The sequence below is a fragment of the Enterococcus sp. AZ103 genome (genome assembly GCF_051714685.1).
Classification (GTDB): domain Bacteria; phylum Bacillota; class Bacilli; order Lactobacillales; family Enterococcaceae; genus Enterococcus_A; species Enterococcus_A alishanensis.
The window spans coordinates 57672-115342 of the sequence record NZ_JBIOSI010000001.1; the positions used below are offsets into that span (position 1 = coordinate 57672).

At 36.7% G+C, this 57671-nt stretch carries 49 protein-coding genes, 1 tRNA gene and 1 pseudogene (2 of these 51 cut by a window edge); 13 read left to right on the forward strand and 38 right to left on the reverse strand.

What is annotated here, in order from left to right; genetic code table 11:
• The 4 genes from ID741_RS00310 to ID741_RS00325 all read right to left on the reverse strand — a co-directional run.
• Positions 1-955, reverse strand: the 5' portion of a protein-coding gene (locus ID741_RS00310; RefSeq protein WP_438718697.1) for a pyridoxal phosphate-dependent aminotransferase. It extends 215 nt beyond the left edge of the window; the window shows 955 of its 1170 coding nt (coding positions 1-955); the start codon lies at positions 953-955; its stop codon lies beyond the left edge, outside the window.
• A gap of 237 nt (positions 956-1192) precedes the next feature.
• Positions 1193-4777: an MBG domain-containing protein gene (locus tag ID741_RS00315; RefSeq protein WP_438718698.1), complete on the reverse strand. Its 3585-nt coding sequence runs from the start codon at positions 4775-4777 to the stop codon at positions 1193-1195.
• Positions 4778-5137: 360 nt separating this feature from the next.
• Positions 5138-6943 carry an ABC transporter ATP-binding protein gene (locus ID741_RS00320; protein ID WP_438718699.1) on the reverse strand — a complete coding sequence of 602 codons (1806 nt, stop codon included), beginning with the start codon at positions 6941-6943 and terminating at the stop codon, positions 5138-5140.
• The gene (locus ID741_RS00325) at positions 6924-8666 is read right to left on the reverse strand and encodes an ABC transporter ATP-binding protein (protein WP_438718700.1); all 1743 of its coding nucleotides are present in this window, start codon (positions 8664-8666) and stop codon (positions 6924-6926) included. Before ID741_RS00325 ends, ID741_RS00320 begins: the two co-directional genes overlap by 20 nt.
• A gap of 75 nt (positions 8667-8741) precedes the next feature.
• On the opposite strand from ID741_RS00325, the gene ID741_RS00330 reads away from it, so the two are divergent.
• Positions 8742-9575, forward strand: a complete 834-nt coding sequence (locus ID741_RS00330; RefSeq protein WP_218324461.1) for a MerR family transcriptional regulator — start codon at positions 8742-8744, stop codon at positions 9573-9575.
• A gap of 52 nt (positions 9576-9627) precedes the next feature.
• Here ID741_RS00330 and ID741_RS00335 read toward each other — a convergent pair whose 3' ends face one another.
• Both ID741_RS00335 and ID741_RS00340 read right to left on the reverse strand, forming a co-directional pair.
• Positions 9628-10785 (reverse strand): NAD(P)-dependent malic enzyme, encoded by a 1158-nt coding sequence (locus tag ID741_RS00335; protein ID WP_218324460.1) that lies wholly within the window; start codon positions 10783-10785, stop codon positions 9628-9630.
• A 36-nt stretch (positions 10786-10821) separates the two neighbouring features.
• The gene (locus ID741_RS00340; protein ID WP_438718701.1) at positions 10822-12162 is read right to left on the reverse strand and encodes a 2-hydroxycarboxylate transporter family protein; all 1341 of its coding nucleotides are present in this window, start codon (positions 12160-12162) and stop codon (positions 10822-10824) included.
• Between the two features lie 163 nt (positions 12163-12325).
• Between ID741_RS00340 and ID741_RS00345 the strand changes: the two genes are divergently transcribed.
• Both ID741_RS00345 and ID741_RS00350 read left to right on the forward strand, forming a co-directional pair.
• A complete protein-coding gene (locus ID741_RS00345) occupies positions 12326-13879 on the forward strand; it encodes a Spo0B domain-containing protein (protein ID WP_438718702.1) in 1554 nt (517 codons plus the stop codon).
• Complete coding sequence (locus ID741_RS00350; RefSeq protein WP_438718703.1) at positions 13851-14552, forward strand: response regulator; 702 nt, start codon at positions 13851-13853, stop codon at positions 14550-14552. The genes ID741_RS00345 and ID741_RS00350 overlap by 29 nt, the downstream gene beginning before the upstream one ends.
• Before the next feature lie 95 nt (positions 14553-14647).
• On the opposite strand, the gene groL is transcribed toward ID741_RS00350, so the two are convergent.
• Positions 14648-16276 (reverse strand): chaperonin GroEL, encoded by a 1629-nt coding sequence (groL, locus tag ID741_RS00355; protein ID WP_438718704.1) that lies wholly within the window; start codon positions 16274-16276, stop codon positions 14648-14650.
• A 24-nt stretch (positions 16277-16300) separates the two neighbouring features.
• Positions 16301-16585, reverse strand: coding sequence for a co-chaperone GroES (gene groES / locus ID741_RS00360; RefSeq protein WP_218324455.1), 285 nt, complete (start codon positions 16583-16585; stop codon positions 16301-16303).
• Positions 16586-16767: 182 nt separating this feature from the next.
• Between groES and ID741_RS00365 the strand changes: the two genes are divergently transcribed.
• Positions 16768-17421: a CPBP family intramembrane glutamic endopeptidase gene (locus ID741_RS00365; RefSeq protein ID WP_218324454.1), complete on the forward strand. Its 654-nt coding sequence runs from the start codon at positions 16768-16770 to the stop codon at positions 17419-17421.
• A 70-nt stretch (positions 17422-17491) separates the two neighbouring features.
• Positions 17492-18121: an NAD(P)-dependent oxidoreductase gene (locus tag ID741_RS00370; RefSeq protein ID WP_438718705.1), complete on the forward strand. Its 630-nt coding sequence runs from the start codon at positions 17492-17494 to the stop codon at positions 18119-18121.
• A 36-nt stretch (positions 18122-18157) separates the two neighbouring features.
• Here ID741_RS00370 and ID741_RS00375 read toward each other — a convergent pair whose 3' ends face one another.
• The 6 genes from ID741_RS00375 to ID741_RS00400 form a co-directional block, all read right to left on the reverse strand.
• Positions 18158-18967 (reverse strand): MBL fold metallo-hydrolase, encoded by an 810-nt coding sequence (locus ID741_RS00375; protein ID WP_438718706.1) that lies wholly within the window; start codon positions 18965-18967, stop codon positions 18158-18160.
• A gap of 48 nt (positions 18968-19015) precedes the next feature.
• Complete coding sequence (locus tag ID741_RS00380) at positions 19016-19864, reverse strand: two-component system regulatory protein YycI (RefSeq protein WP_438718707.1); 849 nt, start codon at positions 19862-19864, stop codon at positions 19016-19018.
• Positions 19854-21173, reverse strand: a complete 1320-nt coding sequence (locus tag ID741_RS00385) for a YycH family regulatory protein (protein ID WP_218324812.1) — start codon at positions 21171-21173, stop codon at positions 19854-19856. The genes ID741_RS00380 and ID741_RS00385 overlap by 11 nt, the downstream gene beginning before the upstream one ends.
• Positions 21170-23002 carry a cell wall metabolism sensor histidine kinase WalK gene (walK, locus tag ID741_RS00390; RefSeq protein WP_218324450.1) on the reverse strand — a complete coding sequence of 611 codons (1833 nt, stop codon included), beginning with the start codon at positions 23000-23002 and terminating at the stop codon, positions 21170-21172. The genes ID741_RS00385 and walK overlap by 4 nt, the downstream gene beginning before the upstream one ends.
• Positions 23003-23005: 3 nt before the next feature.
• Positions 23006-23707, reverse strand: coding sequence for a response regulator YycF (yycF, locus tag ID741_RS00395; protein ID WP_218324449.1), 702 nt, complete (start codon positions 23705-23707; stop codon positions 23006-23008).
• 125 nt (positions 23708-23832) lie between these two features.
• The gene (locus ID741_RS00400) at positions 23833-24390 is read right to left on the reverse strand and encodes a DUF1836 domain-containing protein (RefSeq protein ID WP_218324448.1); all 558 of its coding nucleotides are present in this window, start codon (positions 24388-24390) and stop codon (positions 23833-23835) included.
• 142 nt (positions 24391-24532) lie between these two features.
• Between ID741_RS00400 and ID741_RS00405 the strand changes: the two genes are divergently transcribed.
• Positions 24533-24605: transfer RNA gene (locus tag ID741_RS00405), tRNA-Lys, on the forward strand.
• Positions 24606-24968: 363 nt separating this feature from the next.
• On the opposite strand, the gene ID741_RS00410 is transcribed toward ID741_RS00405, so the two are convergent.
• The 6 genes from ID741_RS00410 to ID741_RS00435 all read right to left on the reverse strand — a co-directional run bounded on the left by ID741_RS00410 (position 24969) and on the right by ID741_RS00435 (position 31733).
• Positions 24969-26348 carry an MATE family efflux transporter gene (locus tag ID741_RS00410; RefSeq protein WP_438718708.1) on the reverse strand — a complete coding sequence of 460 codons (1380 nt, stop codon included), beginning with the start codon at positions 26346-26348 and terminating at the stop codon, positions 24969-24971.
• Positions 26349-26372: 24 nt separating this feature from the next.
• Positions 26373-28220, reverse strand: coding sequence for a BglG family transcription antiterminator (locus tag ID741_RS00415; protein ID WP_438718709.1), 1848 nt, complete (start codon positions 28218-28220; stop codon positions 26373-26375).
• Positions 28221-28349: 129 nt separating this feature from the next.
• Positions 28350-29696 (reverse strand): PTS sugar transporter subunit IIC, encoded by a 1347-nt coding sequence (locus ID741_RS00420; protein WP_438718710.1) that lies wholly within the window; start codon positions 29694-29696, stop codon positions 28350-28352.
• A 4-nt stretch (positions 29697-29700) separates the two neighbouring features.
• Positions 29701-29991 (reverse strand): PTS sugar transporter subunit IIB, encoded by a 291-nt coding sequence (locus ID741_RS00425; protein WP_218324444.1) that lies wholly within the window; start codon positions 29989-29991, stop codon positions 29701-29703.
• A gap of 16 nt (positions 29992-30007) precedes the next feature.
• The gene (locus tag ID741_RS00430; protein WP_218324443.1) at positions 30008-31402 is read right to left on the reverse strand and encodes a glycoside hydrolase family 1 protein; all 1395 of its coding nucleotides are present in this window, start codon (positions 31400-31402) and stop codon (positions 30008-30010) included.
• Complete coding sequence (locus ID741_RS00435; protein WP_218324442.1) at positions 31395-31733, reverse strand: PTS lactose/cellobiose transporter subunit IIA; 339 nt, start codon at positions 31731-31733, stop codon at positions 31395-31397. The genes ID741_RS00430 and ID741_RS00435 overlap by 8 nt, the downstream gene beginning before the upstream one ends.
• A gap of 694 nt (positions 31734-32427) precedes the next feature.
• On the opposite strand from ID741_RS00435, the gene ID741_RS00440 reads away from it, so the two are divergent.
• From ID741_RS00440 to leuD, 4 genes are read left to right on the forward strand one after another with little or no spacing between them, the layout of a single operon-like run.
• Positions 32428-33945, forward strand: coding sequence for a 2-isopropylmalate synthase (locus ID741_RS00440; RefSeq protein WP_218324441.1), 1518 nt, complete (start codon positions 32428-32430; stop codon positions 33943-33945).
• 11 nt (positions 33946-33956) lie between these two features.
• On the forward strand, positions 33957-34994 hold the full coding sequence (leuB, locus tag ID741_RS00445; RefSeq protein ID WP_438718711.1) for a 3-isopropylmalate dehydrogenase: 1038 nt from the start codon (positions 33957-33959) through the stop codon (positions 34992-34994).
• 2 nt (positions 34995-34996) lie between these two features.
• Positions 34997-36370, forward strand: coding sequence for a 3-isopropylmalate dehydratase large subunit (gene leuC / locus ID741_RS00450; protein ID WP_438718712.1), 1374 nt, complete (start codon positions 34997-34999; stop codon positions 36368-36370).
• A complete protein-coding gene (leuD, locus tag ID741_RS00455; protein ID WP_438718713.1) occupies positions 36371-36952 on the forward strand; it encodes a 3-isopropylmalate dehydratase small subunit in 582 nt (193 codons plus the stop codon). It abuts the gene before it with no gap.
• An 82-nt stretch (positions 36953-37034) separates the two neighbouring features.
• On the opposite strand, the gene ID741_RS00460 is transcribed toward leuD, so the two are convergent.
• From ID741_RS00460 to ID741_RS00470, 3 genes are read right to left on the reverse strand one after another with little or no spacing between them, the layout of a single operon-like run.
• Positions 37035-37166, reverse strand: a complete 132-nt coding sequence (locus ID741_RS00460; protein WP_218324437.1) for a FeoB-associated Cys-rich membrane protein — start codon at positions 37164-37166, stop codon at positions 37035-37037.
• A complete protein-coding gene (feoB, locus tag ID741_RS00465; protein ID WP_438718714.1) occupies positions 37154-39316 on the reverse strand; it encodes a ferrous iron transport protein B in 2163 nt (720 codons plus the stop codon). Before feoB ends, ID741_RS00460 begins: the two co-directional genes overlap by 13 nt.
• Positions 39316-39786 carry a FeoA family protein gene (locus tag ID741_RS00470; protein ID WP_218324435.1) on the reverse strand — a complete coding sequence of 157 codons (471 nt, stop codon included), beginning with the start codon at positions 39784-39786 and terminating at the stop codon, positions 39316-39318. The genes feoB and ID741_RS00470 overlap by 1 nt, the downstream gene beginning before the upstream one ends.
• A 367-nt stretch (positions 39787-40153) precedes the next feature.
• Between ID741_RS00470 and nrdH the strand changes: the two genes are divergently transcribed.
• The 3 genes from nrdH to nrdF all read left to right on the forward strand — a co-directional run bounded on the left by nrdH (position 40154) and on the right by nrdF (position 43604).
• Positions 40154-40372, forward strand: coding sequence for a glutaredoxin-like protein NrdH (gene nrdH / locus ID741_RS00475; RefSeq protein WP_218324434.1), 219 nt, complete (start codon positions 40154-40156; stop codon positions 40370-40372).
• 93 nt (positions 40373-40465) lie between these two features.
• Positions 40466-42625, forward strand: coding sequence for a class 1b ribonucleoside-diphosphate reductase subunit alpha (gene nrdE / locus ID741_RS00480; protein ID WP_438718715.1), 2160 nt, complete (start codon positions 40466-40468; stop codon positions 42623-42625).
• A 13-nt stretch (positions 42626-42638) separates the two neighbouring features.
• Complete coding sequence (gene nrdF / locus ID741_RS00485; RefSeq protein WP_218324432.1) at positions 42639-43604, forward strand: class 1b ribonucleoside-diphosphate reductase subunit beta; 966 nt, start codon at positions 42639-42641, stop codon at positions 43602-43604.
• Between the two features lie 44 nt (positions 43605-43648).
• Here the strand turns inward: nrdF and ID741_RS00490 are convergent, their stop codons facing one another.
• From ID741_RS00490 to ID741_RS00560, 15 genes and pseudogenes are all read right to left on the reverse strand, one after another.
• Entirely contained in the window at positions 43649-44422 is a 774-nt protein-coding gene (locus tag ID741_RS00490; protein ID WP_438718716.1) for an ABC transporter ATP-binding protein, read from the reverse strand.
• Complete coding sequence (locus tag ID741_RS00495) at positions 44370-45365, reverse strand: ABC transporter ATP-binding protein (protein ID WP_438718717.1); 996 nt, start codon at positions 45363-45365, stop codon at positions 44370-44372. Before ID741_RS00495 ends, ID741_RS00490 begins: the two co-directional genes overlap by 53 nt.
• A 12-nt stretch (positions 45366-45377) precedes the next feature.
• Positions 45378-46214, reverse strand: coding sequence for an ABC transporter permease (locus tag ID741_RS00500; RefSeq protein ID WP_438718718.1), 837 nt, complete (start codon positions 46212-46214; stop codon positions 45378-45380).
• On the reverse strand, positions 46211-47167 hold the full coding sequence (locus ID741_RS00505) for an ABC transporter permease (protein WP_438718719.1): 957 nt from the start codon (positions 47165-47167) through the stop codon (positions 46211-46213). Before ID741_RS00505 ends, ID741_RS00500 begins: the two co-directional genes overlap by 4 nt.
• A 70-nt stretch (positions 47168-47237) precedes the next feature.
• Positions 47238-48449: pseudogene (locus ID741_RS00510) on the reverse strand (ABC transporter substrate-binding protein); the annotation flags it as partial.
• 12 nt (positions 48450-48461) lie between these two features.
• The gene (locus tag ID741_RS00515; RefSeq protein ID WP_438718720.1) at positions 48462-48791 is read right to left on the reverse strand and encodes a hypothetical protein; all 330 of its coding nucleotides are present in this window, start codon (positions 48789-48791) and stop codon (positions 48462-48464) included.
• Between the two features lie 331 nt (positions 48792-49122).
• A complete protein-coding gene (locus ID741_RS00520; protein ID WP_218324418.1) occupies positions 49123-49827 on the reverse strand; it encodes an MgtC/SapB family protein in 705 nt (234 codons plus the stop codon).
• Between the two features lie 5 nt (positions 49828-49832).
• On the reverse strand, positions 49833-50540 hold the full coding sequence (locus ID741_RS00525) for a pseudouridine synthase (protein WP_438718721.1): 708 nt from the start codon (positions 50538-50540) through the stop codon (positions 49833-49835).
• Between the two features lie 155 nt (positions 50541-50695).
• Positions 50696-51076 carry a hypothetical protein gene (locus ID741_RS00530; RefSeq protein WP_218324416.1) on the reverse strand — a complete coding sequence of 127 codons (381 nt, stop codon included), beginning with the start codon at positions 51074-51076 and terminating at the stop codon, positions 50696-50698.
• Position 51077: 1 nt separating this feature from the next.
• On the reverse strand, positions 51078-51284 hold the full coding sequence (locus ID741_RS00535; RefSeq protein ID WP_218324415.1) for a helix-turn-helix transcriptional regulator: 207 nt from the start codon (positions 51282-51284) through the stop codon (positions 51078-51080).
• A gap of 124 nt (positions 51285-51408) precedes the next feature.
• Positions 51409-52110: a glucosamine-6-phosphate deaminase gene (gene nagB, locus ID741_RS00540; protein WP_438718722.1), complete on the reverse strand. Its 702-nt coding sequence runs from the start codon at positions 52108-52110 to the stop codon at positions 51409-51411.
• Between the two features lie 135 nt (positions 52111-52245).
• Positions 52246-53385: a mannitol-1-phosphate 5-dehydrogenase gene (locus ID741_RS00545; RefSeq protein ID WP_438718723.1), complete on the reverse strand. Its 1140-nt coding sequence runs from the start codon at positions 53383-53385 to the stop codon at positions 52246-52248.
• A gap of 2 nt (positions 53386-53387) precedes the next feature.
• Positions 53388-53825, reverse strand: a complete 438-nt coding sequence (locus tag ID741_RS00550; protein ID WP_438718724.1) for a PTS sugar transporter subunit IIA — start codon at positions 53823-53825, stop codon at positions 53388-53390.
• 24 nt (positions 53826-53849) lie between these two features.
• Positions 53850-55907 (reverse strand): BglG family transcription antiterminator, encoded by a 2058-nt coding sequence (locus tag ID741_RS00555; protein ID WP_438718725.1) that lies wholly within the window; start codon positions 55905-55907, stop codon positions 53850-53852.
• Between the two features lie 161 nt (positions 55908-56068).
• Positions 56069-57671: the 3' portion of a PTS mannitol transporter subunit IICBA gene (locus ID741_RS00560; protein ID WP_438718726.1), read on the reverse strand. Its footprint extends 170 nt past the window's final position; the window shows 1603 of its 1773 coding nt (coding positions 171-1773); its start codon lies beyond the right edge, outside the window; it ends in the stop codon at positions 56069-56071.

Below are 57671 nucleotides of genomic sequence, written 5' to 3' on the forward strand. Positions count from 1 at the left end.
TAGACGGATATGCCTGCCAACCAATTTTTTCAGCAGCTTGAATAAATGTCTGACGCCGTTTGCGATAAGTTTCAACTAACGCCGCGATGTCTTTTCCATCGCCCTGTAAAGCTGTCGCGCCTGCCACTTGCAACGCTGGGAAAATACCTACAAACAAATGATCTTGTAATAAATTAATCGCAGCAATTAATTCTTTGTTTCCTACTGCAAAGGCTACCCGCCAACCAGCCATGTTAAAGGTTTTTGATAAGGTATAAAATTCTATTCCCACATCTTTCGCACCCTCAGTCGTCATAAAACTAATGGGTGGTGTGATACCATCACCTAACGCACCGTAAGCAAAATCATGAACCACTTGAAAATCATTTTCTATTGCGACTTTGACCGTCTCTGCAAAAAATTCAGGTGTGGCTTGAGCACCAGTAGGATTATTCGGATAGTTTAAATACAGCAATTTAGCAGCAGCTAGAATTTTTTCATCTACTTGGCTGTAATCTGGTAAATAGCCATTCTCAGGTTTTAAAGGCAGTAATTCCTTTTTTGCTCTTGCTAATTCAGTACCCGATAAATAATCAGGATACCCCGGATCCGGTAATAATAAGGTATCTCCCGGCTCCATCACAGCTAGAGGTAATTCGACTAAACCAATTTTGCTACCACCTAAAACAGCAATCTCTGTTTCAGGATCTAAAGTCACGCCATAATTTTTTTGGTAAAAATCAGCACAGGCTTGCTTATAAATATGATTACCGCGAAATTGAGAATACTTATGGTTATCAGGCTCCGCCACAGCTTGTTGTAGCGCTTCAATAATATAGCGAGGCGTAGGTAAATCTGGATTTCCTTGACCTAGATTAATCACATCATGACCTGCCGCGATTTTTTGATTTACTTTAGCCACTAATTGAGCAAAAAACTGATCAGGCAAACTCTTTAAAATAGAAGAAAATGGCATCTACATTCATCCTTTGATTTAAAATTTTTAATACCTTATGCTACCACATTTCCCTGCAGGTGAAACAATAAATTTTAATGTATTTTTCATCTATTACTAATTTACTCCTTCTTGGCTTCTTCGACCATTTGGAAAAAGTTATCACCAACCAAAGTTTTTTTCTATATAAAAAAATGGAGACACTGCAACCACAGTATCTCCATCTCCTAAAGTCAATTATTAATTCTACCTTGTTCCTTACTTCCCATAAAACCCAATTCCCTCAGATTTCCAACCTTCCCGAAGCAACCAAGTATTTTCTGCAGTGCTCAACGTATAATGATGAGAACCTGCATCTTGGGAATTCGGATTGAAGACGCGATAAATTGGAATTTTTGTATCTTCTGCTGTATAAAAAGCAATTCCTTCTTGCGTCCAACCAGCGCTGCCGACACCATTGTATTCACTTTGATCCAGAGTATAAAAATGTTCACCCGAATTTGGATTGTAGAGACGATAGACCGCTTTGCCGGTAGTCTTTCCAGCGTGCCAGCTGATGCCTTCATCATTTAATCCAATGTCATCAATCAACCAACGGGCTTCTTCTGCACTTAAAGTATAAAGATGCTCTCCGTTATTAGGATTGTACACTCGATAGACTGGAAGACGATCTTGTTCTTCGTCAGAATTCCCTTTGACTGTCAATGTTCCTGCCACATAACGGATCGCGTAATTCTTCGCCTGCTGATTCTCAGTTCCTGGTGTGACTTCGATGGCAGAAGTGCCAACTGTGCCACTATCCCCAGTAAATCTTCCTGTCGGCAAGCTGCTGAAAATTGTCGCCGCTTCTTCACCTTCTGCGAACTCGCTATAATTAATTGTCACTGCTGGTAAGATTGCACCTTGTGCCACTTCCACATCTGCAGCAGTGATAGTTAGCGGTTTTGCGGTGATGGTAAATTCACCGACTAATGTATCGGCACCTGTATAGTCATCTGAACCAGCATTTCGTACGTAGACTTGATAAGTCCCGACATTTGGTGTCTGTCCTTCTGCTTCACCTTGCTTGATCACTGTTGAAAGCGTCCCTAAGTTCTCATGGTCAGTCGTGACTTTTATTTCTGGAAACTGACCGTTGTAGACATGTTCAGCTGAGATTTCCACCTCATACAAGCTAGCATCTGGTTTTTTCTCTGTAACAGTTAAGGTTCCAGATTTATATGCAAGATTATAATTTTCACCTCGTGTATTGGTTTTACCTGCGGTTACTTCGATCTCAGAAGTCCCTACTTCCGTCGTGTCCCCTAAATAATTGGCAGTCGGCAGCTGAAAAAAGATAGAGTTCTCATTTTCACCAGTCACAAACCCAGCATATTTGACCGTTGCTTCAGGTAAGTCAGCCCCTTGTTGGACTTCAACATCTACGGCAGTGATGGATAACCGTTTCTTCGTGATGGTCAGATCTCCTAATTTGACATCTACCGATGCATATTTATCGGTTCCTCCGTTGCGTGCGTATACCTCATAGTTACCGACATTGGGTGTGGTGGTTTCCGCCGTCTCACCTTTTTGTTTAAAGACTGTGTTGATTTCCCCTTTATTCTCACTAGCATTTCCACCTATTTCATCAATTTCGATAGTCGGGAAACTTCCGCTGTAAGTGTGATTACTTGGTACATCGGCTTGATAATAACTACTATCTGGTTTCACTTGATTTTCAACAGTTATTTCAGCATCAGCTATAACAATACCATCTGGCGTGGCATGATTAGGACTGTCATCCTCTATGTTAATTAATTTAATACGATATTTGCCTGTTTCTGTCATTTCTGTTAATTCTCTATTATTTGAATCATCCGTTTTAATATATCTAACTGAGAAACTAGTGATTTCTGCTTTATTTTTTACAATATCTGTTGCACCCAGAGTTAATCCTGTGCCATCTTCCTTTAGATATAAAGTTGTTTTTTGATCGTAATCAAAATCAGCTTGCGTACGGGAGGCTTTATTGATGGTTATTTCACCAATTTTTGCGGATCCATTTAATAAATTAACCGCGGGAGCTACTGCTGGAGTCACACTTGCCAAAACATCATAGGTACCAGCATTTTTTAATACATCCCTCTCACTGGCGCTTGTCGATTGGTTTAAGAATGTTGGTGTCTTGCTTACTTCTTGAGAAATAACATCTGCTAGAGCAGCATTGCCATAAGTAGCTTCTGCTTCAACTGAAATAGCTGGATTTTGCACTTCCCCAGTATAGGTCAGATTTGATGGCGTCACCTTTTGAAACATATCCGAGTTCAAAGCAAACTGTGCGTCTGTTTCAGGAATAAAACCTTCATGGAGAGCATTTTGACTGTCCGTATACTTATAGGCAACACCTACTGCATTATTCCCATCAGCATCTTCTTGAATAGTCCATTTGTTGGTCCCTTCACTTTGAATATCCTCACCATATTTATAAGTTAAGTCTTTATCACTTTCCCATGTATAAGGACTGGATGTTTTAGCATTTGCGATGATCACAGCATCATCGGTGATGTCTTCCCAGTCGCCGCCAGTCCTATAATTATAAACTAAACCATTGGTCGCATCTGCTTCTCCGTAGATTAAGCCTCCAGATATCGTGAGGGTGAAAGTACCAATATTATCATTACATATAGCCGAACCACCATTGTTTGATGTATTATTAACTATTCTTCCGCCAGTCATATCAAATTCACTTTTTTCACCAGTAATAAAAATACCGCCACCTATATAAGAACATTTGTTGTTGCTAATAGTCCCACCACTTATATTTACTTTGCTTTGCATCGCATACACACCACCTCCGTTACCTGCCCGCTCGTTTTCACTGATAGTTCCACCTTCCATATTTAATGTTGCATATAGAAGAAATAAAGCACCACCCATTGCACCGCCACTGTTTCCAATAATGGCTGCTTCATCTTTTATGTTTACTGTTCCTCCATTACTAACATATATACCGCCCGCTCCTTCATTTGATTGATTTTCCTTTATAGTTCCGCCTTCAATGTTTATTATCCCTGTATCGTCAGAATAATTAGTTCTTGAAATAGAGCTAATGGCGCCACCTCTACTGTTCGAATAATTGTTGCTGATAATTCCCCCTTTAATACTTATCTCACTACTAGTACCCCTAGCTAGAATTGCCCCAGGGCCTTCTCTTCCATTTCCATTCTCAATCGTCCCATCCTCTAAAGTAAAAGTTGATTGTGTCACAGAAATAAGTGACTCTCCTTGGCTATTATTAGCGTTCCCATCAACATTCACACCATTAATCGTTAGACTTCCTTTATTACCAGCACCATCTTCTGTCACAATGAACACATTGCCGGTATAACCAGTCATTCTTTTTATAGTGGCACCATCAGTGGAAGTCAGTGTGATATTCTTACCTTCAATCGCAATTGCGGAACCGTCAATTTCTAATTCACCATCCCAAGTAAATTCAGCGCTTCCTCCAGCAGCTACTGCACCGATCGCTGTTTTTAATTCATCCACAGCGGGAACTTTCGTAGCATCTTGCACACTTGGACCATTTCTTGTCGTACCTTTACTCGCCTTGGTCTGACTTACACTGGGATTATTCCCAACTGTTTTTTGATTTTCCCCTGTGATGATGGCATTAGACATGCCTAGCGTCAGTTGATTGGTGTCATTTTGATTTTTCAGGCTACTTGCTGGGACATAATCTGGCGTCTCTGCCATGACATTCACCGAACCAACCGCCAGTTGACTGACAAATAAAACTCCGGTAGCCACTGAAATCAATTGCTTGTTCCATTTGATTAATTTAAATTTTTGTCTTTCCTTCATTATTTTCTCCTCCATCTTTACAATTACATCCACCTAATTATATCAAATAAACACTTCTTATTGTTGAGTTTCATCATTTTTAAGTTTAATTATAATATAATATAAGTAAAAAATATTATAATAGAATAATTTTTTATTACATTTTTTACGCAATTAAAATTAACAACAAGATAAAGATATTTCCGCAAACTGGAAATCTTTTTTCGATTTTTCAGTTGTAAGTTAACGATTTATTTTTCTGCTTAAAAAAACTTTTTTCTTCTTTGATGAGTCTTTTCCCATAAAAAAGTCGATCTTTGACAAATTTTCTGCAAGATTTTGGCATAAGAAAAAGCCCGACACAATTGTCGAGCTTTCCTTTTACACTGGCGCAAATTGGCTATTATAAAGATTGGCATAAAAATCGCCTTTTTCCATTAGGCTGCGATGACTGCCTTGTTCAATAATTGAGCCATTCTTCATCACCAAAATCAGATCAGCATTTTTTATCGTTGATAGTCGATGAGCAATGACGAAGCTTGTTCGCTCGCTAGTTAATTGATTCATCGCTTGTTGAATCATTTCTTCGGTTCTTGTATCGACACTTGAAGTCGCTTCATCAAGAATGAGGATTTGTGGATCAGCCAAGATAGCACGGGCAATCGTCAGCAGTTGTTGCTGACCCTGAGAAATCTGACCATCCTCAGAAGAAATGATCGTGTCGTAACCATTCGGCAATGTCCGAATAAAGTGATGGCACTGGGCAGCTTTGGCAGCTTGGATCACTTCTTGACGTGTAGCATCTGGATTGCCGTAAGCAATGTTGTCTGCCACTGTGCCTTCAAACATCCAAGTATCCTGCAGCACCATCCCGAACTTGCGACGAATCGCTGCTCGGGAAAAATGCTTAACGTTTTTACCATCGATTTCGATCTTTCCACTATTTAAATCATAAAAACGCATTAACAAATTGATCATAGTCGTTTTCCCCGCACCAGTTGGTCCAACGATGGCTACCATTTGTTTGGGTTTGACTTTGAAATTGACATCTTCCATTAATAAATGCTCTGGTTGATAACCAAAGGCTACGTGCTTAAAGGTAACTTCCCCCAGTACTTTTTCTGGAACAGGCAAGGACAAGGGTTCCTCACTTTCCTCAGTTTGATCCAAAATTTCAAAAATTCGTTCTAGCGCCGCAAAAGCACTTTGCAGACTATTGATGACATAAGAAACTTGAGTAATAGGCTCGGAGACTTGATTGACATATTGTAAATAAGCCTGCACTAAACCAATCGACATCTGACCATTAATCACCATGATCCCGCCGACAACTGCACTAGTTACGAAGCCTAATTGATTCACTAATCGAATCAACGGATTAATAGCGAAGCTGACAAACTGTGCTTTTTTAAAAGCTTGAAATTGCGCTTCATTTAATTCATCTAACTCTTCCATCGTTTCTTTTTGACGATTATACGCCTTGATGACTAAATTTCCTGAATAATCCTCTTCCGCCTTCGTTCCCACAGCACCTAAAGCTACTTGGTTTTGAGAAAAATATTCTTGGTTCTTATTAGCCAAATAATTCGTTAAAAATAAACTAATCAGTAGAATCACTACAATCCCAATCGTCAGTAAAGGACTTAAGTAAATCATCAAGCCTAAGCCAATCACGATAGAAAGAATCGCTGAAATCATCTGCATTAAACCCACTTGCAAGACTTCAGAAACTTTATCCAAATCTAAAGTAGCTCTAGTTAGAATATCGCCAGTCTTGTATTGGTCAAAAAAGTTCATCGGTAGGCGATTCAACTTTTCAGTTAAAGTTTTTCTTAATCGCAGGGTCAGCGTTTCCGCAACACTAGCCATAGTATATTCCTGCAGCAACGAGAATAAGGATACCCCGATCCAAGTCAGAAATAAGAAAAGCACTGGACGTGTTAAAACAGACACTAGACGATTTAAAGAAAACTGATTGTTCTGAAATAAGGCAATGATCGCATCTAATCCCCAACCTAAGATTAAAGGAGTAATCGCCATCAAAGCCGCAAAACAAATCGCGGAAGTAATAATAATTAAAAAGCGGCTTTTTTGAATCGCCAACAGTTTAAATAGACGCAAGCCGGTTTTTTTCATATCTTTCGGCATTTCTGTATCTACTCTTTCATCAACTTGCTTCATGCTCATGCTTTTTCTCCTCCATTCCTTGAGATTTGGCAAATTCTTGGTACACACGACAAGTCGTTAATAATTCTTGATGGGTCCCTTTGCCTACAATTTTTCCTTCTTCTAAAACAATTATTTGATCGGCATCTTTAATAGTAGAAAGACGCTGCGCAACAATCACGACTGCCGCATCCTTTAAATAAGTCTTCAAAGCCTGCCGTAACTTCGCATCTGTCTGATAATCCAAGGCTGAAAAGCTGTCATCAAAAAAATACAAATCCGCTGGCTTGATCAAGGCTCGGGCAATACTCAGACGTTGCTTTTGACCACCGGAGAAATTATTCCCTTTCTGGGCAACCGTTGCCTGATATTGATCATCCAATCCATTAATAAACGCATCCGCCTGCGCAATCTTAGCCACCTGCTGCATCTCTTCCTTAGTCGCCGCAGGATTCCCAAATAAGAAATTGTCTTCAATTGTGCCGCTAAATAAAAAAGCCTTCTGAGGTACATAACTGATCCGATCTCTTAAAGTATTCTGGGAGACATCCTTGATTGATTCTCCTAAGAAACGAATCTCGCCCTTTGATGTATCTCTAAAACGCAGCAAGGCTTTAGCAATGGTACTTTTACCTGAGCCAGTTCCTCCGACAATCGCGGTAGTCCCGACAGGTATGTCAAAAGTAATATCAGATAAAACAGCTTCTTCTGCTCCACTGTAAGCAAAATCTACTTGATCAAATACCGCAATTGGACCATCTTTTCTTGCTGAAAAACTATTTTTAGCTCCATCAACGATTTCTTCTTCTTTTGCCAAGACTTCGTCGATCCGTTCTAATGAAGCTAAGGCTTTAGGTATCATTACGATCACCATCGCCGCCATCGTCAAGAACCATAAGCTTAAAATAGTATACTCGCTGATAGCTGTTAAACTACCGATTGGGACATTTCCTTGTAAGACTAAGACGCCACCAAAAGCCAAGACAGCGGTCATTCCCAATCCCATCACCAAATTCACCGTCGGGTTCAAGACAGCAAACATCTTATTCACTCGAATCATCACATCAGCATAACTACTAAATGTTTTATCAGCACGCTCTTTTTCGAATTTAGTTTTGTCAAAAGCACGAATCACCCGAACGCCTGTGTAGAATTCTCTAAGCACTTGCATCATCTTATCCATTCTTTGTTGCATAATATCTGCTAATGGAATCGCCTTTTTGATTATCACTAACGAGACAATTGAAAATAGTACAATCGATACTGTAGGAATCCAAATAAAGCGCCAAGAGATCGCTCCCGTCAATACAATCGAAGCAATGCAGATTAAAGGAGCTGGGATGATCATTTGAAATACCATCATCAAAATTTGTTGAATATTGGTAATATCACTAGTCGTCCTCGCTAAAAGTGTCGGCGTACCGAACTCTTCCATCTCTGCTAATGACAAGCTTTGGGTCTTCTCAACCAAGCCTTTACGTAAAAAATAGCCGAAGCGCCCGGCTAAGATCGCAGAATAATAACTGGCAATGATGGAAACAATCCCGGTAACTACAGCTACCCCCAACATTAATCCCCCATTACGCCAGATAGCTCCTTGATCCTGCGTTAGTATTCCTTCATCAATAATTTCAGCAACATAGTACGGAATCATTAGTGTTCCCACAGCTTGCAAGATCATTAAGATGAAGGTTGCCAAGAACATCTTACGATAATTCTTGAAAAAGATTTTAAATAATTTCATCTTTTACTCCTCCTTCTAAAGTGATAGAATAAACTGTAACGTAACGTCACAGTCAAGCAGAAAAAGGAATTTCTTATGAAAAAATATCTCTCAATCAGCGAAATGGGTAAATATGCTGGCATCAGCAGGCGAACACTCATCTATTATGATCAAATCGATCTATTCAAACCCATCAAGATCGGCGAAAATGGTTATCGCTATTATGGAATCGATCAATATTTTGAATTAGATGTCATCTTACTTCTTAAAAATATCGGTATGCCTTTAGAAGAGATTCACACTTTTCTAAAAAACCGAAATGTAGATTACGCTGTACAAGAGTTCTACCGCCAACGATCTAAGGTTGACCAACAAATAACCGCCTTAAAAGATATTCGCACATCTTTAGACAGTTATATCAATCGCTATGAAACTCTAAAGAATTTTGATTTGGAATCAATCACTTATAGTTACCGTGAAGCTGAATCTTTTGTCATTTCAGATACTATCGACAGTGTCGGCGGTATGGACTCGGTGGAAATATATGGTCGTTTCTACTCTTCCGTCGACAGTAAAGACTTATTTAGTGGCTATCCGATTGGTTTTTTAGTAGACGGCGCTGCCTTTTATGAAGAAAACTTTCACGCAGCTCCCTACCGCGCTCTTGTAAGAATCTCTGACGAACGATTGCCACTTTATCAAGCTCAAAAAATTGTCAAACGTCCCGCCGGTTATTATGTATCAGGCTTTATGAAAGATGAGATTCACAACATCAATATTTTCAATAACCGCTTTAGAAATTACCTAAAGGAACACAACTTAGTCCTCGATGGTGACATCTGGGAACTGCTTTGGCAAGATGAAGCCACATCCGAACACTCAGAAGACCAGATATTCGAAGTCCTCATCCCCGTTAAAGAAAAAGACTAAATATTTAACACAAAAAAAGAAGTCAGCCTCTTTGGCTAACTTCTTTAACAAACTATTTTACTGCTTGACTGACACTTTCAGCGACAACCTTTGCGACATTTTCATTGAAGGCATCGGCGATAATGTTGGTAGTAGAAAGTTCTTCTGTTGGAACCAAGCTAGCAATCCCTTTTGCGGCTGCTACTTTCATCTCCATCGTAATTTTCTTTGCTCGAGCATCTAAGGCGCCACGGAATATTCCTGGGAAAGCCAAGACATTATTGATTTGGTTCGGGAAATCACTCCGACCAGTTCCGACAATGTAAGCACCAGCGGCTAAAGCTTCTTCTGGGAAAATTTCTGGTGTTGGATTCGCCATGGCAAAAATAATTGGTTTTTGATTCATGGTTTGAATCCATTCGGCTTTTAAAGCACCTGGAGCTGATACGCCGACAAATACATCTGCATTTTTTAATGCTACTGATAAGTCACCAGACAAGAAATCACGATTGGTTACTTTAGCAATTTCTTTATGGTAAGGATTATATTCTGCATCTTCTTTTTCATTGATAATACCGAAACGATCGACAATCGTCACATTTTTTACACCGGCTGCTAAGAATGTCCGGCTGATAGACAATCCTGCTGAGCCGCCACCATTGACGACGACTTTGATTTCTTCGATATTCTTTTCAGCTAATTTCAAGGCATTATATAAGGCGGCTAACACAACAATGCCGGTGCCGTGTTGATCATCATGAAAAACGGGAATATCTAATTCTTCTATTAAACGACGTTCGATTTCAAAACAACGAGGGGCGCTGATATCTTCTAAGTTAATCCCACCAAATGTTGGTGCAATCATTTTCACCGTTTGAATAATTTCTTCTACATCTTGGGTATCCAATACGATGGGGACAGAATCAACTTCAGCAAAGCGTTTGAACAAAGCTGATTTCCCTTCCATTACAGGCATCGCTGCTTCGGGACCAATATTGCCTAAGCCTAAGACTGCCGAGCCATCACTGACGACTGCCACCGTATTTTTTTTGGTAGTTAATTCATAGGCTAAATTCTTATCTTCTGCGATCGCTGAGGATACAGCTGCCACTCCAGGGGTGTAAGCAATACTTAAATCTTCACGGTTTTCAATCGGCACTTTTGAAACCACTGCTAATTTTCCACCATTTTTTCGCGCTTGTTCTAAAGCTAATTCTTTTACATCTGACATTTGAGATTTCCTCCTTGAGTTTCGATTATCATATTTTTAAAAAATCATTCTTAAAATAGCTGTCATGGTAATAACGGTAATTGCCCCACCTAAACGAGTTGCTACTTGGGCAAAAGGCATCAAGTTCATCCGATTAGCTGTACTTAAAATCGCCACATCACCAGTTCCACCCATACCACTTTGGCAGGCTGAAATAATTGCGGCTTCCACTGGATGCATATTCATAAAACGAGCTACCACAAAGCCAGTCGCAATGACTGTGAATACCACACTGATAACCACTACAAAATACTGCCAAGTTAAGGCGCCGACAACATCTTTTAATGGGATATACAACAAGCCTAAGCCAGCCATTAATGGGAAAGTAAAGTTACTAGAAATAAACTTGTACAACATTTTCGAGCCTTTTTGCGTATCTTTTGGCACAATGTTTAAATATTTTAACAAAGCTGCTGCCACAATCATTAAAACAGGGCCAGGGAAACCTGTCAACGCCTGTAATAGAGAACCTAGAATGAATAATGTACAAGCAGTTAGTACGCCCGCACCCATTTTTTTCAAATCAATCGGCTCATCTTTTTCATCCAAGGCGCTAGCTAAATCATCCACTTCACCTTTTTTAAACTTGATTAATTGGCCTTTACCAGATAGCTCTGGTCGTTTTTCACCTAGACGGCTTAGTAAGCCAGTACACATAATCGCAAAGAAGTTTCCGATGATCGTCGCTGGAATTAATTGTGCCACTAATTGTTCACTACCTAAACCAGTAATTGCGCTGTAACCTAATGATAATGGTAAGATTCCTTCACCAATTCCGCCAGCTAATACGGGCGTAACAATAAAGAACAAAGTATGCTGCCAATCCAAACCAACTAAGACACCTACTAAAGTTCCCACACCCATCGCTAAAATCATGCCAATCATCATTGGCACGATCATCCGCAACAAGCCTTGGACCAAAATCTTACGGTTCATCCCTAAAATACTACCACAGACTAGACAAGCAATGTAAAAATATAAAAAGTTAGCTTGCTTCATTAAAATGTCGGCACTGTCTAAAATATTTTGGTTAACTAAATTATAAAATACTAGAATCGATGGAACTAATAATGAAAAAATTGCCGGACCACCAAAATTTTTCAGAATCGGAATATTGCCGCCGATGGTTCCTAACAACCAACCTAGCGTCAAGATAACCGCAAAGCCACCCAACATATTAACCGGTAATTCTTGTAGCATCCCCGTGATGAAAATAATGGTTGCCATCGTCGCATAGACAGGTAGACTGACGGAGCCAATCTGAATTTTCTGCCACCATTTTGTTTTTTCAGCTAGCTCTTCTTTGGCTAAAACAGTTTTATTTAACTTCTGATCCATTTTGTTTCCTCCTTGTGTATCTCTTTGATATGCTTAATATAATGTATCCGGTTTCAACAAAATAGTTTATTTAACTTATTTAACTAAAGAAAGTAAGTGGTGCTTTTCACAAAGAAAAAGCGCTACACTCTGATTGTGTTATACTGAAAATTGGAGGGTTCCTATGAAAAAAGGCTTACGTTTGTGGATATTATTGGCAATTAGTTTTATTTCGGTACTATTAGTGGTGACAACCTTGTTTTATTTACTGATTTCTTATCAAAATACCCGCTATATTCAAAAAGAGGAAGGCAATTTACTTTTGAGAACGGGAAAATTAATTGCTGACGATTCACGGGTGTTGAATGCTCTGGAAAAGGGCGAATCTTCTGATGAATTACAAGCCTTTAGTCAAAAAGTGACTGAGCTTTACCAGTTAGACTTTACCGTCATCTTGAATATGGATGGTACGCGGCTCACTCACCCAAATCAACAACAGATTGGCAAGCCTTTTCAGGGAGGCGATGAAGCGCCAGCTTTAGAAGGAAAAGAACATCTTTCCACCAGTGCTGGGACTTTGGGAGAATCACTACGAGGCTTTGTGCCAGTTTTTTATCAGGACAAACAGATTGGCGTCGTTGCCTTAGGAATTAATACGACTTCTCTCGGCAGTTTAATCAATAAATCGAAAAATGATTATACGATGGCCTTGTTTATCAGTTTGGCAATTGGCTTATTGATGGCCTTTTTAATCACCTACTTTTTGAAATTACAATTACATAATTTAGAACCAAAAGAAATCGCCCGTCTATTAGAAGAACGCAACGCCATGTTAAATGAAACCAAAGATGCGGTCTTCGTGGTGGATTTGCAACAAAAGATATTATTAACCAACCACCAAGCTGAATTTTTTGCCCAACAAAAAGTAGCAAATGATGAACAGCTGATTGGCTTAAAACTAAATGATATTTTCGAAGATTTAGGGCAACTAGATTTATCCCAAAAAAATGAGCAGTTTTACCAACAAGCTGGACAGGATTATTTCTTTTCAGCTGCACCAATCATCGTCAAAAATAGCAAAATCGGTTCCATCTTATTTTTAAGAAATGCTACTGAGACACTATTTTTAGCTGATCAATTATCTTCCACCACCAATTATGCAACAGCCTTACAAAATCAGGCCCATGAGTTCATGAACAAACTCCATGTGATTTATGGTTTAGCCGAACTTGGTGCCTACGAAAAACTCAATGATTATCTAAAAGACATTATTCAGCCAGAGAAGGAATTAATCTCTCGTTTGGCCATCCTAGTCAATAATCCATTGATTGCTGGTTTTTTATTAAATCAAAGACAGAAATTTTTAGAAGAACAATCTCATTTGTGGGTGGAGATTACACCAGAGATTCCTAAAACCGATGACCCTAAAGTAACTGAACAACTGCTAAACCTATACCGTTTTGTGGAACATTTCTTATTTCAATGGGAACTACCAGCCGAAATATTGCTACAAATAAATTATCAGGACCAGCGATTACAAACGACTTATTCATTTGTCGCATCTAGTGAACAAGTTGCTTCGATTGAAAAACAATTTTCGACTTTATATTTCAACAATACGTTAGAAGCTCTAAATGGCACATTCGACTGGCACTATCAGCAAGATTACTTACAATTAATTTTTAAAACTGACTATCGAGGTGAGATTGATGACCACCATTTTAATTTTAGAGGATGATCCGATGGTTGCCTTCATCCATCAAAGCTATTTAACCAAAATTGACTCCCAACTGAATATTTTAGAGGCAGCCTCCACCGATGATGCCCAGACACTTCTAGCTGAGGAACAGATAGATTTAATTTTGTTGGATTTACACTTAAAACATGATGATGGCTTAGCCTTTTTGCGAGATCTCCGACAACAAGAATTTCCCGGTGAAGTCATTTTAATCACAGCTGAGAACCAAACTGAAGCCTTAAAAGCCGCCCATCATTTAGGCATTTTAGATTATTTAATGAAGCCATTTAGTTATGAGCGCTTTGCCCAAAGCTTTGAAAGTTTCTTAGCAAAAACAACTATGCTCCAGCATGAAGAATTAAATCAAGCCCAAATTGACCAGCTATTTTACGACAAAAGCCAAAAGAAAGCAGAATTGATTTTGGAAAAAGGACTCTCCAAAGCCACACTGGCTCGTATTTACAAAACTATGCAGGAATTTCCTGCTAGCTTCACGGTAGCAGAATTAGCGGAAAAAAGTGGCTTTTCCCACGTCTCCGTCCGCAAATATATGCAATTTTTAGAACAGCAAGACTTATTAACCAGTGACGTAATCTACCGCAAACAAGGCCGTCCTTTCCAAACTTATCAAATAAAAAATCCCGCCCTCTGGCAAAAATATTTTCCAAAATAAAAAAATAAACCTTCACTTTGTACGTTAGGCAAAGTGAAGGTTTTTTGCTGAAAAAAAGAACCCCGATTTCTCGGAGTTCTAAAAATTCTGATGAATTACATCATGCCGCCCATCATGCTTGGGTCCATTGCTGGAGCCGCAGCTGCGCCACCTTCAGCAGGTTTGTCAGCAACAACTGCTTCAGTTGTTAACAACAATGCTGATACAGAAGCTGCATTTTGTAATGCTGAACGAGTCACTTTAGTTGGATCCACGATTCCGGCATCCACCATGTTTACCCATTCGCCAGTAGCAGCGTTAAAGCCTAAGCCATCATTTGCAGTTTTTAATTTGTCGATAATAACTGAACCTTCGAAGCCAGCATTTTCAGCAATTTGACGTACTGGTTCTTCTAAAGCACGAACAACAATCTTAATTCCAGTTGCTGCATCGCCTTCTGCATCTAATTCAGTTACTTTATTGATAACGTTAACTAATGCTGTACCACCACCAGCAACAATACCTTCTTCAACTGCTGCGCGAGTCGCATTTAAAGCATCTTCAATTCGTAATTTTAATTCTTTTAATTCAGTTTCAGTTGCCGCACCAACTTTAACCACTGCAACCCCACCAGCTAATTTAGCTAAGCGTTCTTGTAATTTTTCACGGTCAAAGTCAGAAGTTGTTTCACCAATTTGGCGTTTGATTAATTCTACTCGTTCAGCCAAGCGTTCTTTGTCGCCAGCGCCTTCAACGATAGTTGTATTGTCTTTATCTACTACAACTTTACCAGCAGAACCTAAGTTTTCAACTGTTGCATCTTTTAATTCTAAACCTAAGTCTTCTGTAATTACTGTTGCACCAGTCAAGATAGCTAAGTCTTCCAACATCGCTTTACGACGGTCACCAAAACCAGGTGCTTTAACAGCAACTACGTTAAATGTTCCACGGATTTTGTTCAATACCAAGGTTGGTAAAGCTTCGCCATCCACGTCATCAGCAATGATTAATAGTGAACGAGATTGTTGTAATACTTGTTCTAACAATGGCAAGATATCTTGAATGTTAGAGATTTTTTTGTCAGTGATTAAGATGTATGGATTTTCTAAAGCTGCTTCCATTTTATCGTTATCAGTTACCATATATTGAGATAAGTAACCACGGTCAAATTGCATACCTTCTACAACATCTAATTCAGTATCGATCCCTTTTGATTCTTCAATCGTAATAACACCATCGTTACCAACTTTTTCCATTGCTTCAGCGATTAATTTACCTACTTCTTCGCTACCAGAAGAAACTGCCGCAACTTGTGCGATCGCATCTTTTGAATCAACGATTGAAGAAATATTGTGTAATTCTTCAACTGCTGTTTTAGTAGCTAATTCGATTCCGCGACGGATACCCATTGGGTTAGCACCAGCTGTGACGTTTTTCAAGCCTTCACGTACGATTGCTTGTGTTAAAACAGTTGCAGTTGTTGTACCGTCACCAGCGATGTCGTTGGTTTTTGATGCAACTTCAGAAACTAATTTAGCCCCCATATTTTCAAAATGGTCATCTAATTCGATTTCTTTAGCAATTGTTACGCCATCATTAGTAATCAATGGAGAGCCATAAGATTTTTCTAAAACAACGTTACGACCTTTAGGGCCTAATGTTACTTTTACTGTATCCGCTAATTTATCTACCCCACGAAGCATTGCTGCCCGTGCGTCTTCTGCAAATTTAATTTCTTTTGTCATGATTTTTCACCTCAAAATTTTTTATTATTCAACGATTGCCATAATATCTTTGGCAGAGATAATTAAGTATTCAGTGCCTTCATATTTTACTTCTGTACCTGAATATTTTTCAAACATTACCATATCACCAACGGCAACTGGCATTGGACTTTTTTCACCGTTTTCAAGTGTGCTACCTTCACCAATAGCTACAACTTTAGCTGTTTGGGGTTTTTCTTTAGCAGCTGATGCTAAAACTAAACCACCTACAGTTTTTTCTTCTTCTTGCGCTACTTCTAAAATCACGCGATCACCTAATGGTTTTAACACGATAAATCCCTCCAAAATTTGATTGGTTTTTATTATTAGCACTCTTAACTAAAGAGTGCTAACTCACATTTCTTATGATACTCATTTTCGATTCATTTTGCAAGTTTTTCATCTGATTTTTTTAAATTTTTTCTAGATCTATTTATGCTATACTTAAAAGAAAAAATTTAAAGGAAGTATCTATGACAGCAAAAAAATATAGTATCGCAACAATTATCACTTACCTGATGGTCTACCTATCACCTGTGATCTTCGCTTTAATTGTTCGACCTACTCAAAACCAAAGCATCACCATGACGACTTTTGCCTATATTATTGGCGCAATATTACTATTAATCTATCTATTTAAAAGTCAAAAATTTAACATTGAACAGAAACCAAAAGCGATCGGTTGGATGATTCTCTTTGGCTTCTTAGGAATCTTCGGCTCCATCCTTTTACAGAATGTTTTACTCATGGTGGAACAGGCTTTTTTCAATGCCCCCACCGCATCACAAAATACTGAAAATATTATTCAACTGATTCAAGAGAACATGGTATTTATTTTAGCCACTACTATCGCAGGACCGATTATGGAAGAATTGGTTTTCCGCCGGGCAATCTTTGGCGCCTTATCAAATCGCTGGGGCTTTATCTTGCCAGCATTAATCAGCTCGGCTTTATTTGCAGCCGCTCACGTTGATGGACATTATTTATTATATGGCGGCTTAGGTTTATTCTTCTGTTTCTTATATCGTTATACTGGACGGATTGGGACTTCAATGATTACCCACGTAGGGATGAATTTATTAGTAATAATTGTCCAATTAGCTGCACGTCAAGCTGGCTTATTATAATTGCTTTTCTTTGCTTTTTTTAAAAAACCTCCTTACACTGAAAGAGAAATCAGTATAGGAGGTTTTTTATATGAAAATTGCAGTAATTGGTGCTACTGGACACGCCGGTTCTTTGATTTTAAAAGAAGCGCTGGCTCGTCATTTGGATGTCACTGCTATTGTCCGTAGCCCAGAAAAATTAGCTTCTGACGTTCCTTTTGTTAAAAAAGATTTATTTGATCTAACCAAAGAAGATTTGCTTGCTTTTGATGTGGTCATCGATGCTTTTCGCGCACCTAGTGGTCATGAAGAATTACATCAAACATCCTTGCAGCATTTAATTGACCTGCTTAGTGGCACGGAAACTCGTTTATTAGTGCTTGGCGGGACTTCTTCCTTATTTATGGACGATGCCAAAACAGAACGGATGATTGATTTATCAGATCCTAATGCCGGCTATTATCCCACAGCGTACAATATGTACAAAGCTTTCTTAGAATTAAAAGACAGCAAGAATCTCCACTGGACCTATATTAGCCCTGCATCTTATTTCGTACCAAATGGTGAACGCACCGGCAAATATACTTTAAGTGATGACCGCACGTTAACTGATGCTAATGGCGACTCTATGATTAGTATGGCTGACTACGCAATTGCTATGGTAGACGAAGCAGTCAATAATACCCACCCCAATCAACATATTAGTGTCGTAACTATCTAAAAAAAAAATTCCGTCTCTTCATTGAGACGGAATTTTTTAAATAGCAAATAATTCTGTAGCGGCATTAGGATCTGTATCAAAAATTTGAAACTGATGATTGACACCTAAATCATAGCGTAACAATGTTTCTTCCATTGTCATATGGGCCAACTCTTTCATGTTGTTTTCTTTACTCAAATGCCCCAGATATACGCGCTTCGTATGATCGCCGATAATGTCGGTCATCACTAAGGCGCCATCTTCATTGGATAAATGTCCCCGATCTCCTAAAATCCGTTGCTTTAAATTCCAAGGATAAGGTCCCATCCGCAACATTTCCAAATCATGATTACTTTCGACTAAATAAGCATCGGCATCAGAAATAATTCCCTTCACATGTTCACTAGCATAACCGGTATCTGTCAGCATCACAAAAGAATGACCATCTTTATAGAAACGATAAAACTGCGGTGCTGCTGCATCATGAGAAACGCCAAAGCTTTCAATATCCATATCACCAAAAGTTAAGACTTTACCCATATCAAAAATTTGTTTCTGTTCCAAATCGACTTTACCAATCAGAGGCATCATCGCTTGCCAAGTTTTTTCATTCGCATAAACTGGTAATTTATACTTTCGTGCTAATACACCCACGCCATGAATGTGATCACGATGCTCATGGGTCACTAAAATCGCATCTAAGTCTTCCGGTTTACGGTCGACTTCAGCTAATAAACTAATAATTTTTTTGCCACTTAAGCCAGCATCGACTAATATTTTTTTGCCTGCACTCTCTATAAACAGTGAGTTCCCACTGCTGCCACTAGCCAGAACACTGACATTAAAGGTATGATTCATATCTAACATCAAAAGTGGTCCCTTCTTTAAAAACTGTCTTTAAGTATACAACCCTTTTTACGGATTTTCTACCTTTGGCACCAAATTATTGGAAATAACTTGATTACTCATAGCATTCACTCGCTCAATCTGACTCACATCATCAGAAGTTTGTATTTTTACAAACCAGACCGGAACATATACATTCTTTTCCCCCACTTCAATCGTTCGAAAATAACCTAAATAGATATCTTGAATAGTTGAATTCGCAGGAATATTGTTATTAATGTATAAGGTATTTAAGATTTCCTCTTCTGAATAAAGGGTCATTTTTTCCCGTAATGGTTCAATCTGGCGTAATAAAGTTTGGGTATATTGCGTCACTTCAGCATTCGTACCACTAGTATCAATATCTAAAGTTACCCGCGAAGTTTCATCAATAAAAGGGATGCCCTCATAGTTCTGAGCGCCAACTATTTTCACATCGTCTTTCTCTTCTTTAGAGATATGAGAAATGTATTGATAGCTTGTCCCTTCATAAATGAAGCTATCATCTTTCATCGCGCGATTAAAACTACTCTTTATTCTATTCATATTAAAGCGTCTTGGTTGCCCTAAATAGTTAGTCAGAACATTATCAGATATCGATGAAGTACTCATGATATCTTGAATATTATTTTCACTTAAGACATTCATCACATTGACTTGTTCAGCACTTAAATAATATCCTTCAGGTTTTTTAGTAGAAATTTTTCCTTTAAAGGTAATATTGTCATTTTTTAAACGTGAAGTGATGCCTTCTTTTTGATTATAAGTTGTCGTAACAGCTTGTTGATCATCTTGACTACTTTGATAAATATTAAACAGAAAGATATTTAAACTAATGAAAACAAGAATGAATAACCACTCTATTTTTCTAAAATCCATTAGACACCTCCGTAACCGAAGCCATCAGTTGACTTGCTGCAAACCAATTACCATCATATTTTACATACCACTCAGGTGTTAATGATACTAGTCGGTTCGCACCATCTACATCACTCCAAGTATAACCAATGATGTAACTTTCGACCTTATCGATATCCAAGCCCGCGTACACCAATTGATTTTCCATTTCCAATGAACTGGATAACTCAATTTCCTCATCCGATGGAATAGGCACCTGAACAGTATCCATACTCATTTGAATCGCGACTGATTTTGCTTCATCATTCTGGGCATCTCCGATCGTTACGACCATTTTTCCTTTGTCAGACTCACTAAAAATCGGATAACCTTCGACAAATGTCCGATAAGTTATCTGTCCGCCTTCACGATCAAAGTAACGCAGATTCCCAACGCCCGTACCCAAGCGACTAACATAGCCAAAGGTTTGGGCATAAATACTATCCGATTGCACATCTTTAGGCAATTCTCCTGAAAAATCAACAGTACGCTGATCATCATTTAAGATTAATTCTTCCTGACCACTAACAAAAGATTGAACACCTTGTTCATTTTCTTGCCCCTTGGCTCCAACTGGTTCCCGGAAAAAGGCATTTCTAAAAAGTGAATAGGATTGGGTAGTCAATATATAATTGTACCTTTTCAACCGAATGTTACCCTCGGTTTGCAATAACCGTGGAATAATTTGATTTTCTTCTGTCATTGGAATAAAACGACTCTGATTGTTTTCGTAAATATCTTGCAATGTATTCGTGCTAAAGGTGATATCTCCTTGATAAACCGTCTGTCTTGCATAATTAAGAAATCGGATATGATTATTTTCAAAATCAATCTGGATTTTATTAAAACGAATCCGATTAGGTTGATCAAAATTATCGATATTTATCGGTATATCAAAAACTTTCAAATATTCTGCCAAAGAAAACTGACCTTCATAGTTTAATTCCATCCCTCGATTGACTTGGTAATAGTTTTGCATTTCAGCTTCACCTTGAGCAACAATCGATAATTCACCATAATCTGCCTCGGTTAAACGTGCTTGAGCCGTAGCTAATAAGTTTTCGCTATTTGTCTGAAATTTTTGTCCATCCAGATCCCAAATTCCTCGAATCGGTAAATAGGAATCAGTTGCTTTGGCATAGTTTTGTTCTAAATTATTAATTGTTTGCGTATTTGAGTTTACATTTGGTGTGCGATTTGTTGGTGCTAGCCAAATATTATAGGAGAAGACGATACTTAAAAGAATCAAGACAATCAAAATGCCTCGTAAAATTTTTTCTGATATTCTCAATCCCACCATTCCCCCTCATAAGGTTCATACGGTAACGAAATGGAGAAGGTTGAGCCTTTTCCTTCTACGCTCTCCACCCAGATTTGACCTTTATGGGCCTTCATTACTTCTTTTGAAATCGCCAAGCCCAAACCTGTTCCGCCTTGTTGTCTTGCCCGTGCTTTATCTACTCGGTAGAAACGCTCAAAGACTTTATCCAAGTCTTTTTTCGGAATACCCAGGCCTTCATCAGTAATACTTAATACTACGTTATTATGAGTTTCCATTAAATGAGCTGTGATTTTCCCACCATCTGGTGAATATTTAATCGCATTATTCATAATGTTATCAATCACTTGCATGATTTTGTCAGTATCAACTTCCACCCATAATTCCCGTTCAGTGAAATCTCGTTCAATCACATATTTTTTCTCTTGACTCGTCACCATCATATCAAAGCGATCCAATACATAATCAACTAGCTCATTAAAATTCACAAATTCCAGTTCCAGCTTCTGGGCACCGGAATCCATTCGCGATAAATTCAGCAAATCATTAATCATCCGAATCATCCGATCCGTTTCACCTAGAGTCACGGAAATAAACTGCGGCGCAATTTCTTCATCACGCCAAGCCCCTTCATCCAAAGCTTCAATATAACTGCGAACCGAAGTCAATGGTGTTCTTAATTCATGGGAAACATTCGATACAAACTGACGTCGTTCTTCTGCTGTTTTTTCTTGTTCAGTAACATCATGAACCACGACAACCAGTCCACTGATAAAGCCAGAATCTCGTCGAATCATCGCAAAGTCCGCTCGCAAGATTTGTGTTTCGACTTCACCGCCTGATTCATTATCACGATCAATCAGGATTTCTTCTTGCGTTTCCAATAATTTACGCAAAGTGTATCTTTCTTCTAAATCCAATAACGGTAAGATGGATTGACCAATCGCTTCTTCACTGGTCACATCTAATAAAGACAGAGCAGTTTCATTAATGGTAATTACTTTCCCACGGCGATCGGTGGCAATAACGCCATCAGTCATGTGGGTAAGCACAGAATCTAAACGATTTCGTTCTGCTTCCATCGTATCTTGGGCATCCTCAATTCGATCTGACAATTTATTAAAGGTTTCCGCCAATTGACTTAATTCATCATGACCTCTAATTTCAACTTTGTCAGAATAATCCCCTTGAGCAATTTTCATTGCTTGCTTACGCATTTCTTCTATCGGCTTGGTAATTGAGCGAGCAACTAATAAAGCAATAACCATCGAAATCACACCAGCAATCATTGAAGCAGTAAAGAAAATCAACGCAGTATTAGCGATGTCTCCATATTTTTGCTCAATGTCACTCTGAACATAAAGAGCCCCGATAACGGCAGAATCACCGCTCGGGGACTGAATCGGTTGGACATTGATATAGACTCTCTGTCCATTATCATCTAAAGCAATGTATTGTTTGACGGTAAAATCATCCACATCACTATATTCATTCTTCTTACCTACAATGGAATCACGATCCGTGACATCCCCTGTAGCCAACACAATTCCTTTGTCATCTACAACCCACATTTGTTTAATATCTGAAGGACTATTGTTCTCCAGAAGACGCTGGACTGTTTCTGCCTCGCTCTCATTGTTTTCAGACATGGTGGTTCCTAAAGTCGTCGCTAAATTAGCTACCCGTGAATTCATATCTCGTGTAAAAGTATTGATGGTTGATTTTTCCAACCCACGAATAAAATACGCGCCGATAATTTCAATCGAAATCAGTAAAATTAAAATAAACGAAAAAGCAATTTTAAAATTGACTGACCGGTAAAAACGAACTTTATTTTTCATTCATTAATCCTCAGTATTACGTAAATAATAGCCGACGCCACGACGGGTAACTAAATAAGTCGGATGGCTGGGACTATCTTCAATTTTTTCTCGTAAACGACGAACTGTTACATCGACAGTCCGGACATCACCAAAGTAATCATAACCCCAAACGGTTTGCAATAAATGTTCCCGAGTCATCACTTGTCCGATGTGTTTTGCTAAATAATGCAGTAATTCAAATTCACGATGGGTTAGTTCAATCGTTTCGCCATGTTTCGTAACCACATAAGCATCTGGATGAATCGTTAAATCCCCAATTGTTAAATCGCTTTGGGTCGTACTTTCATCTTCTTTAGGTGCTTGTCCACCCCGACGTAAATTAGCTTTTACCCGTGCAACTAGCTCGCGATTAGAAAAAGGCTTAGTCACATAATCATCAGCTCCTAATTCCAATCCTAAAACTTTATCAATTTCAGAATCTTTAGCGGTCACCATAATAATTGGCATATCGTGGGTTTTGCGGACTTCTCGTGCTACTTCTAAGCCATCTTTTTTAGGTAACATTAAATCTAATAAAATTAAATCGGGTACAACTTCTTCGACTTTTTCTATTGCTTCTTCACCATCATAGGCTGTATATACTTCATAGCCTTCTTTTGTTAAATTAAACTTGACGATATCAGAAATCGGCTTTTCATCATCAACGACTAGTATTTTTTTCAAAATTGTCACCTCATTATTTGTTTTCAAAATCGTCTTCATGCCCTACCATTATACATTATTTTCATAACGGTTTCATCTTTTCATAAAATCTAGCTTTGGCTTAAACGGATTATTTATTACTTTATTTAAGCTTTGCCGTCAGAATTCACAGAATCTTCACCTTTGTTATCGAAAATAATCTTCTCAGCCAACATTTTTTGGGCAAAAGATTGAGTACTACTATATAATGCAATTTGACGAAAATCAAATTTATAATTTTCATTTGTGATTTTATCTCGATTGATAACCTGAGTAACTTCTTTCAAAGCAGACTCTTGTGCCTCACAAAAATGATTATAAACTTCATCGGCTTGCGCTACTTCCAGCTGCATATCAATTAATGCTTTAATGTCTGGAATTGATAAAACTTGCTTCAAAATTGTAATCATCATCAAATATGCTAAATGTTCACGACTGTATCTCTTTTTCACTGGCGCGGGAATTAATTTATGTTTGACATAATTATTCACCATGGCACTCGATAGTAAATGGGCTTTTTCAGAGGTCATCATAGAAGATAGATAACGATCCACCAGATTAATCACTTGATCCATATACAATTCAAATTCTGGTAATTCTTGCCATCTTGGTAAATGAATCTCTTGAATCTGATTTCCCCAGTTTTCTAAGTTTATTTTCTGCAATTTCGATAGCTCCTCTCAAGTTTCATACTATCAAAAATCACTCGATGAAACAATTTAGTTGAAAAAACTCACAGTTACTAGGCCGCTCAGTTTACTCTTGCATTTTTAGATTCCTAGTGCTAACATATGAACGTGCTAACACGGGCCGTTAGCTCAGTTGGTAGAGCAGCTGACTCTTAATCAGCGGGTCGCGGGTTCGAGCCCCTCACGGCCCATGGGTGCCAAACCCACGCCACCGGTACAACCTTGGTCTCTTAGGAGATTTCGAAAAGGATGTGCGCGGTGGTATTTTTTTTTTTGCGAAAAAATAGAATATTAGATAAAGTAACATTTTGCTTGATATTTCTTAATGTCGAAACTAAAAAAAGACGCATTTATTTAATAATACTGAATGCATCGTTTTTTCTTTATAGAATCACTATTAACCCCTTTTTACCTTCAAACACAGTTGATTCGCTTTCCATCTATAGCATTTGCTGTACCTTTTTGCATATAAAAATTTTCACTTTAAATTTGAGTAGGCTTTCTTTTACTTATCAATTCCAAAATCTATATATAAAACATCCTTCTAACTTCCATTACCTCTTTCTTCGATATAGCCAAAAAGAAAATCCAACACAGACAGCTTCTGTTAATACAAAAGCCCACCAAATTCCTGCTATTCCAAAAAAATGACTCAGTATAAATGCCATTGGTAATAATAAAATAAGTTGTCGGATTAAAATTAAGCAGACTGAAGAAAATTGTTTGCCTGTAGCTTGAAAATATGAAGTAAAGACGTAGCCGATACTGGCAAAACAAAAATTCAAAGCAATAATTTTCAAAGCCTGTTCACCTATTGTCAAAACAGTTTGATCTGTACTAAACAAAGAAATAATTTCCTTTGAGAAAAGCAGAAAAATAATTGTTCCAATGACACTAAAAATTTCAGCAAGAATTACTGATAACTTTAGACTCTCCTGCAGGCGACTCGTATTTTTTGCTCCGTAGTTATAACTCATGATTGGTAAAGTTCCTTGAACGATACCATTAATTGGCATGAAAACAAAAGATTGAACTTTGTAGTAAATACCAAAAATGAGTACACCTACCTGAGAAATTGTTGCTAAAATTAAATTGATTCCACTAACCATAATTGATCCGATTGAAAGTAATAAGAATGAGGGAATACTATTGTAATAAAGTTCTCGAGTTAAGGACTTGCTCCATTTAAAATTTTTAAACACAAAATTAATTGGCATATGTCCTTTTTTAAAAAATAAAATGGCTAAACACATTGAAGACAACTGGCCAATTACTGTAGCAATGGCTGCCCCTCGAATTCCCATAGATGGTAAACCGAACCAACCAAATATTAAAATCGGATCTAAAATTATGTTGACCAGCGATCCAACTAGTTGGAAAATCATCGGAGCTATCATATTACCAGATGCTTGATAAACCTTTTCAATTGTAATATGAATAAATACGCCAAAACTGAATAAGAAAATGACACTGATATATTCATATCCTAAAGATAGCGTTAAAGCATCATCAGAAAATAAGGCCATAAAAGGTTTGGCAAATACTAAACCTAATACCACCACCAATAAATAGTGTAAAAGTGAAGTGAAAATCCCCTGGGTAGCTGCTTGATTGGCCTCTTCATTATCTTTACTACCTAGTTTTCGTGATAAAAAGGCATTAAGACCTGTTCCAAATCCCACCGTTAAAGCTAAAATCAAATTTTGGATAGGAAAAGCAATTGAGACTGCTGTTAGCGCCTCCGTACCAATTTTTGCGACAAATATTGAATCCACTATGTTATACATAGACTGAATAAGCATCGAAAAAATTGAGGGTATTGACATTTTAATAATTAATGATAGTAAATGATTTGTTTCAAATTTGTTCGTTTTTTCCATTTGTTTCCTCCCAAAAAAAGACACGTTTTTTATTGTTTGGTTTACGGGAAACAATAAAAATACGTGTCTTTTTTTATTTTATTTACATAGTTCTATAAAATCATAAAAATTAGTTTGTTTGGATAGTTTTTTTACAAAACTTCCTTCATCTAAAATCTTGACCAAAAAACCAAAAAGTTCTTCAAAGGCATGATCACGTTCTTTTTTCATTGCCAGAAGCAAAACCAGGCGCACCCGATTACCACCCCATCTGATAGGTTTTTCTAAACAACAGACAGCAACAGCATTTCGTAGCGCTGTTCGCTGAATCGCATGGGGAATCGCATAATAATTTTCATAAGAAGTACAAGAAAGTTGTTCCCGATCCAACACCATTTCCACATAATTCGGTTCACAATAACCATGCTCAGCTAGTTGTTGGCATAAAAAAGTAATCACTTCTTCTCGATTATTGAAATTTTGATTGGTAAAGAATAGTTCTTCTTTAAAAAACTGATGAATAATTTCTTTGGATTCATCTTGTTCTTTTAAAATAGTTTCTACCCTTGAAACATCTGAATCATCAAAAATTGCTGAGTAAAAGTAGACAGGAATGTTAGAAGATACTGTTACATTTTCTGTTGTAATTATCAAATCGAGCTCGTTATCTAAATAATTTTGAACATCAAAAACAGTCGTCGCTTCTATTAAATCTATTGTAAAATTTAACTTCCGTAACTTATTGTGAACTAACCTCCTGCTAGCGACTCCATAAGGAGATACTAGTAAAATTCTCTTTAGTTTGCCATGACTCATGGTTTCCGAGGCTGATAAAAAATGCAAAGCAATATAAGCAATTTCATCATCTGGAAATGTGATATTTAATTCCTTTTGAATAGCGTCAGCTGCCAGTACACTGACATTATAAATAAAGGGATATTTGTTCTTTAATTCGTCTGTCAAAGGGTTACTTAGATATTGCTTTTTAACCGCTCGTCGATACAAGGCTGACAAATGCGTTGATAAATAATCTTTCATCCGTTCATCTGCAGAAAAGTCAATCATAAAATTTTCATCAATAATTTGAATGAGGCGATCTGTTAATGAAAGAAAACCCTCTTCTGCCAATTCATCCATCATAACAAATTTTCCTGAATAAAGTCTGGCTACGTAATGTAGTTCTTTTTCTGGAATAATAATTCCTAAACTGTTTTCTAGCTTTACAATAAACTGCTGAGCCAGTTGCTGGCTTTTTTTATCAATTTTTTTTACCTGTAAAGTTTCAATATAACTACCTTGACTTACACGTTCAATTAACACCGCCACATGAATGATGAAAGAAATCATCGAAAAATCATTCATATAAAAATCTATTTCATTATGATGATCAATCACCAAATTAGAAAGAACAGTTAAGTCGCAGTATTCGAAATAGTCACTGTATTTATCTAAACTTAATTTATGAGTTTTAATTTCTTGATTCAAAAATAGATTAAAAATTGCGCGTTTTTGTTCCTCTTCACCTTCTACTAGCAATTGATTCTGTCGACGAACGATACATAACGACTCATCTTTTTCCGCAATTACTTGGTTTAATTCTTGGATAATTCTACTAAGCGTCGACTCACTAATAAAAAATGCATCTGCCAAATCATAAAAATTAATAGCTTCTCTTTCTAAAATACGATTTAATAGTTCAAAACGCAGATTTTCTGTTTCGAGGGTACTATCTACGTCCTTTAAAAAATTTTGTGGATCACAAATAAAATAGCCCGCTCCCGCTTTAGATTCGATGACTGGTGATTGAAAGGCTGTATTTATTTTTGTAATATCGTTTCTAATTGTTTTAGACGATACCCCTAAGCTTCTAGAGAGACTACTTGCAGTCACTAAAACTGGACTATTTTTGAGAGCCTTGATCAACTCATTTTGTCTTTTTGTTATCACATAATTGCCTCCTGAATCTTTGGTCTATTCCAAATTATAGCATTTCAGTCCAAGCCAATGAAAATTTATTTGTTAACTTTTAAAACCACGAATAAGGTTAGAGTAAACTAACCTTATTCACCTATTTTCTTAGTTTTCAATAGCAGAATTTTCTATTATCTGAGCATTCTTTGATGATTCTTCCTGCTCTGCTTCTCTTTCTAGTTTCATTAAATCTTTTTCGTATACTTTTAAGAATGGCAGATACATTAGACCGTTAATAAAGATTAAAGCAAAGATTAAAACTACCGATCTCCAGTCCATGGTCGAAAGAAATGCTCCAATTGGTGCTGGCATTTGCCAAGAAAAGACTGCAAATGTTTTACCAACAATTCCCCATGACATGCATAAATACGTTACTATACCGTTAAACACTGAGGTAAAGATAAATGGAAAGAAGAAAATCGGATTTAACATAAGTGGTGTACCAAAAATAATTGGTTCTGAAATTCCGAAGATGGAAGGTAAAAAACCAACTTTCCCGACTGTACTCAATTGTTTTGATTTGGAACGCATCATTAAGAATGATAAAGCCAAGACAGAACCAGAGCCACCAATAATCACGAAATAAGTCCAAAACGGTGTAGTGAAGATGTGTGATAAATCTTGTCCTGCCATTTGTTCAGCAGCGTTTATGGACAAATTACCATCACGAATTGGGCCTAAAATTCCTGCCAAAGCAGCATCGTGAATACCAAAAAACCAGAATAAATGTACCAAAAAGATAATTAAAATAGTAAAAGGCAAACTATCGGCAGCTCTAAAGCTTGGTGCCATAACATCGTATAAAAATTTCACAGCAGTTGTATCTAAACTATGGAAAATAATAAAAATAATCGTAAAGACTGTCAGTAAAACAATCCCTGGCACTAATGCGGCAAATGTTTCTGATAAAGAAGCAGGAACACTCTCAGGCATTTTAATGCGACCAATATTTTTCTCACGCATCCAATGGTAACCTTCAACCGTTAAAATCGCTACAAATATCGAAAGTAATATGCCACGACCATCTAAAAAACTAATTTCTACAATTTTTCCATCCCAGCCTAAACTTTGCGGGTCCAATACCAACATAAGAAATCCAGCGATTGAAAACATCATGGGCCGTAAAATATCTTCTTTATAATGACGGCACAAATAATAAGTAATCCCGATACAAATATACAGTGACATCGCACTCAAAGTAATACTACTTACCCAGTTTAATATCAAACTATTTTTTTCAGCAAAGCTCGCCCAAGCTAAAATAAATCTGTTGGTTGTATCTTCAGTGACGGGTGCTGCCCCTAAAATCAGAGGAATTGAACCAAATAAGGTTAGTGGCAACATAGACATAAACGCATCACGGGTTGCTTTCAAATGTCTTTGCTGACTTAATTTATTTGCAAAAGGTGAAATATAGCGGTCCATTTTTTCGCTTATAACACTGAAATTCATAACCTTATCCTCCTACTATTTTTTTGATATCCTCATAAACGCCTTTACCGTCCATTATGCCGTATTTCATTGGAGAAATTGCCTGTACCGGAACAGTTACCTGTTCTTCAATTTGTGGCAATAAAAAGCGGATTTGAGGACCAATCAGTACTAAATCGATACCCTCTAAATAATCACTGTATTCAGATTCACTGTACGCACTTACTTTTAGCGTATTATTTGAAGCGGCCTCAATTTTTTTAGCCAATATTCCTGTAGACATCCCAGCGTTACAAACTAACATTATATTCTTCATATTTAATCTGCTCCTTTTAATTGAAATTTCGTCGTTTTATGAGTTCACCTTGACTTGCAATTACATCTTTGAACCAATGATAAGAAGCTTTTGGTGCTCTTGTCTGACCATTTTCAAAATCTACAGCAACTAAGCCATAGCGTTTTTCACAACCATTCTTCCAAGAATACAAATCAAACGATGACCAAGCATAATATCCACGAATATCACAACCAGCATCTTGAGCATTCATAATGGCATTGATATGATCGTTCATAAAGGAAATACGATATTCATCCTTCACTTCATCGACAGTTACATCTTCACGAACGCCAACACCGTTTTCTGTAACATAAATTGGTAAATGATAACGTTGGTAAGCTTCAATTAAACCGTCTTCCAGACCTTTAGGATAAATCTCAGTATCCCATTCAGTCGTTTCATTATTTGGATCTTTCACTTGTTCGAACCAGTTTTTGATTAATACTTTGGACTCGCCTTTTTTCCCAGTGTGGTTAAAAGATAGTTGGGTTTCTCCTCCGGTATAAGGTTTAACCAGAGTTCTAGAGTAATAATTTAAACCGATAAAATCGACCGTATTTTCTTTAATAATTTCAAGTTCTTTCGTGCTAATAAAACTAATGTCATAGTCTTTTGCTAAAACTGAAATCAAGTCAATTGGAAATTCACCTAAAGCAGCTGTATCTAAAATCCAGTTATTACAGTAATTGTCGGCATAACGCATGGCAATTTTAGTTTCAATGCTATCATCAACACCATTTACAGGTGTATAGCTATGAACGATACCAATCTGTCCTGGATAATTTCCTGCTCTAAAAACCCTAACTCCTAACGCACTCGCATACATCACATTATAAGCGGCAATCATTGTTTTCTGAGGATCTTGCAAGCCTGGAGGATAGTTACCAATCATATAACCATTCACCACAAACCATTTTGGTTCATTAAAGGTTGTCCAGTTACGAATCTTATCACCAAATGCTTCATAACAAACTTTTGCATAATGTTCAAAAGCCCCACATACTTCGTGATTTAACCAACCACCAGTTTCTTCCCAATACTGTGGTAAATCCCAATGATATAAGGTTACAAATGGTTCAATCCCATACTTCTCACAAGCATCCAAAATACCATGATAAAAATCTAAGCCTTTTTGATTCACATCACCGTTTTTATTTTTAATTATTCGTGGCCAAGACAGTGAAAAGCGATAAGAATTTTGCCCTCCTTCGGCCATCATACGAATATCTTCTTCATAATGATGATAATGATCACTAGCTACATCACCATTTTCCAAATTATTTTCATGCAGGTAAACATCCCACATTGAAGGTGCTTTCTCATCTACATCCCAAGCGCCTTCACATTGATAAGAGGCTGTTGCTCCTCCCCATAAAAAGTTTTTATCCATCAATAGTCTCCTTCCATTTATACAACTCACCAAATTCACCAATCAGGTCTACTGCAATATCTGTTGAAGATAAATGACCTTCAGCATGAACTAAAAGTAAATCAACTTCTTTCATTTGATTCGATGATGATAATTTTCGCAATAGCTCAGCATGGGCTTTATGTGCCAATCTTATTTCTTGCTTTGCCTCAGTATACTTTTCATCGAACAAATCAAACTCACTTTTTTTAGCAGCCATTAAAGCTTCATAAGAACTGCTTTTTGCATTGCCAGCATGTAAGATAATCGCCATTGATTCCAGCTCAGTACTTACCTGTACAGTTTCTGCCATCTAAGTTCCTCCTCTTTTCTTTTTACACTCTTACTATAAATCGTTTTCAAAACTCAATAAATTCATAATTTTCCACTTTGATTGTGGTAATTTTTTTCTAAGATACAATTGGTCAATTCAATGCCTTAGAAGATACTGATTTTTTCTTTATACTGAAACACTTTTTTCCAAACATACAAAATTTCTTACATTAAGCTTAAAGCAACCTAATGAGGTATTTATTGATATATCTCTAAACTCTCCTCAATAGATTGCTAATTGGATTTCCTCATGTGCAATAAAATCCACCGAAGCAAACTGACGGTTTTCGAAACATATAATAAGAGCAAAGCCTTAAATTAGCTTTGCTCTTTTGCCTCAAACTATCTGTAAAAAAATCTATTGAAGAAAGCTTTTCCCCCAAAGTAAAAAAATATTTTCATCTTTTTCTCATCTTTTTTTAAATTTTAGGTTGACATTGGTTGCTCCTTTGTTTATTCTTTTAACAAGCAATTAAACAAAAATTCTGACAATTTTAGGTGAAAAATTATGATGACGATAAATAACCAAAATAACACAACTTTATTATTATAACAGGGACTCTTTTTTTAGTTTTCTAAAAGAGTCCCTATTCGCATTGCAGCTAAGGAGAAAATGGTTCTTCTTAACTGGGATGCTTTTTTTATACCCAAATTTAAAAAGAGGAGCGGTTATTATGAGAAAAATTCAATTTTTTGACACAACATTAAGAGATGGTGAGCAAACACCTGGTGTAAATTTCAACACAAAAGAAAAAATTCAAATTGCCCAGCAATTAGAAAAATGGGGTATTGATGTAATTGAGGCAGGCTTCCCAATTGCTTCTGATGGCGATTTTGAAGCAGTGCAAAATATTGCCCGTAATGTTAAAAAAATGACTGTGGCTGGTCTGGCGCGCTGTCAGAAAAAAGATATTGATCGTGCATATGAAGCGTTGCAAGATGCGGTCCATCCACAAATTCATATCTTTTTGGCTACCAGTGACGTGCATATGAAATATAAATTGAAAATGACAGAAACTGAAGTTTTAGCATCAATCAAAGAGCATGTCAGTTATGCCCGCAACTTATTTGAAAAGGTTCAATTTTCACCAGAAGATGCCAGCCGAACTGAAAAAAGTTTTCTTTTAAAAGCTGTTCAAACAGCCATTGATGCTGGTGCAACTATTATTAACGTACCAGATACTGTCGGTTACTCTAATCCAACAGAGTACGGCGCACTTTTCAAATTTCTAATTGATAATATTCAAAGTGAGCAGGAAATTATTTTTTCTTCTCATTGTCACGATGATTTGGGTATGGCAACAGCAAATGCTCTAGCAGCTATCGAAAATGGCGCGAATCGCGTGGAAGGTACCGTCAACGGTATTGGTGAACGAGCAGGAAATACTGCTCTAGAAGAAGTTGCCTTGGCTTTATATATTCGGAATGACTTTTATCAAGCAAATAGCCAAATTGAATTAGCCGAAACCAAACGGACAAGTGATTTGGTCGCTCGCCTATCAAGTATTCCTGTACCAAAAAATAAGGCCATTATCGGTGAAAATGCTTATGCTCATGAATCTGGTATTCACCAAGATGGTGTTTTAAAGAATCCTGAAACGTATGAAATCATCACGCCATCTTTAGTCGGGGTAAATAAAAATTCTCTGCCTCTAGGAAAACTTTCTGGTCGTCATGCCTTTGTAGCAAAATTAGCAGAGCTTGGTTATCAACTATCTGATGATGAATTAAAAACGGCATTTGCTCGCTTCAAGTCTCTAGCCGACAAGAAAAAACAAATTACTGATGATGATTTGATTGCTTTACTAACAGATCAACATCGAGAAGAAACCGAACAATGTAAATTATCTTCTGTTCAAGTGCAATACAGCTCTAACGGTTTCCAAGGAGCTATTGTCTCAATTACCGATTCGAATGATCAAACCAAAGTGGCTTCAACCATCGGCTCTGGTAGTATCCAAGCTATCTACAATGCCATCGATGAGATTTTTGACCAAGATGTTTCCTTAACTGAATATGAAATTCAAGCCATCACTGCTGGTGAAGATGCCCAAGCTGAAGTGCGAGTCTTGCTGACAGATGAAAAAAATCAGCAAACTTATCGTGGTGTCGGCATTGATTTTGATGTGTTACAAGCCTCGGCAAAAGCTTATGTCGCTGCTAGCAATCAAGTTTTTACTAAAAATATTTAAGGAGTGCTCAAATGTCAAAAAAAATTACCGTATTAGCTGGAGACGGCATTGGACCAGAAATAATGAAAAGTGGACTAGCCATTTTAGCAACCGTCAAACCAGATTATCAAATTGAAGAACAATTTTTTGGTGGCGCGGCTATCGACCACAGCGGTTCTCCACTACCTGCAGAAACAATCGAAGCTTGTCAAAATGCTGACGCCATATTATTAGGAGCAATTGGTGGTCCGAAATGGGATAACGCAAATGAAACACCAGAAAAAGGATTGTTGGCTTTACGAAAACAGCTACAATTATTTGCTAACATTCGACCGATAAAAGTAACCGATAGTTTAATCGATTTTTCACCGATTAAATCAGACATCATTCACGGCACTGATTTTGTCATCGTTCGAGAATTAACTGGCGGTATTTATTTTGGCGAACCACAAGAATTAAATGCTGAGAATGCATTAGATACCAATACTTATCAAAAATTTGAAATCGAAAATATCTTGCGTCAAGCTTTTCGTTTAGCACAACAAAGAAGAAAATTAGTCACCTCGGTGGATAAAGCCAATGTCTTAGCCACTAGTAAGCTATGGCGTAAAACAGCCGAAGAAATCGCGAAGGAATTTCCCGATTGTACTTTAGAGCATCAATATGTTGATTCAGCAGCAATGAAAATCATCCAACAACCTACCCACTTTGACGTTGTTGTTACTGAAAATTTATTTGGAGATATTTTAAGTGATGAGGCTTCTGTTTTACCAGGCTCTTTAGGTGTGTTAGCCAGTGCTTCCGACAGTTTAAACGGCCCTTCTTTATACGAGCCCATCCACGGATCTGCACCTGATATCGCTGGTCAAGATATTGCCAACCCGTTGTCGATGATCTTATCGGTAGCAATGATGCTTCGTCAATCATTTAACGAAAATCAGTTAGCTGAAAAAATCGAAACTGCTTGCGACAATGTATTAAAAAAAGGGATTGCCACCAAAGACTTAAAAGGCAGTGCCACAACAACCGAATTTACAAATGCAGTGATTACTGAATTGAAGGGAAGATAATTATGGGAAAAACACTTTTTGATAAGCTTTGGGACCGTCATGTGGTTTATGGTGAGGCGGGTTCGCCACAACTTTTATATATTGATTTGCATCTGATCCATGAGGTTACATCACCTCAAGCTTTTGCTGGTATTCGCGAAGCTGGACGCACACTGCGCCATCCTGAAAGAACTTTTGCAACAATGGATCATAATACACCGACGGTTGATATTTTTAATTTCAGTGATTTAGTCGCAAAAAAACAAATTGATACTTTAAGAGACAATTGTCAGGAATTTGGCGTTGAGCTTTGTGATAATGGCACTGAAAATCAAGGGATTGTTCATATGGTAGGACCAGAAACTGGTTTGACTCAGCCTGGAAAAACCATCGTCTGTGGCGATTCTCATACCGCAACTCATGGTGCTTTTGGTGCTTTAGCTTTTGGGATTGGAACAAGTGAAGTGGAGCATGTTTTTGCCACTCAAACCATTTGGCAAAGTAAGCCTAAAAATATGGGTATTAAGATTACCGGGGAGCTTCCTAAAGGTGTTTACGCTAAAGATATTATTCTGGCTTTAATCGCAAAGTATGGTACGAATTTTGGCGTTGGTTACGGCGCAGAGTTTTTCGGGGATACAATTGAAAACTTGTCGATGGAAGAACGCATGACGATTTGTAATATGGCGATTGAAGGCGGCGCTAAAATTGGTATTATGAAACCTGATCAAACAACTTTTGATTACGTTGCTGACCGGACTTATGCTCCTAAAGATATGCAAGCAGCCAGTGAAAATTGGCAGGAGCTTTTTACTGATGAAGATGCTCAATATGATACCGTACTTACTTTAGATGTTAGCCAACTCTCTCCTTTTGTTACTTGGGGCACAAATCCTGAAATGGGTGTTGCTTATGATGAACAGTTTCCAGCTGCTGACTCTGATGAATTTATTAAGGCTTATGAATATATGGACTTGCAACCTGGTCAAAAGCCAGCTGATATTCCAATTGGATATGTTTTTATTGGTTCTTGCACCAATGGTCGACTTTCTGATTTAAAAGAAGCCGCTAAAATAATTGAAGGTAAAAAAGTAGCTGATCAGGTGACCGCAATTGTTGTGCCGGGCTCACGTCCCGTTCGAAAAGCGGCCGAAGCCATCGGTTTGGATCAAGTTTTTAAAGCAGCTGGTTTTGAATGGCGCGAGCCTGGTTGCTCAATGTGCTTGGGTATGAATCCTGATCGCGTGCCAGCTGGCGTCCATTGTGCTTCAACGTCTAATCGTAATTTCAAGGGACGACAAGGAAAAGATGCTCGGACCCATTTGTGTTCACCAGCTATGGCAGCGGCAGCCGCAATCAATGGTCATTTTATTAATATTTCACAGGAGGTTGTTTAAATGGAAGCTTTCACACAATATAGCGGTAGCGTAGTTTCTTTAAGAGAAGATAATATTGATACCGATCAAATTATTCCCAAAAACTTTTTAAAACAAGTCGATAAAAAAGGCTTTGGCATTCATTTATTTGACGAATGGCGTTACTTAGCCGATGGGAGTGACAATCCTGATTTCCCTTTAAACTTTCCAGAAAATAAACAGGCGACCATTTTAGTTGCTGATGAGAATTTCGGTTCTGGTTCTTCCCGTGAGCATGCCGCTTGGGCGTTGCAGGATTATGGTTTTAAAGCCGTGATTGCCGGTAGTTTTAGTGATATTTTTTATATGAATGCTTTGAAAAATGGCTTACTACCTATTAGAATTGAAAAAGAAATTCGTGACAGCATCAGTCAATTACCTGCTGGTACAAAGATTGAGATTGACTTACCTACACAAAAAATTACTACGCCAAATGCTGAATACTCCTTTGATTTTGATGCCACTTGGAAAGATAAACTAGTTAAAGGTTTAGACGATATTAGCATTACTTTACAGCATGAAGATGCAATTCGTGCTTATGAACAAAAGATGGTCCAATTTTAAATTTTAAATGAACTGTATCGATTGCGATACAGTTTTTTTATGCAAAAAAATCCTCGACTAATTGCCGAGGATTTTACTTTTTTTATTTACTTTGCTCTTCTTTTACTGGACAGCCACAGTCGCAGTCTTCACAAGAGGCGCCATTTTTAATTTTGCGATAGACAATCACTCCTGCACCGCCAAAAATTAAAACAGATAAAATTATAGTTGCCATTCTTTCACCTCATCTAAATGTTGAATTGTTACGGTTGGTCGATTTGATTTATTTGGTTTCTTCAAGATAAAGTATAGCATAATCGCTAAAACAACGGCTGCTAAAATAAATCCAATTCCTATTGAACCACCTTCAAAAAAGACGTGTCCAAATTGATAAACAACGAAACTCACTGCATAAGCCAAACCACATTGATATGCAATTGCACCGGCAAACCATTTACCATTTGCCATTTCACGACGGATGGCCCCCATCGCAGCAAAACATGGTGCACACAATAAATTAAATACTAGGAATGAATATGCCCCAACTGGCGTATAAGACCCCCGCAAGGCTCCCCAAATCTGAGAGCCGTTTTCGGAAACTGATGGTTGATTATATAAAATCCCAAAGGTCCCGATGACATTTTCTTTGGCAATTAGTCCTGTGATTGCTGCTACTGCGGCTTTCCAATTACCAAATCCAAGAGGTGCAAAAATTGGTGCTACAAGGTTTCCTAAAGCTGCTAAGATACTTTGATCTTCTGGTACCGCTTGGAACATAAAATTATGGGTCTGAGTAAACCAAATTAAAATACAAGCGACAAAAATAATTGTTCCTGCTTTTTTAACAAATGCTTTACTGTGATCATACGTATAACGAATCGTATTACCGATTCTTGGAAAATGATAAACTGGCAATTCCATAATGAAAGGTGCTGGATCACCGGCAAACAAACGTGTTTTTTTCAAAGCAATCCCTGATAAAACGATTGCTGACATACCAATAAAATAAGCTGAGGGTGCTACCCAAGAACTATTTGGGAAAAATGCCCCCGCTACTAAGGCTATGATTGGCAATTTAGCTGAACAAGGCATAAATGTCGTTAGCATAACAGTCATTTTACGATCTTTTTCATTTTCAATTGTCCGACTCGCCATGACACCTGGCACACCACAACCTGTTGCAATTAACATCGGAATAAATGATTTTCCTGACAAACCAAACTTTCTAAAGAAACGATCCATTACAAAAGCAATCCGCGCCATGTAGCCACAATCTTCAATTAATGCCAAACAGAAAAATAAAACCATTAATTGTGGTAAAAAACCAAGTACTGCGCCAATTCCGGCGACAATCCCATTTAAAATCAAGTCTTGCATCCAACCAGCTACTTGCCAAGATTGCAAGGTTGTTTCGATAAAGTTCGGTACGATATCACCAAACAAAGTATCATTTACCCAGTCAGTTCCAATGGCTCCGACAGTTTGAATCGCAATGTAATAGATTAACCACATAACTAAAGCAAAAATCGGTAACGCTAAAAAGCGATTCGTCACAATCCGGTCAATTTTATCTGATAATGATAATTTAAACTGGTCATCATCAACAACACATAAGGTTTTCAAGTCCGAAATAAAATTATATCTTTCATTAATAATGATGGATTCAGCATCATCTGCGATAATCTTTTCAGTAATATTAATGGTTTCTTCGATTTCTTTTTGCTGAATAGTGCTCAAATCTAATGCTTGGCTTGCTCGTGAATCCCGTTCGAATAATTTCACGCTGTACCAACGAGCATATTTGTCTTCAACGGTGCTACCTAAAATGGTTTCGATCTCATTTAAAGCAGCTTCAAGACGTTTATCATATTGGGGATAATTGATTTCTGCATTATTCTTTGCAGCTGCGATGGCTTCTTTGACTGCTTTATCAACATTTCGATTTTTTAAAGCTGATATGCCAATCACTGGTACACCTAAAGCATAAGATAATTTTTCTAAATTAATCTGCTTGTCACTTTTTTCCAAAATGTCCATCATATTGACAGCTACGACTGTTGGAATCCCTGTTTCAATTAATTGGGTCGTTAAATAAAGATTCCGTTCTAAATTTGTCCCATCGACAATATTTAAAATGACATCAGGTTCACCTGACAATAAGTAATCTCTAGCAACAACTTCTTCTGGTGTATAAGGTGAAAGAGAGTATATACCCGGCAAATCATCAATCGTAACATCAGTATTCTTTTTATAAACGCCACCTTTTCTTTCAACGGTGACACCCGGCCAGTTTCCAACGAATTGATTATTACCAGTTAATACATTAAAGGCGCTAGTCTTCCCACTATTGGGATTTCCGGCTAATGCTACATGTAGGTTTGCCATCACGCTTCCTCCTTCGCAATAATAATCATTTCCGCTTCAGATTTTCTCAAAGTCAATTCATACCCACGAATCCGAATTTCAATCGGATCTCCCAATGGGGCAAGTTTAATAATTTTAATCAACGTTCCTTTGGTTAAGCCCATATCCATTAAGCGGCGTTTCACTGCACCGGTGCCGTGGACATTTACGACAACCCCTTGTTCTCCTATTTTTAATTGATCTAAAGAAGACCAATGATTTCTTTCTTCTGTTATATCTTTCACATTAATACTTTTCAAAATAGTCTTATCAATTGCCACACGAGAATTGTGTAACAAGACAATACTATTATGCCCAGACTGACTCACAACGGCAATTTTCGAACCAATTACCATTCCGAGATCCTGCATCCGGCGCTTCATATCTGAATCTAATGTGACTGAATCAATTTCCACAACTTTATTCAAAGAAACATCTGCTAAAGTAGTCATCATTTTTCCGCCTAACTTTTTCAATTAATAATGAGAATCTTTCTCACTTAGATTAACTGGATTTGTGAACAATGTCAATATGAAACATAACTTTTTCTTAATCTTTTGAGCAGTAAATTTGACTTATTATTTCAAACTTGTTTAGAAAGGTTATTTAAAATTTTTTTGTTCGTAAAAAAAACATTCAATTTTTGTTTTTCAAATAAAGAAAGGGCTTTTCCATTGAATTCATCTGCTTTCATCATTTTTCCAAAAACACCAAGCCTTGTGTATCTCAAAAAACGAAACACTATATATAGTGTTTTTCGATTGACTTTTTCCCAACATCTTTTATACTGATAAGTGTAGAAAAAAAGGGGGAACATCCATGGTAAAAGTATATTCAAAAAACAATTGTATGCAATGCAAGATGACAAAACGTTATTTAAACGACAATCATATTAGCTTTGAAGAAATTAATATAGACAGCGAACCAACTGCTTTAGACTTCTTAAAAGAACAAGGTTTCCAAAGTGTACCTGTTACTTTTAATGGTTCAGACACAATTATCGGCTTTCGTCCTGACCAACTAAAAGCTTTAGCTTAATCAATAAATCTAAATGAATGACGAACTGAGATGAAAAGCGACTATTTTTGTCTCAGTTTTATTTATTACTATATATAGGAAAGAAGTGACGAAATGAGTCTGAAAAATCTAGGCGATGTGACCTACTTCAAACTTAATAATGAAATCAACCGTCCTGTTAACGGACAAATCCCATTAAATAAAGATAAAGAAGCTTTAGATGCATTCTTTAAAGAGAATGTTGAACCGAATACCCACAAGTTTTCTTCTATTAAAGAAAAACTTGATTTCCTAATTTCAGAAGATTATTTAGAACAAGAATTTATCGAAAAATATTCTCTTGCTTTTATTGAAAAATTATATGCATTTTTAGATGAACAGAATTTTGTCTTTAAATCATTTATGGCAGCCTATAAATTTTATTCTCAGTACGCTTTAAAAAGTAACGATGGCGACGAATACCTAGAGTCATATGAAGATCGTGTAGCTTTTAGTGCCTTATACTTTGCAGACGGGGATGAAAATCTAGCACTAGATTTAGCTGATGAAATGATTCATCAACGCTATCAACCTGCAACTCCTTCATTTTTAAATGCAGGACGTAAACGCCGTGGAGAATTGGTCTCTTGTTTCTTAATCCAAATGACTGATGATATGAATAGTATTGGTCGCTCAATCAACTCTGCTTTACAATTATCAAGAATTGGTGGCGGCGTTGGTATTAATTTGTCTAACCTCCGAGAAGCCGGTGCGCCGATTAAAGGTTATGACGGAGCCGCTAGTGGTGTCGTTCCAGTAATGAAATTATTCGAAGATAGCTTTTCTTACTCAAACCAATTAGGCCAACGTCAAGGAGCCGGTGTGGTTTATCTAGATGTCTTCCATCCAGACATTGAGATGTTCTTATCGGCTAAAAAAGAAAATGCCGATGAAAAAATTCGGGTTAAAACTCTGTCACTAGGTGTCACTGTTCCTGACAAGTTTTACGAATTGGCTCGTAAAAATGAAGATATGTATTTATTCAGCCCTTATGGTGTTGAAAAGGAATACGGTGTCCCTTACTCTTATGTGGATATCACAAAAGAATATGACAACATGGTAGCTAATCCCAACATTCGTAAAAAACGGGTTCGGGCTCGTGACTTGGAAAACGAAATTTCTAAATTACAACAAGAATCTGGCTATCCTTATATCATCAATATCGATACGGCTAATCGGGCAAATGCGGTTGACGGAAAAATCGTCATGAGTAATCTATGTTCAGAAATTTTACAAGTTCAAACACCATCTGCCATTAATGATCGTCAAGAATATGAAACATTAGGTACAGATATTTCTTGTAACTTAGGCTCAACAAATATTGTCAATTTAATGGAAAGTCCTGACTTTGGCAAATCTGTTAAATCAATGGTTCGAGCGTTAACTTTTGTTACAGATGCTTCAAATATTGATGTGGTTCCTTCTATTCAAAACGGCAATCATTTAAATCATACGATTGGCTTAGGTGCGATGGGCTTACACAGTTTCTTTGCTAAAAACTTGATGGTTTATGGATCTGAAGAATCAATCGATTTCACCAATATTTATTTCATGCTGTTAAATTATTGGACTTTAGTAGAAAGCAATCAAATTGCTAGAGAAAAGAAACAAAGCTTCTATAATTTTGAAAAATCAAAATATGCTGATGGCTCTTATTTTGACAAATATATAACTGGTGAATTCATGCCACAAACTGATAAAGTCAAAGAAATCTTCAAAGATATTTTTGTTCCAACTGCAGAAGACTGGGCAGCTTTAAGAGAGGCTATTAAAACAGATGGTTTGTATCACCAAAATCGTCTAGCTGTAGCGCCAAATGGTTCGATTTCTTATATCAATGATACCAGCGCTAGCTTACACCCTATCACTCGTTTAATTGAAGAACGTCAAGAAAAGAAAATTGGGAAAATTTATTACCCAGCACCATATTTAAATAATGAAACATTGCCTTATTATATGTCTGCTTACGATATGGATATGCGTAAAGTTATCGATGTCTATGCCACAGCGCAACAACATATTGACCAAGGAATGAGCTTAACTTTATTCATGCGTTCTGAAATTCCTCGCGGTTTATACGAATGGAAAACAGAAACTAAGCAATCTACTCGTGATTTAAACATCTTACGAAACTATGCCTTTTACAAAGGCTGTAAATCGATTTATTACGTTCGGACCTTCACTGAAGACGCAGAAGAAATCGGTTCAAATCAATGCGAAAGCTGCGTCATTTAGAAAGGAGAACCTCATGACAGAAACATATTATGAAGCAATAAATTGGAATGAAATTGAAGATGTCATCGATAAATCAACTTGGGAAAAATTAACTGAACAGTTTTGGTTAGATACCCGGATTCCTTTATCAAATGACTTAGATGATTGGCGTAAATTATCAAAAATGGAACAAAACTTAGTCGGCCACGTTTTTGGTGGTCTGACTTTACTTGATACCGTTCAATCAGAGACTGGGATGGATCAGCTGAGAGAAGATGTACGCACACCCCATGAAGAAGCCGTTTTAAACAATATTCAATTCATGGAATCTGTTCACGCAAAAAGTTATTCATCGATCTTCAGTACTTTAAACACAAAATCTGAAATTGATGAAATCTTCGAATGGACCAATACAAATGTATATTTACAAAAAAAAGCTGAACGAGTGAACGAAATCTACAAAAACGGTACACCATTAGAAAAGAAAATTGCCAGTGTCTTTTTGGAAACTTTCTTATTCTACTCAGGCTTTTACACACCACTATACTATTTGGGAAACAATAAACTAGCTAATGTAGCAGAGATCATTAAATTGATCATTCGTGATGAATCTGTTCACGGAACTTACATTGGCTACAAATTCCAACGAGGATTCAACGAGCTGCCTGAAGCAGAACAAGAATCATTGAAGGAATGGATGTATGATTTATTATACGAACTTTACGAAAATGAAGAACGTTACACTGAAGAATTGTACGATGAAATCGGTTGGACAGAAGAAGTCAAAACTTTCTTGCGCTATAATGCCAACAAGGCGTTGATGAACTTGGGACAAGATCCATTATTCCCAGATACCGCCGATGACGTAAACCCAATTGTCATGAATGGGATTTCTACTGGTACAAGTAACCACGACTTCTTCTCGCAAGTCGGTAATGGCTATTTGTTAGGCCATGTCGAAGCGATGGATGACGATGATTATTTGATTGGTTTTGAATAATATAGCGAACCAGGCAACTTCCATTTAGTGAAGTTGCCTGGTTTTTAGTTTAATTGTGCAGCAATCAAAGTCTTTGTATATTCATGCTGCGGGTTCTCTAAAATATCTTTGGTTTCGCCAACTTCAACAATTTCTCCTTGATACATCACTGCGACTCGATCAGCAATTTTTGAAACTAATTGTAGGTCATGAGAAATGAATAAGTAAGTTAAATGAAACTCTTTTTTTAAATCCAGCATCACATTAACAATTTGTGCCTGCAACGAAACATCTAAAGAAGAAACAGGTTCGTCGGCAATAACGAATTTAGGATTGGTTACCAATGCTCTGGCGATGACGACTCGTTGTTTTTGTCCACCACTTAATTGACTAGGGAAACGTTGAAATAAAGACTCGTCGATACCTACTTTTTTTAAAATATTGATCACCTGTTTTTCACTACTCAGCTGCTCCTGCCCTAAAGCTTTTAGCGGCTCCATCACAATACTAAAAATGGTCATAAAAGGATTCATCGCTGATTCAGGATTTTGAAAAATTATCTGCATTTCTTTTGGAGAACGCTTTACTTTTGTCTGATCAGTTTGATTTAAAAAAATGATATCTCCAGCAGTTGGTGCTTCCATCTTTAAGAGAAGCTTTCCTAATGTAGATTTCCCACTACCAGATTCACCAATTAAAGCAAATAACTCTCCTTGATAAATAGTCAAACTAACATCTTTCACCGCTCGTACAATCGGTTTTTTTCTGAAATCAAATCCACTTTTCTTAAAAGTCTTCGTTAAATGATTCATTGATAAAATCGGGATTTCTCTCTGCATTCTGCGACTTCCTTTCTGCATAGAAGCAGCGAACTGCATGCTGTTTTCTCTCTTTCAAAAGAGGATGGCTTTTTGTACATTCTGGTAATTTCACTGAACAACGCGATGCAAAAAAGCAACCAGGTATTTGTTCATCCATCGTTGGTACATTTCCTGGGATACTTGTTAATTCATGAGATTTACTAGGACTGGCCGCTAATAAAGCTTTAGTATAGGGATGTTGCGGTTTTTTCAGAATAGTTTGTAGTTTACCAAGCTCTACTATTTCCCCAAAATACATAACAGCAACACGATCAGCCACTTGTTTAATAACCTTTAAATCATGACTGATTAAAATAATTGTTAAGCCTTCTGTCTGCTGTAATTCCTTCAGTAAAAGCAAAATCCCTTTTTGTGTAACTGCATCTAAAGCAGTCGTCGGTTCATCTGCGATTAAAACTTTTGATTTAGTTAAGAGTGCCATAGCAATCATTACTCGTTGCTGAAGACCACCGGAAAGCTCATGAGGATACTGCTTCATCCGCTGTTTTGGGTTAGTAATTGCTACTTTTGCTAAAGTTTTCTCAGATAATTCGATAGCTGCTGCTTTTGATACTTTTTGAAAACGTCTAGCTACTTCAGCTAATTGACTTCCAATCGTTTTAACTGGATTCATCGCTTTTTTGGGATCTTGAAAAATCATCGCTATTGATAAATTTTCATCCAGTCGATGCATCTCACTTTCAAAGATGAATTCTTGGTATTGGTACTCAAAAAATCGAGGTAAAATATTTTTCAAACAACGCATCAAGATACTTTTCCCTGAGCCAGATTCCCCAACGATTCCTAGAATTTCTCCCTGAAAAACCGTCAAATCTAACTCTTTAATAATTTCATATGGTTTTTTTTCCAAGCCTTGATAAGTAATCACATTGAGTTTTTTGACTGTTAAAATAGCTGTCATCATATTTACTCCTTATTCTTGATCAGAGAAGATTTTTCTTAAAAATTCTCCGACACCATTAAAAGCTAATACTGTTAAAATAATAAAAATCCCTGGAATTAATGCCATATGAGGAGCTCCTTGAAGGTTGCTTTGGGCATTTTCTAATAAAGAGCCCCAAGAACTTTTAGGTTGTTGAATTCCTAAACCTAAAAAACTCAACGCCGATTCTGTCATAATTGCACTAGAAAGATTTGTTGTTGCGGCAACTAAGATTGTTGGTAGAATCGGTGGCAGCAAGTGTTGAAAAATAATTTTCCAAGACTTTTCACCAATGAATTGACTATATAATACATAATCTCTTTCTTTAAAAGAAATCGCCTCACCACGCACTAGACGTGAAATATTCATCCAGGAAAATAGACTGATTACTAAAATCACAGTACCAATTCCCGGTTCCAATAAAACACTTAGCACAATTGACAAAACCATCCAAGGAATTGACGACAATACATCAACTAATCGCATTAAAATTGAATCAAGAATACCCCCAAAATAACCTGCCAATAAACCAATGGCTGTTCCTAAAATGGTAGCTGTCGCCATTGCAACAAATCCGACAGTTAAAGAAATATGTCCGCCATATAGGACTCGTAAAAAATAATCTCGTCCTAGTTCATCAGTGCCAAAAAGATGCTTCAAACTTGGACCTTGCGATAATTGAGTTACATCAATTTTATTAGGATTTAGTGGTAATAACAAAACAAGAAAACTAACTAAGATGAGCAACAATAAAAAAAGCAATAGAAATCGATAGGAAGGATAATAACGTAAAACTTTACGACATTTTTGCCAATAAATTTTTATCATAAGCGACCTCCACGAATTCTGGGATCGATTAAAATAACCAACACATCAGCTACCAAGTTTCCGATAATCACCATTACTGAAGATAATAAAACAATCGCCATAATAATTGGATAATCCAACGCTTTGGCTGCTGTTAAAAAGAAGTTGCCGACACCGGGCCAGCTGTAAATAGACTCTGTAATAATTGCTCCAGTAATCATTGTTGGAAAGAAAATACCAATTTGAATCGCAATTGGTGTCATAATATTTTTAAAAACATGTTTGATTAATATTTCCTTTTTACTGGCACCAAATGCCCTTTGGACTAGGACATACTCCGCCTCTAATTGCCTCATAGTTGCACTACGAATATATCGAATCAATTCTGGTGTAAAAGCAAATACCAAAGTAATATACGGTAAAATAAAATGCTTCAAAAAATCTAACAGATCATTTTCAACCCCAATGGTTCGCATACCGATAATTGGTAAAAGATTTAAATGATAACCAAAAAAATAAATTAACAACATGGCTAACCAAAAAGTCGGTGTAGCAATACCTATCCCAGCTAATTTTTCTATCAATTTTCCGCTAAATTTATCACTTCGATCACCTGCAAAAATACCTAAAATACATGCCAATATTAAAGCTGTCACATAAGATGGCAGAACTAACACAATTGTATTAGGAATTTTTTGTAATAATGACTCACCGATACTCTGATGACCTACCAAAGAATAACCAAAATCCCAATGAAAAATATTTTTCAGCCAATAAAAGTATTGAACGATTGCTGGTTGATCTAAGCCTTTTTGTTGCCGAATCATAGCGATAGTTTCAGCAGACATATTTGGTGTAACTGAACTATCCACCGCATCATACGGCGCCAATTGAATCAAGATAAAAGTCAAAATCGTCACCAACAATACTAAAGGAATCGCATAAAGCAAACGTTTTACGATATATTTTGCCATTGTTTCACCTACTCTCACAAAAAGAGCTACTCAAAAAATCTTTAAGATTCTTTCAGCAGCCCTAAATCAACTATTTAGATAACTTAGACCAGTCTTCCATAATATATACTGGGACAAATTTTGCATCAGAAAACCCTTTAACACTCGGATTAGATGCAATAATTTTTTTGTTGTCAACAATTGGATAGAAAACTGCATCGTTTACAATTTCAGTTTGTAATTGATTGTAAATATCTTTGCGTTTTACTTCATCTAATTCGTTGGCACCAGCATTAAATAATTCATCTACTTTATCATTTTTGTAGTGCATGATGTTAAAATCGCCATCGGATTTAAATTGTGATTTATAAGCATCAGGATCATTACCCCAAATATAGCCACTGATATACATATCGTATTTTTTGCTATTTTCTTTTTGCAACTCTGTCACTAAAGCAGCTGTTTCCACCGCTGAAAGTTTTACTTTCAAACCAATTTCCTCAAGCGCTTCTTTAATGAATGTGACTTGCATTTTTTGAATTTTATCACCAGTCATGTAGCCTAAGTTTAATTGAGTCCCCTCTGCATCGGCCTCTTTAATCAAATCTGTTGCCTTTTTAACATTAGTTTTGTATTTTTTCACTTTATTATTATAGTATTCATTGTTTGGCGGTAAAATCGAATAAGCATTACTGTAATATTTTTTATTTAAGTAGGTCGCTTTATTCATTTCTGGTTTATTTAAAGCTAAAAACATCGCTTGACGTACTTTTTCGTCAGCAACTTTTTTTGAATTCATATTGATTCCCATATAACCAACACGATTTTCACTATATGAGCGAATTTTCAAATCGTTTTTTTGCATTTCTTTTACTTCAGCCGGTTGCACTAAACCAGCATCGACTTCCCCACTTTGCAACGCGACTTTGGCTGTGTCAGGGTTAGAAATGATTTGTAAGACCACATTGTTTAGGTTAGCTTGACCACCGTAATAAGATTCATTTGCTTCAAATTTTAAATATTCACCCTTTTTATATTCAACAAATTTATAGGGACCACTACCAACCGGGTCAACATTAACTTCTGCTTCCGCAAAATCAACATTTTCATAGACATGTTTTGGTAAGATATACGTATCTACCGCTACTTGATTCAAAATCGGTACATTTAATGCTGGTAAAGTAAATTTAATCGTTAAATCATCAACTTTTTCTACGGTTACAGGTTGTTCACCTACCCATAGCATGTCAGAAGCGCCATTATTTTTATCTATTTTCTTTTCATAAGTAAATACAACATCATCAGCTGTTAAAGGTTATCCGTCTGACCAAACCAAATTTTCCTTTAGTGTAACCGTAACACTTAATCCATCATCAGCTTTCACAATTTCATTAGCCAATTCGTTTTTAATTGCTCCGTCACTTTCTGAACGTGCCAAAGGAGAAAAGACTAAGTTCACTGCAGTCATGCCCCAGCGATCATTTGCACTAATTGGATTTAGTGAAACTGGATCACTGTCAATTGAAAAAGTGAATGTATCATCTGCACTTTCTTTTGCTTCAGCGACCTTAATTGCCTGCCCAAATCCTAAACCACCTAAAACTAAAATCATAGTAAGCAATACTGTAAAAATTTTTTTCTTCATTTAAAATGCTCCTCCAAATTCTCTATTTACATTCAATTTTTGAATTTAGCATTTTTATCTCGTATATTCAGCGAGAAAATGCCTACACCTAGAAAACTCTAGGCTCTTTAGAAAATCCAATCACACCCTCATAAAAAGACGGATACCATTTCGTTTCATTTTCTCACGCCCTTTCTTTAAAACGCTTACAATAATTAGTATAAAAAAATTCTCCTCATATAACAACAAGAGGAGAATAAATAGTAAGTAATATTTTTTTCATAATATTCAATTTGTTTTATATTTATTGAAGATAAATTTTAGCTTGTCTTAAAACTTCCTTGTCCAGTACCTACACATTAATCATCCTTAATTTTGTAATATTTTTATACATCGATAAATCTTCAATCACATCTGTATAGGACAGTCCTTTGGGCAAATCAATCGTATACACATTGGTATAAATTCGATAATCCTCCATAAAATCAACATCAAAATCAACATCTTCAACTTCGATTTTTTTACTATCAAAATAGTTCATAATAAATTCTTTGGTTTCTTCTCGATGAATATAACGAATTTCAATCTTTTTGATAGCGTGAACTTTAATAACTCGTTTCACCACAATTAAGGCCGCCATGATGCCAACAAAACTACTGAAAGCAATTGCATAAAATCCCATTCCAATTGCTAATCCCAAACCAGCTCCCGCCCAAATGGAAGCCGCAGTTGTTAGACCCTTTATGGAACGATTAGTGACAATAATTGTCCCCGCACCAAGAAAACCCACGCCACTAACAACTTGTGCGATTAATCGGGCTTCATCTGAACGAACAACTCCTGCCAATCTTGGTTCACTCAAAGCAGTTTGTAAGGCATTATAACCAATTTCGACTTGAATTAAAGCAATGATTGTCGCACCCATACAAACTAAAATATGCGTCCGCAAGCCCGCCGGTCGATTATGCAATTCTCTTTCTGCACCAATCGCACCACCCATTAAAATGGCTAAAAACAAACGCAACATAATTTCATAGATTGAAAGATGGGTATCCATCCTAATCACTCCTTCAACTTAACTAATTCTTCGTCAGTAAGTGCTCGATACTGACCTTTTTTTAAATCGACTGGCAATGTTAACTGACCCATTCGAATGCGTTTTAAATAAGTCACTTCCTTGCCACAAGCTTTCACCATCCGTTTCACCTGATGAAATTTTCCTTCTTGTAAAATAATTCTTACTTTTGAAGTTACTGCAGTTACTTCATCAATCATTAACTTCGCAGGTAACATTTTTTCCCCAGCTAAAATAATTCCCACTTCAAATTTTTCTTGATCTGCTTGATCCATTATTCCAGAAACCTCTGCAAAATATTCCTTTTCAACATGTTTTTTAGGACTTAATAATTGATGACCCAGTTCCCCATCATTCGTAATGATAAGCAATCCTTCAGTATCTTTGTCCAAACGACCAACTGGAAACAAATCAGTGCGATAGTCTTCTGACGAAAACAAATCTAGCACTGTGCGATGAACAGGATCACTCGTCGCACTAATAACACCCGCAGGTTTATTTAACACATAATAATAAAATTCTTGATAAATTAATGGGGCATCTAAAAAAGCAATCTGATCTTTTTCAGGATCAACTTGGGTTTTATCAGATTTGACTACCACCTGATTTACTTTAACTTGTCCTTTTTTTATCAACTGTTTCACTTCTTTACGGCTTCCTAAACCCACTTCTGATAAAAATTTATCCAAACGCATAAGTTCTCCTTAACGATAACATGATTTTAAAAATGAAAGTAAATAATTCTTGTAACCTCTTGATGATAGAAAGTCATCTTAGTATTAAGTATCAAATGTGAAGGCTAGAGTGTCAATTAAAAGTATACGCTTTTTCAATCGTTTTGTTATTAAATTTAACGATATCGTAATTTAAAAATATAAGTGAAGATTGCAAAAATTCCTAAATCAAAACCAAATGCTTCGAGATGAGGACCAATGTCTCCTAATGAATGTATCACCATGCCACTAGTGATTACTAAATGCAAGTCCCCTCCTGTCTGATTAAAATATTCAATGCGAGCAATCATTTGAACAAGATGAACTAAAATAATCACAACAGCAGTACTTGCTAAAGAATCAACCATTATTTTCTTAACAAGTTCATCATTTCGTTTGTGAGCTTGATTTATTAAAAATATAAGCGTAGATACTATTGCATAAAAGAAAAATAACCCCAAAATTATTACTAATAAAACTAACGGCCAACTAAGATTAGTTCCATAAAAAAAAGCCATTTTATTCATCCCCCTCTAAATAGAAAATTTCCTGAAACGATAAAGAAAAATAATCAGCTATCTTTAAAGATAATTCCAGACTAGGATTATACTTCCCTTTTTCAATTGCATTCATTGTCTGACGAGAAACGTCTAGGTCGGCAGCCATTTGCTTTTGTGCAATGCCTCGTGTTTCTCGAATTTCTTTAATATGATTGATTACTTTCATTTTCCCACCCACTTTTTGTAAAGATATCTTTACTAAATGATAGCACTTTTGTTTTTCTATGTAAAGATATATTTACATAGAAAAAGAGCAGCCTTCAAAAGGCTACTCTCAAAATTCTATTTTTTTATAATTTACTTGCCGCATCTTCATCAACAATTACGATCACGTCTTGATGGTTTTGTAAAACACTTGCTGGTAAATCTTCAGTTACGGGACCTTCCAACATGCCTTTAATTGCATCGGCTTTATTTTCGCCGAAAGCCATTAAAATAATTTTTTTACTTTGCATAATTGAACCAATCCCCATTGACAAGGCATGAGTTGGAACGTCCTCTGCTTTATCAAAGTAACGTTTATTCGCTTCAATCGTTGATTCAGTTAATTTAACTACGTGGGTAGTTGCATCAAATGAAGTCCCTGGTTCATTGAAACCAATGTGACCGTTACGTCCAATTCCTAATACTTGAATATCGATTGGATGATCAGCAATTACTTGGTCATAACGTTTGCTTTCAGCTGCTAAGTCTTCCGCTTTTCCATTTGGAACGAAAGTTTCTTTGAATGGTTTTTGATTAAACAAATGATCATTCATAAAATAGCGATAGCTTTGTGTATCTTCGCCGCCTAAGCCAACATATTCATCTAAGTTTACTGATGTCATATCAGAAAAATCAATCTCACTACTTACCATATCTTGATATAAAGTTTCAGGAGTACTACCGGTTGCTAAACCTAAAACTTTGGCCCCATTGTCCATACCTGCTTTAATCAATTCAAATGCTTTTTTTCCGCCTGCAACAGCGTCTTTTACGCGAATAACTTCCATGGTAAAAACTCCTATCTCTCATTTGGTATGTACCAATTATAAATCAGATTTTTTTATTTTGCAAGAATTGTATAGACCATTTCTTAAATTTTTAGCAAAAAAAGAGGAACTATCATCAGTTCCTCATAAACCAGGTTATTTTTGATAAGTTTTTACAATTTCACCAATTAATTCATCATCTTTTAAACCAGTAACTTCTTTAATAACTTCAGCAACTGTTTTTTCAGCCAATAATTTTTGTAATTCCACACTTTCTTGATCAGCTGGATCGTTGTAACTTAAGGTCATAGCAACCACGTCAACTAAATTTTGATAACCTAAGTTGCGATCTTTTAGTTCGCGGATTGGTCGGATAAATCTTTCATCATAACCAAGTTTACGAATCGGTGTCCGTGCGACACGATCAACACCATCTGAAATATATGGATTTTCAAAGCGGCCAACAATTTTATCGGCATAAGCTTGATGAACAGCTTTATCAAAGCCCCATTTATCTATTAATAAATTTCCTGTCTCAGCTAAAACAGCTTTTAGTTTTCCTAATACATCTGAATCCTTAATCGCTTCACCAATGGTTTTGTAACCTTTATAGGCTCCGGTATATGCTACTGTCGCATGACCAGTATTCACAGAAAATAATTTTCTTTCGATATAAGGTTCTAAATCAGCGACATATTCTACACCAACTAAATGAACAGCTTTATTTTTACTTTGAGTTTCATCAATCACCCACTCACTAAAAGGTTCCACTGAAACAAATAAAGGATCTTCATGATGTTGAATCGGTACAATCCGGTCGACTGCCGCATTTGGAAAACCAATATATTTTTCAACGTAAGCTAAATCTTCAGTAGTCAAAAATTCTTTGACTTTACCAAATAAAAATTGACTTCCACCAATCATATTCTCGCAGGCAACGATGTCCAATGGTTTTTCCAAACCTGCTGCTTGGCGTTTTTGAATTCCTTGAGCGATTAATTCAGCAATAAAAGGCAACACATTTGGACCAATAGCGGTAGTAACAATGTCTGCTTTAAAAACAGACTCTACTACTGCTGCTGGATTGTCTTTATTGTTTAGTCCATCGACATTTTCTACATGAATCCGTTTTTTACTGGCATCTGCTAATTCAATGTCATACGCCTTTCTTTCGTTTAAGGCATTGATAATTGTTTCATTGATATCCACAAAATCAATGGAAAAATCATTGCTAGCCAAAATTTCACCAATAAATCCACGACCGATATTTCCGGCTCCAAAATGTGTTGCTTGCATGTTTATTCAACCTCCTTTAATAGTCCAATAATTTCTTCTTTTGTTTTCGCATCTGCTAGTTTTACAACATTTTCTACATCTGAGCAGTAAATTGCAATTTTTTGTAGAATATCTAAATGTTCATCACCAACACCGGCAATGCCAAATAAAACCATCGCTACATCATCCGTATCATCAGCACCAAATTGCACTCCGCTAGGCACTTGAATTACCGAAATACCACTTTTTTGAACATATTTTTTGGCTTCATCGGTGCCATGAGGAATGGCAATAAAGTTTCCCATATAAACTGAAACCAATTTATCCCGTTCAATCATTGCTTCGATATATTCTGGTGTTACACAGCCAGCATCGACTAATAATTGTCCCGTTGCACGAATGGCCTCTTCTTTATTTTGATATGTTTGGTCGACTAAAATCATGTCTGCTTGTAATTCCATCTTTCTTTCCTCCTGATTAATTATTTAATTTTCGCGAATTTCCTTAACAAATAATGAACTCAACAATTGATAAATAATTTCTTTATTGCCGAATTTATAAATCTCCGTGTTCAAATCACTTTCAATAATCGAACTACTTATTTTGCCTAATAAACTACTTTGACTTTCTGGCATCGGATCAGGCGCCAACAATAATAAAATCCGGGTCAGTTCAATACTTTTTTTATCCATTCCTTGAATTAAAAAAGAATGATCCAAATCATAGATGGTAAAAAAAGGTTCTTTGATTTCTGGTGCTGCAGTATGAAACAAGGCAAAATTAGTTTTTGGTATGCCAATCGGTGCCACCAGATATCGTTGGATTACCAAATCAGTCACTATAGTAGCATCACTGACAATGGTTCCGGTTAAGCTTTCAATAATTTCAGCCAGTGTTTCTTCAATTGTTTCTTTGGCTTTGATTTTTTTTAAATCAAAAGCTCTCAGTAAATTATTAGCGATCCGCATGGTTTCATAAATTTCATCGAAAGTTTCACTACCTTCTAAAATCAGATCAGTTGGATTCAGATTCACTGATTCTGGCTGAATACCTCTTACATATTCTTTAATTTCCCGAAGTTCATCATCTAATAATAAGGGTGAAATCACTTTGTAAGGTAATTCAAAACCAGGCAGAAAGACTGTTGATAAAATCATATCGTAGTCATGAAAATTCAAGTGATTCATCTCTGATATTTTAGCAGCCTGAACTGTTTCAATTTCTGGAATATATTTATTTAAACGACTCTCTAAAATTCGAGCCGTTCCAATCCCACTAGAACACAATACTAAAGTACTGAGATTTTTACTGGTAGGATATCTTTCCAACGATGTAGCGAAATGAATCACTACATAACCCAGTTCATCAAAAGTAAATGCATGGTCTGGGAAAACCACCGCCAAATTTTCGACAACTGAGGCCGTAACTTTTTGATACTTATCCATCACTTTTTGTAGTATTGGATTGTTACTGCCTTGAATCACGGTTAAACTGCGCTTTAATGCAGCGGTCATGTGCGCTAATAAATCGGTAAACAATTGTTCATCTTTATAAAAGTCATAACTTGTCGCTTCAGATACTAGACGAATCAATTCACGCGTTTTATAGGATAGTTCCACATCAAAACTATCAATAAAGATATTTTGTGGTTTTTTATAATTGACGCCCTCTAATTGATGGGCAAAAAAACGAACTTCTTGATTGGTAATACTTTGTTTAATCAAGGTAGCGACCTTTACCATAACCTGACTCGCCAATTGCATACTTTCTGGTTTTGGGTTTTCTTGGATATCACTTTCAATCATGTGTCCCGTTTTCATACGATCAATCGACAATGCTAAAATAATTAAGATCCGTTGCATTTGATTGTCAGTTACGCGATCAAATAAACTGGCATTTACTTCGCCAAATATTTTCTTGGCTTGAAACAAGCTTTCACTAGACAATAAGCTTAAAAAATAATTGTCAGATATTTGCTGTAGATTTTCTAAGGTTAATTGATCTAAAAAGTTAAAGAAGTCATACTCGCTGATACCATTAAAAATCAAATTACTCAATAATTGGCGACGTTCATTTTCACGACCAACAATACTAATGCCACGCCCTTTCAAACGGGCCAACTCTAATTGATAACTGACTAAACTCGCTTCAATTGTTTGTAGATCAGTTGTAATTGTCGTTGTGCTAACGGCAAAATCATAAGACAAACCTTCAATTGTTTCTTCCTCATCGTTCAATAATAAAGAACAAACAATCGCACTTTGCCGTATTACATTATCTGTAAACCATTCGTTTTCGTCACCATCTAATTGCTCAGCTAACTTAGCTAAATCTTGCGAATCACCGACAATTCGATAACCAGCTCCCCGTGGCTTAATAATCTGAACATCTAGAGATTTAATTGTTTTTTCAAGACTGGCAACTTCCCGATAAATCGTTCTTTTAGAGACTTGTAACAAATCTTGTAAATCTGCTAAAGCCACTCCATTTGGATACTCTAACAGTAAGGCTAATATTTTTTTCTCTCGAACCGAAAAATACACTTTTCTTTCCCCCATTTTTAGACAACTAAATCAATAAAAGGATGAGACCAAACTGGTATCTAAACAAATTGCTTAGCAGTTCGGCCCATCTTTATTATACAAATATTCTCAGAAAAATGTGACCTATTCATACTTAGCTTAATACGGTTCGAGTAAATAAACTACTTGTTCACTAAATGATCAATCAATTTATCAAATTTTTCTGATGCTACTAAATCTGTCACTGAAACATGCACAGCACTTGGTGCTTGTTGCTCAGCTGCAACTGTTTCAGCATTTAGCGTGATAATCATTGCATCAACTTCATCTTTTAAGTCAGCAATTGGAAGTACTGAAACTGGATAAGCTAAATTTTTATCTTTCAAAATTTTCTTAATAATCGTTGCTGCCATATGTGCAGAACCTTTAGTATCTTGATAAGCAACAATTAAATGAGTTACTTTGCTATAATCAGCCACGCCATCCACTACATCATCACTGACTGCTGGTGCAACTGCCGCACCAGTTTGAGCATCGTTACTTAAATTATCAACAATTTCATCATAGCGGGGTGAATTCATAAAGTTTTCAACAGATACAAAAGTTGCACTTGGTGCTTTTTGATTTGCCCGTTCATGTAATTCTACTTGAGTTACAATCAAAGCATTTGGATCATCATTCAAATTATTGATCGCTGAGTTTGAAACGGGAATTTTCAGACCAGCTTTTTTCGCTTTATCCCGTAGGATTGAAGCTCCCATTGCTGAAGAACCCATACCCGCGTCACAAGCAAAGATAATTTTATTAACATTACCAAACATTTCTTGATTAGACTCAGTCATACTTGCATCAGAGCTTTGACCTTTAGCTGAAGCTTTAGCACTTGAAACAGCGGCTTGGCTAGCAGCTAAATCGTCTTCTTCATTTTTATCTGCTTTAATAATAATACTAGCAACTAAGAAAGAAACAATTGTAGCGACTACAATCCCGGCAATATTAGCAAAATATGCTCCTCGTGGTGTCATCGCTAAGACAGCCAATATCGAACCTGGTGAAGCAGCTGCTTGTAACCCAGCACCTAGTACTGAAAATACAAAGGTTCCTGATACACCACCGGCGATTACAGCTAAGAACAATAACGGTTTCATCATTACATAAGGGAAGTAAATTTCATGAATCCCACCAAGGAATTGAATAATGATTGCACCTGGCGCAGAAGATTTCGCTGCACCTTTACCAAAAATAGTGAAGGCTAACAATACACCTAAACCTGGTCCAGGGTTTGTTTCTAATAAGAATAAAATCGATTTCCCAGTCGCAGCTGCTTGTTCAGCTCCTAATGGTGTTAAAATTCCGTGATTAATCGCATTGTTTAAGAATAAAATTTTCGCAGGCTCAATTAAGACATTTGCTAGTGGCAATAGATGCATATTAATAATTGCTTCTACACCTTTACCCATTAATTCAGTTAAGTAACTTACAATTGGTCCAATTCCATAATTCCCTAAAATCGCTAAACCAAAACCAAGTAAACCAGCTGAAAAGTTGTTTACTAACATTTCAAAACCAGCTTTAATCTTGTCAGCAAAAATATCATCAAATTTCTTAATCACCCAACCGCCTAAAGGACCCATAATCATAGCTCCAATAAACATCGGTACATCTGAACCAACAATCACACCCATTGTTGCAATTGCACCCACGACTGCTCCCCGTTGACCATGAATTAAGTTACCTCCACTGTAACCGATTAATAATGGCAATAAATAAGTCAACATCGGAATA

Excerpts from the sequence above, each read along its gene's own strand:
- ID741_RS00315 (WP_438718698.1), bottom strand. The coding sequence starts at position 4,777 with ATGAAGGAAAGACAAAAATTTAAATTAATCAAATGGAACAAGCAATTG.
- ID741_RS00320 (WP_438718699.1), bottom strand. The coding sequence starts at position 6,943 with ATGAGCATGAAGCAAGTTGATGAAAGAGTAGATACAGAAATGCCGAAA.
- ID741_RS00325 (WP_438718700.1), bottom strand. The coding sequence starts at position 8,666 with ATGAAATTATTTAAAATCTTTTTCAAGAATTATCGTAAGATGTTCTTG.
- ID741_RS00330 (WP_218324461.1), top strand. The coding sequence starts at position 8,742 with ATGAAAAAATATCTCTCAATCAGCGAAATGGGTAAATATGCTGGCATC.
- ID741_RS00335 (WP_218324460.1), bottom strand. The coding sequence starts at position 10,785 with ATGTCAGATGTAAAAGAATTAGCTTTAGAACAAGCGCGAAAAAATGGT.
- ID741_RS00340 (WP_438718701.1), bottom strand. The coding sequence starts at position 12,162 with ATGGATCAGAAGTTAAATAAAACTGTTTTAGCCAAAGAAGAGCTAGCT.
- ID741_RS00345 (WP_438718702.1), top strand. The coding sequence starts at position 12,326 with ATGAAAAAAGGCTTACGTTTGTGGATATTATTGGCAATTAGTTTTATT.
- ID741_RS00350 (WP_438718703.1), top strand. The coding sequence starts at position 13,851 with ATGACCACCATTTTAATTTTAGAGGATGATCCGATGGTTGCCTTCATC.
- groL (WP_438718704.1), bottom strand. The coding sequence starts at position 16,276 with ATGACAAAAGAAATTAAATTTGCAGAAGACGCACGGGCAGCAATGCTT.
- ID741_RS00365 (WP_218324454.1), top strand. The coding sequence starts at position 16,768 with ATGACAGCAAAAAAATATAGTATCGCAACAATTATCACTTACCTGATG.
- ID741_RS00370 (WP_438718705.1), top strand. The coding sequence starts at position 17,492 with ATGAAAATTGCAGTAATTGGTGCTACTGGACACGCCGGTTCTTTGATT.
- ID741_RS00375 (WP_438718706.1), bottom strand. The coding sequence starts at position 18,967 with ATGTTAGATATGAATCATACCTTTAATGTCAGTGTTCTGGCTAGTGGC.
- ID741_RS00380 (WP_438718707.1), bottom strand. The coding sequence starts at position 19,864 with ATGGATTTTAGAAAAATAGAGTGGTTATTCATTCTTGTTTTCATTAGT.
- walK (WP_218324450.1), bottom strand. The coding sequence starts at position 23,002 with ATGAAAAATAAAGTTCGTTTTTACCGGTCAGTCAATTTTAAAATTGCT.
- ID741_RS00420 (WP_438718710.1), bottom strand. The coding sequence starts at position 29,696 with ATGAATTTCAGTGTTATAAGCGAAAAAATGGACCGCTATATTTCACCT.
- ID741_RS00425 (WP_218324444.1), bottom strand. The coding sequence starts at position 29,991 with ATGAAGAATATAATGTTAGTTTGTAACGCTGGGATGTCTACAGGAATA.
- ID741_RS00430 (WP_218324443.1), bottom strand. The coding sequence starts at position 31,402 with ATGGATAAAAACTTTTTATGGGGAGGAGCAACAGCCTCTTATCAATGT.
- ID741_RS00435 (WP_218324442.1), bottom strand. The coding sequence starts at position 31,733 with ATGGCAGAAACTGTACAGGTAAGTACTGAGCTGGAATCAATGGCGATT.
- ID741_RS00440 (WP_218324441.1), top strand. The coding sequence starts at position 32,428 with ATGAGAAAAATTCAATTTTTTGACACAACATTAAGAGATGGTGAGCAA.
- leuB (WP_438718711.1), top strand. The coding sequence starts at position 33,957 with ATGTCAAAAAAAATTACCGTATTAGCTGGAGACGGCATTGGACCAGAA.
- leuC (WP_438718712.1), top strand. The coding sequence starts at position 34,997 with ATGGGAAAAACACTTTTTGATAAGCTTTGGGACCGTCATGTGGTTTAT.
- leuD (WP_438718713.1), top strand. The coding sequence starts at position 36,371 with ATGGAAGCTTTCACACAATATAGCGGTAGCGTAGTTTCTTTAAGAGAA.
- ID741_RS00460 (WP_218324437.1), bottom strand. The coding sequence starts at position 37,166 with ATGGCAACTATAATTTTATCTGTTTTAATTTTTGGCGGTGCAGGAGTG.
- feoB (WP_438718714.1), bottom strand. The coding sequence starts at position 39,316 with ATGGCAAACCTACATGTAGCATTAGCCGGAAATCCCAATAGTGGGAAG.
- ID741_RS00470 (WP_218324435.1), bottom strand. The coding sequence starts at position 39,786 with ATGACTACTTTAGCAGATGTTTCTTTGAATAAAGTTGTGGAAATTGAT.
- nrdH (WP_218324434.1), top strand. The coding sequence starts at position 40,154 with ATGGTAAAAGTATATTCAAAAAACAATTGTATGCAATGCAAGATGACA.
- nrdE (WP_438718715.1), top strand. The coding sequence starts at position 40,466 with ATGAGTCTGAAAAATCTAGGCGATGTGACCTACTTCAAACTTAATAAT.
- nrdF (WP_218324432.1), top strand. The coding sequence starts at position 42,639 with ATGACAGAAACATATTATGAAGCAATAAATTGGAATGAAATTGAAGAT.
- ID741_RS00490 (WP_438718716.1), bottom strand. The coding sequence starts at position 44,422 with ATGCAGAGAGAAATCCCGATTTTATCAATGAATCATTTAACGAAGACT.
- ID741_RS00495 (WP_438718717.1), bottom strand. The coding sequence starts at position 45,365 with ATGACAGCTATTTTAACAGTCAAAAAACTCAATGTGATTACTTATCAA.
- ID741_RS00500 (WP_438718718.1), bottom strand. The coding sequence starts at position 46,214 with ATGATAAAAATTTATTGGCAAAAATGTCGTAAAGTTTTACGTTATTAT.
- ID741_RS00505 (WP_438718719.1), bottom strand. The coding sequence starts at position 47,167 with ATGGCAAAATATATCGTAAAACGTTTGCTTTATGCGATTCCTTTAGTA.
- ID741_RS00515 (WP_438718720.1), bottom strand. The coding sequence starts at position 48,791 with ATGAAGAAAAAAATTTTTACAGTATTGCTTACTATGATTTTAGTTTTA.
- ID741_RS00520 (WP_218324418.1), bottom strand. The coding sequence starts at position 49,827 with ATGGATACCCATCTTTCAATCTATGAAATTATGTTGCGTTTGTTTTTA.
- ID741_RS00525 (WP_438718721.1), bottom strand. The coding sequence starts at position 50,540 with ATGCGTTTGGATAAATTTTTATCAGAAGTGGGTTTAGGAAGCCGTAAA.
- ID741_RS00530 (WP_218324416.1), bottom strand. The coding sequence starts at position 51,076 with ATGGCTTTTTTTTATGGAACTAATCTTAGTTGGCCGTTAGTTTTATTA.
- ID741_RS00535 (WP_218324415.1), bottom strand. The coding sequence starts at position 51,284 with ATGAAAGTAATCAATCATATTAAAGAAATTCGAGAAACACGAGGCATT.
- nagB (WP_438718722.1), bottom strand. The coding sequence starts at position 52,110 with ATGGAAGTTATTCGCGTAAAAGACGCTGTTGCAGGCGGAAAAAAAGCA.
- ID741_RS00545 (WP_438718723.1), bottom strand. The coding sequence starts at position 53,385 with ATGCAAGCAACACATTTTGGAGCCGGAAATATCGGTCGTGGATTTATT.
- ID741_RS00550 (WP_438718724.1), bottom strand. The coding sequence starts at position 53,825 with ATGGAATTACAAGCAGACATGATTTTAGTCGACCAAACATATCAAAAT.